Genomic DNA, 55,486 nt, shown 5'->3' on the forward strand with positions numbered 1-55,486 from the left:
TGCTGTTCGGCAAGTGGCAAACGTTGCGGCGTGCCGAATACATCCGCACCTTTCACTGGCCGGCGGGCCTGTTGGCGCGGCTCGAGAAGCGTCACCCCGGCTTCACCCGCAAGGACAGCGCGCTGGTCTCGCGCGGCCTGCGGCAGTTCTTCCTCGCCTATCTGATGAGCGGCAAGCGTTACGTCTCGATGCCCTCGCAAGCGGCCGACGACCTCTGGCACGAATTCATCCTCTACACCCGCGAATACGACGCGTTCTGCCGCCGCGCCTTCGGCGGCTTCCTGCATCACACCCCCGCGGTCGTCCTGGTGAAGGAGCGGCGCAGGAGCAATGAGGGGCTGCGCCGGGTCTGGTGGTACTGCTGCAAATACGAGAACATCGATCCGGTCAGGCCGACCCGGCTGCCGCTGCTGTTCGCGCTCGACGCCAAGCTGAACATCGCGAACGGCTTCATCTATCACACCGACTGCGAGGCGCTGCGCCGCAGCGGCATCGGTGGCAGCAGTCCCTATTGCGGCGGCGATTTCTCCGACTCCTCGATCGACGGATCGTCAGCCGGCTTCGGCGATGCCGGCAGCGACGGGAGTGGCGGCGGCGATGGCGGTGACGGCGGTGGTGGTGGCGGCGACAGCGGAGGCGGCTGCGGCGGTGGGTGTGGCGGCGGCGGGGGCGGCGATTAGGAAAGTCGTGCTTGCTTCAATTCGCGAATGCCGGCGTGCTCGCCGAGCCCGCGCACGGTCTGCTCGCAGCGCCACGCATTGCCGTCACGCTCGATCGTGAACAAATTGTAGGCCGCCGCCGGATAGTGCTTGCGCGCCAGCGCCGATGCCGACGGCACGCCGATCGCCGGGATCTTCCGCTCCGGGCCGTCGAACCACATCGTCGAATGGATGTGGTCGTGGCCATGCAGCACCAGCTCGACGCCGTGGCGCCTGAGCAGCGCCAGCAGCTGATGCGAATCGGTCAGCCGCTTGGCGCGGCCGTCGGAGTGCAGCGGGTGATGCACCAGGAGGACGCGGAAGGCGTCCTCCCGCGACAGCTGCGCGAGAATCGCATCGAGCGCATCGAGCTGAGGATGGCCGAGCCAGCCGGTCGCCATCAGCGGCGGGGTCGGCACCGCCGAGGAGACGCCGATCAGCGCCAGCGGCCCGCGGCGACGCACGAACGGAAAATGCGTTGCCGCGCCGTCGGCGTCGCCGCGCAGATAGTCGCCGAAGTGACTGACGAAGCGATGCCGGGTCGCGCGCACATAGGCGTCGTGGTTGCCGGGGACCACGGTGACGTCGGCAGGCGAACCTACCCCCTCCAGCCATTGCCGGGCCGGATTGAACTCGGCATCCAGTGCCAGATTGACCAGGTCGCCGGTCACGGCAATGTGGTCCGGCTGCTGCGCCTGCATGTCCGACACCAGCGCGTCGAGCACGTCGCGGCGGTGATATTTGTGACGGTTGCGCGTCCAGTTCAGATAGCCGAAGGCGCGCTTGCCGGCGAGATCGCGCAGCCGCGCCGCCGGCAGCGGCGGCAGATGCGGGTCCGACAGATGCGCGAGGCGGAACGCCGCCATCATGCGATTCCCTTCGGATTGTCCGCGAAAAGTGGCCGGCAGCCGGTCATGTCGTGCTATCCCGAACGTCCTGCCCTGTATTGGCAAGAGCTGCGCAGGCGCGCAAGGATCAAAGCACGGATCAAACACCATGATGTCGAGGGTTCAGTGACGGTCCTGCTCGATTTACGCAAGCGCTACGAGCCGCAGATCAGATGGGTGTTTCATTTCTACTGGCGGCTCGTCCGCAGCATGACGCTCGGGGTCCGTGCCGTCGTGCTCGATGCCGACAACAGGGTGTTCCTGGTCAAGCACAGCTACGTCCATGGCTGGTATCTGCCTGGCGGCGGGGTCGAGGTCGGCGAAAGTTTTATCGAGTCGCTGCGGCGCGAATTGGAGGAGGAGGGGCGGATCGAGCTCAAGGGCGAGCCGGTGCTGCACGGCATCTTCCACAACAGCCACGTCTCGCCGCGCGATCATGTCGCGGTCTACGTCGTCAGGAACTACCGGCAGGACCGCCTGCCGGAGCCGAATCGCGAGATCGTGGCCTGCGGCTTCTTCGATCCGGCTGATCTGCCTGACGAGACCACCCCGGGCACGCGGCTGCGGATCGCGGAGGTGCTCGAGGGCAAGCCGCCGACGGCGACATGGCGGTGATGGACCGCGCCCGCGCCAGATGCTATCCCGCGCCCCACAATGACCGAATTGTCCCTGACCATCCTGCCCGAGACCCCGAAAGACGCCCAGGCGATCGAGCGTCTGCACGAGCGCACCTTCGGGCCTGGCCGCTTCGTGCTCAGCGCCTACCGGCTGCGCGAGCATGTCGATCATTTGCTCGATGTCTCCTTCACGGCGCGGATCGGCACACTGCTGGTCGGCTCGGTGCGCCAGCTGCCGGTCACGATCGGCGATACGCCGGCCCTGATGCTTGGGCCGTTGACGGTCGAGCCGCCGTTCCGCAGCCGCGGCGTCGGCCGTGCGCTGCTCGAGCGTGCGATCAACGACGCCCGCGCCAAGGGCCATCGGCTGATCGTGCTGGTCGGCGACGAGCCATACTACGCGCGGGTCGGCTTCAAGCCGGTCCCGAAGGGGCGGATGACCATGCCCGGCCCGGTCGATTACAGTCGCCTGCTTGTCATGGAACTGGTCGACGGCGCGGCCGAGGGCGTGTCCGGGCCAATCCTGCCGGACTGGAGCAACGCGATCTGACATCCGCGCGAGCGGTGCCGGAACGGTTGCGCACCATCGGAAACTGAAGCACAGTTGAGGCAAGCGCCGGGACAAGACCGGCGCATGTCATATCAACAGGGAGAGTGCGCGCCATGATCAAAGTCAGTGTGATGTATCCGAACAATCCAGGCGCACGCTTTGATCACGACTATTATCGCGACAAGCACATGCCGCTGGTGAAGGCGCGCCTCGGCGACGCGTGCAAATACTACACCGTCGACAAGGGTCTCGCCGGCGGCGCACCGGGGCAACCCGCAACCTATGTCGGAATGTGCCACATCTTCTGCGACTCGGTTGAGGCCTTCGCGGCCGGCATGGGCAAGCACGCCCAGGAGATCATGGGCGATATCCCGAACTACACCGATCTGCAGCCGGTGATCCAGATCAGCGAAGTCGTCGTCGGCCACTGATCGTCCAGACCGAGCAGGTTACGCGGCTCCCTCAGAGACGCTCGTAGCCCGGATGAAGCGAAGCGAAATCCGGGATCAGTCTCTGGAGTGCACCCCAAAAGTGAGACACGGGAAATTAGGGACAGTTCTCTAACGGAGAATGTATGTCCAACAAATCACCCCGTGTTTTCAGCCGAGAGTTTAAGCTCGAGGCGGTCCGTCGCATTCTGGCGGGTGAGCGCATAAAGGCTCTTTCCCAGGAGCTGAATGTGTTGCGTAAGGACCTCTATGCATGGCGCGATCTATTTCGTGCCGGCGGGGCGGAGGCGCTGCGGCCGATCGGCCGGCCGCGCAAAAGTGATGCGGTTGCGCCGAGCGTGAAGGAGCGGGCACGCGATGTTGCGACTGCCGACCCTGGTGCGCCGGAGCGCATTGCCGAGCTTGAGCGCAAGATCGGCCAGCAGCAGATTGAACTGGATTTTTTTCGGCAAGCCTTGCGGCGGGTCAAGGAAGCACGCCGGCCGAGCACCGGGCCTGGCGTGACGGGGTCTACGCGGTCATCCAGGCGATGACGATGCCCCCGCGGCAAGGCGAGCTGACGATCGAGCGGATGTGCGTGCTGGCTGGCGTCAGTCGGGCCGGCTATTACCGGCACTGGGCGGCTTCCGCCCCACGTGCCGAAGAAACCGGCGTGCGGGACGCGATCCAGCGGCTGGCGCTTGCCTATCGGCATTACGGCTATCGCCGCATCGCCGCCCAGTTGCGCCGTGAGGGCTTGGCGGTGAACGGCAAACGCGTGCTGCGCCTGATGCGAGAGGACAATCTGTTGTGCTTGCGGCAGCGGCCGTTCGTGCCTGTGACGACAGACTCGCGCCACCCCTGGCGCGTGGTACCGAACCTCGCCCGCGGCATGGTGCCTGATGGCCTCGACCAGCTCTGGGTGGCGGACATCACCTACATCCGTCTGCAGGAGGAGTTCGCCTATCTCGCCATCATGCTCGATGCCTTCAGCCGGCGCGTGATCGGCTGGGCTCTGGAAACGCACCTGGAGGCGCGTCTGGCGGTTACAGCGCTCTCCATGGCGTTGGCGGCGCGCCAGCCGACGCCCGGTAGCCTGATCCACCACTCCGATCGCGGCATCCAGTATGCCTGCGGCGACTACACGGACCTACTTCAGCGGCACGACATTGCCCCGAGCATGAGCCGGGTCGGCAATCCCTACGACAATGCCAAGGCGGAGAGCTTCATGAAGACCCTCAAACAGGAGGAGGTCAACGGCCAGACTTACCGCGATGCGCAGCATGCCAGAAATGCAATCGGCGCCTTCATCGAGGAGGTGTACAATCGCCAACGGCTACACTCGGCCCTGGCTTATCGGCCGCCAGCCGAGTTCGAAGCAAGTTTACCGCGATGCAGGGCTGCTGCGCAGCAGCCCCGCATCGCGCCCGTAACCCATCAACCCGCCCAGCCGCCTCAAGCGCTCGGCACCTGTCCCTGATTATCGTGTCTCACATCAGGGGTGCAGTTCACTCACCGCGGGAGCAGTCTCCCGGATTGCGCTGCGCTCCATCCGGGCTACGCGATAAATCCCTCTGCCGCTGGCGGCAGAGGGATGACCTTGGCTCAGAACTTCAGATTGGCGAACGCCCGTATGCCGAGGCCCGGCATCAGCACCTCGTCCTTGGTATAAGAAACGGAGTTGCGGATGTTCTGGTTGAGCAGGTTGTTGCCGACCAGACCAAGCGTCATCTCGCGTGCGCCGATCCATGACGAAGTGAGCTTGGTGTTGTAGGTGATCTCCGCGTTGAGGAGATTGTAGCCCGCGGTCGGGGTCTCGCCGATGACAGCGATGTCGTTCTGCGCGAAGGCGTGCACCAGATTGATGCGGGTCAGCCAGTTGCTGTCGCGCCAATAGAAGCCGCCGCCAAGCCGCACCGGTGGAATCCGCGGCACGTTGGTGCCGTCGGTGAAGGTCGCGCGCACCACGTCGAACTGGTTCTCGATGCCCCAGATGCCGCCGTTGAGCGGGCCGATGTCGAGCTGGCTCTGGAACTCGGCGCCGCGGAAGATCGCGTCGCGCTGCGAGTAGCGCGCCTGGTTCAGTTCGAGGCCGGGGCCGAGCTGGCACGCGCTCTCGTCACACGTGTTGCCCGTCAGCCGGCGGAATATGAATCCGTCGAACCTGGTGTAGTAGCCGGTGAGTTCGAACCGCAGCGGTCCGGTCGCCCGCCGTAGTCCGATCTCGATCGATTTTGCGGTTTCGATGCCGAGATTGGGATTGCCGATGTCGAACGTGGCGGTCGCATCGTGTGGGCCGCGCGAGAAGAGCTCGGCCGGTTTCGGCGCGCGTTCGACGTATTGGGCGGTCGCGCTTGCTACCAGATCCCACGGCAGATTCTGGATCAAGCCGATGCTGCCGCTCTTGGGTGTGAAACTGGGATTTTGCGGTGTCGCTGGACCGATGCTTGCGGGGTCGGTGGCCACGTCGAACACGGGGGGAATGAAGGCCGGCGTTGTGCCGGAAAGATCGACGTGTTCGATCCGCCCGGCAATCTGTGCTTTGGTGGTGTCGGTGAACTTCAGCTCGTTGAACACGTAACCGGCGACCCTGTTGTTCTTGTTGGGGTCCCATAATCCGTTGAGCGGGCTGGTCGGATCGTCCGGACTCGGGGCGGTCAGCTCCTGGTGCCCACCCTGCAGGCCGAATGCCGTGGTCACGGTGGCGAAGCGCGCGTTGAACGGCATCATCTGCACCTCGACGCGCGCCTCCTGCTCCTTGCTGGTGAAGGTCTGTCTCACGCCGTCGCTCAATGGATCGGCCGGATCGGCAAGGCCAATCTCGTTGTGGCGATAGTCGGTCGCGCCGACCCAGAACCGCACGGCGTCGATCGCCGCGGCATCGGGCCGGTACTCGCCCTTGACCGCGATCTTGGTCTGGTGCGCGTCGATCCGGGTCTGGTGATCGGCGCCGTCGATACCGGGGATGTGGTAGAGCGAGTCGTTCTGGGTGATCGCCGCGCCGATAAAGCCGCCCTGGAAGAAATAGGAGGCGCCGACTGACGCGCCGTCCGACTGCGTCGCGGAGTTCGGCTGGCGTCCATTGAACGGCTGGCCCGGGACGAACAGATAAGGGTAGCTCGGAATGCTGTAGTCGCTGGTGGTGCGGCCATAGACGTCGGCATGCACGGCGACATTGTTGCCGCCGGCGTCCAGCAGCATGCCGCCGTCGACGCCGCGATTGACCGAGCTCACCGACGTGCGGGTCTCGACATTGAGGCAACCCGGGCCGCCGGCATCGGCCAGCGGCGCCTTCACCGGCAGCCCGTAGGATTGGAACGGCGCCGCCGTGCAGGTCGGCATCGCATCGGGGATGCGGTTGTTGGTGGCGCTCACTACGCCGCCGATCGAGGTCGAGCCGTAACGCAGCGCGGCCGGGCCGCGCACCACCTCGATCTGATTGGTCGAGAGCGGATCGATCGGCACGAAATGGTCTTCGCCAAGATCCGAGGCGCCGCCACCGCCGAGACCATTCTCGACAATGCCGACGCGGTTGACGTCGAGGCCGCGGATGATCGGCCGGCTGGATGCGCCGGGGGCGAAGCTCGAACCGGTGATGCCGGGCTTCGAGAACAGCAGATCGCCGAGCGTGGCGGCGCCGGAGCGCCGCAGTTCCTCGTTCGGGATCACGGTGACGGTGGCGAACTGATCGGTGACGACGGGCAGCACGCCCTGCTGCGGTGCTGGCGCCGCCGCTGCGGGCGCCGGTTGTACCGCGGCGGCGCGTTCGCGGCTGCGGCTCGGCGCAGCCCGAGCAACACGGGTCGGCGTGCGCGTCGGCGCAGTCCGGTGCCGCTGGATCGGGCTCGGCGCCGTCACGGTGATGTCAGGCAGTTGCGTCGGCGTCTCCTGGGCCAGCGCGCCGCTACTCATTGCGCCCAGCAATAGCCAGCTCGCGCTCCCGATGTGGAATGCTCGTTTCTTCTGAAGTGTCATTGTCCCGATCCAAGTCCCGATCCAGGGCCCGTCGAAATGACGGATCGATCCCGATTTGCCCCGCTGGAGCAGGCCGCATGTGACGCGGCCGTCCGCTCAGGGCGTGCAGCAACCAGTCGATGTCAGGACAGGGGAGGGGCGCGGGAATGAAAGGCCGCAGGCGCCGACTTCAGATGGAGGAATTCGGCATTGGTGGTTCGGAACAGAAGCTCGACGGCTTCCGGCAGCAACAGCACCGGCGGCGCCGTGAACAGCATGCTGCTCGCGAGCGAGATGACGGCGCAGATTGCGCAATTGTCGGCCGGATGCCGGTCGTTGTCGTGCTTGGCGGGCGGCTCGGTCCCGGTCACCTGGACCGCGAGGTCCGGCGTCGCCGAGGTCCCGATATAGGCGAGATCGATCAGCGACAGCCCGGTCTGAACTGCGGGCGCCGCTTGCGCGGCCGCGATCGGATGGAAATGTCCGAACGACAGCATGAACTGGACGGCGAGCGCGAACAGCGCCAGCCGCGAGCCAGTCTTGATGTGTCGCCGGAACCACTGCATGCCGATAACGCCCGCCCAATCGGGAGCGCGTCAACACCCAAGCGCCCCGATGTTACATTATAACATCGGATGGCATCCGCGATGTCAACCGGCGTTCAGACAATCCGTGTCGATGCATTGCCTGTGTGTGCTTGATGCAACGCAGACGTGAGCCCGGCCGGACTCAGCGTCCCTCGCGCAGCCATGTTGCCGCGAATGCGCCGAGCAACAGCAGCAGGCCAACCAGGCCGGCGAACATCGGCAGCACGCCGACACCCTTCACGACGCTGGCGTCGCGCATCTTGACGCCGAGCCAGCCGTCGCCGCGGAAGATCGAGGAGGAGCGTACCGGCACGACGCGCGGCATGTCGACGCTCGAACCGTCGACGATGCGCCGGGCGTCGCCGCCGGTTGCCTGCGCCAGCGGCTTCAGCATGTCGGTGGTCGAGGTGACCTCCGAGAATTCCTTCGGGTTGGTCGGCCCGACATTGATCAGCGCCTTCAGCGTGCCGTCGGTGGCCTGCCACAGGCCGAGCTCGTTGGCGGGCAGCGTCGCGCGCCACTCGCCGGGATCGCCGGCGGTGAGCGTCAGTTCATGCGTGGTGCCGCTCGGCGACGTCACGGTGACCGGCGATACGGTGTCGGCCATGGTCTGGCGCACCACCATGAGATCCTTACCCTGCACCTGCATGCGCAGCGCCTCTTCGTCGAGGTCGGGTTGCTTCATCAGCCAGTGCGACACCCGCCGCAACAAATCGAGATGCGGGCCGCCGCCCTCGTAGCCGCGCGCCCACAGCCAGATGTGGTCCGAGAGCAGCAGCGCGACGCGGCCTTCGCCGAAGCGCGACAGCAGCAGCAGCGGCTTGCCGTCGGCGCCGGTCATGACCGGCGGATTGATCGCGTTGCGGGTATCGACGGTGCGGAAGAACCGGCTCCAATGCGGCGGCTCGGCATTCGAGCCTTCCAGCCCGCGCGTCACCGGATGGCGTTTACCGGCATCGCTCAGATGCGCGTAGAACGGCTTCTCGGTCACGCCGACCGGTTCGGCCGGCAACACGGAGTCCAGCGGCGTGCGCCAGATGCTGGTGGTCGAGGCGTAGTCGGGGCCGGCGGACACCAGCACCGCGCCGCCGGCGCGGACATAGCGCGCGATGTTGTCGAAATAGGCGATCGGCAGCACGCCCTGGCGGGCGTAGCGGTCGAAGATGATCAGCTGGAATTCGTTGATCTTCTGCTGGAACAGCTCGCGGGTCGGAAATGCGATCAGCGACAGCTCGTTGATCGGCGTGCCGTCCTGCTTCTCCGGCGGACGCAGAATGGTGAAGTGCACGAGATCGACGCTGGGGTCGGACTTCAGGAGGTTGCGCCAGGTGCGTTCGCCGGAATGCGGCTCGCCGGACACCAGCAGCACGCGCAGCTTGTCGCGCACGCCGTCGATCGCGACCACGGCGCGGTTGTTGACCGGCGTCAGCTCGTTCTCGAGCGGCGAGGCCTCGATCTCGACGATGTTGGGCCCGGCGTGCTTGATGTCGATGTCGACGCTCGAGGTCTGGCCGCTGGTCAGCGTGCGCTCGTTGATCACTTCGCCGTCGCGGCGGATCGTGACCTTGGCGCGCTCGCCGGTGACGCCCTGGTCGTCGAGCCGGAAGGTGATGGTCTGGGTCTGGCCGACGATGCCGAAGCGCGGCGCGGCGGTGATCGCGATGCGGCGGTCGCGCTCGTCCTTGCGGCCGGTGATCAGCGCGTGGACCGGCGCCTGGAAGCCGAGCGCCTGGGCGTTGGCGGGAATGTCGTGCACGCGGCCATCGGTGATCATGAAGGCGCCGGCGACGCGCTCGACCGGAACGTCCGACAGCGCCGACGTCAGCGCGCCGAACAGCTTCGTTCCGTCGGTCTCGCCATCGGCCTGACCGGCCTCGACGACGCGGACCTCGAGGCCCTTGATCTGCTTCAGGCTGTCGACCAGCGCCTGCCGCGCCTTGTCGGTCTCCTGGTTGCGCGTGCCGAAATTCTGGCTCGGGCTCTTGTCGACCACGACGGCAGCGACCGAGGACAGCGGCTCGCGGTCCTCGCGGGTGAAGGAGGGATTGGCCAGTGCCAGCAGGATCAGCGCCAGCGCCGCGACCCGCACCGCGGCGCCCCGCGCGCGCGACACAAGCAGCAGCACGGCAATGACGACGATCGCGCCGAGCGCGAGCCACAGCACGAGCGAAGGAACCAGCGGTGTGAACGCGATGCCGTAGTTCATGACGTCACTCCGTCATTCCGGGGCGATGCGAAAGCATCGAGCCCGGAATCTCGAGATTCCGGGTCTGGTCCTTCGGACCATCCCGGAATGACGGTGTTGGCAGCTGAAGCACTTGCATCTCTATTGTCCCAGCCGCTCGATCAAGGCAGGCGCGTGCACCTGGTCGGCCTTGTAGTTGCCGGTCAGCGTGTACATCACGATGTTGACGCCGGCGCGGAAGGCAAATTCGCGCTGGCGCGGCTCGCCCGGCGTCAGCGGCAGCATCGGCTGGCCGTCGGGGCGGATCGCCCAGGCGCCGGCGAGGTCGTTCGACGTGATGATGATCGGCGAGACGCCGTCGCCGCCGCGCGCCGGGCGCTGCGCAGCCTCGTCGTCGTCCTCGCGCGGCAGCGCCTCGACCCAGGTCTGACCGGAGTTGAAGCGGCCGGGGAAGTCGCGCAGCAGATAGAACGTCTTGGTCAGCACGTGCTCGCGCGGCACCGGCTCGAGCTCGGGCACGTCGAGGGTCGACAGCAATTCGCGCAGCGTCTGCATGCCGGGCGTTTGCGATGAGCCGCTGTCCCCCGGCGGCGCTTCGACGGCGTCACGGGTATCGAAGATGACCGTGCCGCCCTGCTTCATGTAGGCGTCGATCTTGTTGATGGCGTCCTGCGGCGGCTTCGGCGCGCCCGGCACGATCGGCCAGTAGATCAGGGGGAAGAACGTCAGCTCGTCGCGCGCGGGATCGATGCCGACGGGATCGCCGGCTTCCAGCGCGGTGCGCTGTCCGAGGAACAGCGTCAGTCCGGACATCCCCGCCTTGACGATGGAATCGACGTCGGCATTGCCGGTCACGACGTAGGCCAGCCGCGTCTGCGACACCGCCTTGATGGCGAAGTCGTCGCTGCTGGCGTTCTGCGCGCGGCTCGGCGAGGGCACCATCGTGGTCGCAAGGATGAAGGCCAACGCGAGCACGGCCGGTGCCGCGCGCCGCCGGATCAGCGCGGCAAGGCCGCCGCCGAGCATGGCCACCACGATCGCATCGAGCAGGAACAGCGCCAGCGCCGTCGACAGCATGATGCCGCGCAAATCGCGCGGCTCGGCGTTGGTGTAGCTCGCACGCGTCGCGCGCAGGGCCGAGGTGTCGAGCGGCGCGATGCGATCGGCGGAGGCGAGCGTGTTGACCGCGATCGGGCTCTCGGCCGTGCCGTAGAAGCCGGGCGGATGGTCGGCCGTGCCGCGATCGCGATAGTCCGCCGACATCGGCTTGGCGCTCGAGGGCGGCGGGCCGAAGACGCCGAAGCCGTCGAGCGTGCGCAGCGGCGCAACCGTCTCGGCATTGGGATCGCTGGCGACGCCCGGGCCGGGCTTCGAGGTATAGCCGGACATGTCGATCAGCCGGCGCAGCATCTCGACGAAGGTGCCGGACATCGGCAGATCCGACCAGCGCATGTCAGCGCCGACATGGAACAGGCTGACAACGCCCTTGCCGCGACGCTCGCCGGTGACCAGCGGCGTGCCGTCCTCCAGCGAGGCCCAGCTCTTGGTCGAGAGCACGGCGTCGGGCTCGGCCAGCACCTGGCGGTTGACGGTGATGTCCTTCGGCACGGTGAGGCCCGAGAACGGGCCATCGGCGGCGAACGAGGCCATGTGCTGCGGCTTCTCCCAGGTCAGGCTGCCGCCGAGCGTGCGTCCGCCGCGGCGGAGCTTGACGGGAACGAGGTCGTCATCGGCCTGGGCGAGGCGCGGACCTGCGAAGCGCACCAGCACGCCGCCTTGCTCGATCCAGGCATTCAGCCGGTCGCGAATCTCTGGCGATAGCGTGCCGACGTCGGCCATCACGATCATCGGCAGCCGCTGGTCGAGGAATTGCCCGATCACCTGCTGCGGCGCGCCGCGATCGCCGAGCCTGACATCGGCGAATGGCGACAGCGCCCGGGAGAGATAGAAGGTCGACGCCAACAGCGGCTGCGCGGTGTCGTTGCTCGCACCCGAGACCACGCCGATGGCGCGGCGGCGCCAGCGCCGGTCGAGCAGCTGCACGGCGCCGGCCGAATGCTCGCCGGAGATTTCGAGCCGTGCGATGTCGTTGCGCAATTCGACCGGAAGATCGAAGGCGGCTTCGGTCTCGCGATCCTGCGGTCCGAATGTGTAGCGCGCCTCGCCGATCGGCGATCCCTTGGCGTCGACCGCGCGCACCGTTCCCGCCGCGATGCCGCTCTCGGTGCGCAGCACCTTCACCGTCATCTTGGCGGCGGCGTTCTCGGCCGCGACCAGCGCCTGCGCCGACTGCGCACCGCCCGCATAGATCGTCAGATTGCGGCTCTCGATCACCTTGCCGAGCCCCTCGGTGAATTCGCTGCCGCGTCCGGTGTCGACGCCGTCGGACAGCCAGGCGATGTCGCAGTCGCCGGTCGACTTGAGGAAACGTCCAAGCGCGCCGAGAGTTTCAACCCGATCGACCGAGTAGGGCTTCGGCGCGAGCTGGCGCAGCGCGACGCGCGCGGCGCCGGCCGGCATCAGTGTGATGTCGCGCGCGGGCTCGGACAGCGGCACCAGCGCGACGCCGCGGCGGTCGCTGTCGGCGTTGGCGATCAGTTCGTCCGCGGCCCTTATCCGCGCATCCCAGCTCGAGGCCGCGCTCCAGCCGTCGTCGAGCAGGATCACCAGCGGCAATTTGCCGGCGGCAACGCCGGTCTGTGGATTCCAGATCGGGCCGGCGGCTGCGAAGATGACGAGCGCGGCGGCGGCGAGCCGCAGCAGCGTCAGCCACCATGGCGTGCGCGACGGTGTCTCCTCCCTCGGCGCGATGTCGAACAATAGCCGCGTCGGCGGGAATTCGATCCGGCGCGGCCGCGGCGGCATCACGCGCAACAGCCACCACAGCACCGGCAGGCTGACCAGCCCCAGCAGCAGCAGCGGTTCGGCAAAGGAGAGGGGGAGGCCTGCGATCATGCGCTGCGTCCCGCCTTGACTATTGAGCGGCCGCCGCCCTTGCTCACCATCATGCCGGCATGCAGGAACAACAGCAGCTCGGCAGCGGAGCGGCTGGTGGTATGGGTCGAGAACAGCCAGTCGAGCCGATTGGTCTCGCCGCGGATCTGGTCGCGATGCAGCGCGACCCGGGCGACATAATCGCTCGCCCAGCTCTCGGCGCGGCCCGCGGTGATGACGCTGCCGATCTCCGGTTCGACGAATTCGACGCGCCCGGAATAGGGGAAGGTCTCTTCGGCGGGATCGACGACCTGGATCATGGTGCCGTGCGCGCCGGAGGAGGAAAGCCCGGCCAGCATCGTCGTGATCTCTGTGATTGGCGACCAGAAATCCGACAACACGACGACTTCGGCCAGCGACGACGGCACGAAGGACGGCGGCAGGCTCGCGCGCGTCTTCTCGTCGTGCAACATCGCTTCCGCCATCTTGTCGATCACGTTGAGGCTTGCCGTCGGATTCAGCAGGCCGGGAATGCCGACGCGTTCTCCGCCCGCAACGAGCAACTCGGCGAGCGCGAAGGCTACGATCAGTCCGCGCTCCAGCTTGCTGTCGCGCGCCTCGCGCGAGGCAAAGGCCATCGACGGCGAGCGGTCGGGCCAGATCCACACCGTGTGCGCGGCTTCCCACTCCTGCTCGCGGACATAGAGATGGTCGTCGCGTGCCGAGCGGCGCCAGTCGACGCGCTGCGACGGCTCGCCGGAGACGAAGCGGCGGTATTGCCAGAAATTCTCGCCCGAGCCGGCGCGGCGGCGGCCGTGCAGGCCATGGATGACGTTGGCAGCGACACGGCGGGCCTCAAGCACCAGACGCGGCAGCGATGCGGCGAGCGTTCGGCTTTCGCCATCGGCACGTCGAACCGCAAGGATCTCCTCGTTGTGGTGCCTGTTGTCTGCGGCCATCAACCGATCCGGGTCTTCAGTTGCTTGATCACGTCGGGAATGGTGCGACCCTCGGCGCGCGCCGAGAACGTCAGCGCCATGCGGTGCTTGAGCACGGGCTCGGCGAGATCGAGCACGTCGTCGATCGACGGCGCGAGTCTCCCGTCGAGCAATGCACGGGCGCGCACCGCGAGCATCAAGGCCTGGCTGGCGCGCGGACCCGGGCCCCATGCGATCAGCTTGCCGGCTTCGCCGCCCTCGGTGCCGGGACGCGCGGCGCGGACCAGCGTCAGGATCGCCTCGACCACGGAATCACCGACCGGCAGCCGCCGCACCAGGCGTTGCGCGGTGAGCAACGTCTCGGCGTCCATCGACGGCTTGGCCGCGGCCTCTTCGGCGCCGGTGGTTTCGAACAGGATGCGCCGCTCGGCGTCGCGATCGGGATAGTCGACGTCGATTTCCATCAGGAAGCGGTCGAGCTGCGCCTCGGGCAGCGGATAGGTGCCTTCCTGCTCCAGCGGGTTCTGTGTCGCGAGCACGTGGAACGGCTTTGGCAAATCATGCCGCGCGCCGGCAATGGTGATGTGCTGCTCCTGCATGGCTTGCAGCAGCGCCGACTGGGTGCGCGGGCTGGCGCGGTTGATCTCGTCGGCCATCAGCAGTTGCGCGAACACGGGACCTGCGATGAAGCGGAACGAACGCTTGCCGGCCGAGCTCTCGTCGAGCACTTCGGCGCCGAGAATGTCCGACGGCATCAGGTCGGGGGTGAACTGAATGCGCTTGGCATCGAGGCCGAGCGTGACGCCGAGGGTCTCGACCAGCTTGGTCTTGGCGAGGCCGGGCACGCCGATCAACAGCGCGTGGCCGCCCGACAGAATCGTCACCAGGGTGTTTTCGATCACCTGCTCCTGGCCGAAGATCACGGTGGAGACCGCTTCCTTGGCGGCCTTGATCTGGCCCGCGACCTGCTCGGCCGAACGGACGATCACATCCTCCAGTTTCTCGACGCTGTCTGCACCAGCCATTCGATCCGCTCCTTCTTGACGATGCGCGCACATCGGCGCGTCGTCATCATCTGTCGTCATCTCGGCCCTCATGCTAAACCTGAGCGAAGGCCATGTATTCGTTGAATTAAACTATCCCCACCTTATCGGTGTTTCAGGGTATGAACGGCATCACGATGTGGCGAGAATGACATCCCGACCACATCTCAGGATATGTGCACCAAACGTGCCAGATTGAAGGTAGGAAACTTTAAGGCAAACAATGGCGAAGCAAGGGCAGAGCGATTCCGGCAGGGAAACTACGGGCCTCGGGAGCAAGGGTCTCGAAGGGCTCACCACGGCCGCCAATCAAGCTGCGACATCGGGTTCGGCCGGACGCAAGGGTCTGCCGCCGGTTCACCTGTGGAATCCGCCATTCTGCGGCGATCTCGACATGCGAATCGCGCCTGACGGCACCTGGTTCTACATGGGAACGCCGATCGGCCGCCCCGCGCTGGTGCGGTTGTTCTCCACGATCCTGAAGCGCGAGGACGGCAAGCACTTTCTCGTGACACCGGTGGAGAAGGTCGGCATCCGCGTCGATGACGCGCCGTTCCTTGCCGTGGAAATGCAGGCCGGGGAAGACGCGCGCGGCCGCCTGCTCAGGTTCCGCACCAATGTCGACGATTGGGTCGATTGCGAGAAAGGCCACGGCCTCAGATTCGAGGCGGCCGAGGACGGCGGATTGACGCCCTATCTGCACGTCCGCGCCGATTTGTGGGCCAAGGTCACCCGCGCGCTCTATTACGATCTGGTTGACATGGGCGAGCAGCGGATGGTCGATGGTCAGGAGATGTTCGGCATCGAGTCCGGCGGCGAGTTCTTCGCGATGGCCGATGCCAGTCAGGTGAGGGACGCACTTTGAACGAGCCGTTGCTGAAGGTGGAGCCGGCGACGATCAGCTCGACGGAATTCTTCGCGCGGGCCCGCACGCGGCTCACTTTCGATGTGCCGCCGGGCCTAGTCGATCCGCATATCATTCCGCGCACCGGAGATTCCGGCAACGACCGCATGCTCGAGATCGTGGCGCAGGAGCAGCCGGTGCGGCCGGCCGCGGTGCTGATCCCGGTGGTCGATCACCCCGAGCCGACCGTGCTGTTGACGCAGCGCTCGCCCAATCTGTCGAGCCATGCCGGCCAGATCTCGTTTCCCGGCGGCAAGATCGACGCCACCGACGCCTCGCCGCTCGATGCCGCGCTGCGCGAGGCCTGCGAGGAAGTCGGACTGAAGCGGGAATTCATCGACCCGGTCGGCTATCTCGACCTTTATGGCACCGCGTTCGGCTTCCGCATCCTGCCGACGGTCGCCAAGGTGAAGCCGGGATTCACGCTTGCGATCAACGAGGCGGAGGTGGTCGATGCGTTCGAGGTGCCGCTCGCCTTCCTGATGAATCCCGAGAATCATCAGATCCACACCAAGGAATTCCGCGGCATGGACCGGTCCTATTACGCGATGCCGTTCGCCGAGCGCTACATCTGGGGCGCGACCGCGGGCATCCTGCGCGTGCTGTATGAGCGGATCTATCTGTCATGATCCGCACGGTATTGACCGAGATCGGAATCTTTCTGGTCCCCTTCGCGGTCTATGCCATCTTCCTCATCGCGACGCGGTCCGGCGTGACGCTGCCGGCGTCATGGCCGCTCGACATGATCGCAAAGTTGACGCTGGTGGCGCTGGTGATGGTCATCGTGAGCTTCGTGCTGCTGGCCGAATTGACTGGCGCGCCGCCGAATTCGACCTACGTTCCAGCCCATATCGAGAACGGCAAGCTGGTGCCGGGAGTTGAGAAATGAGCGAGGTGCGCCTGTTGTCCGACGCGCCATGGCTCGCTTCCGGGCCCGCGGCGCGCGTGCTCGACCTGCTCAATGCCGACGGCGAGGAAGCGCGGGTGATCGGCGGGGCCGTGCGCAACGCCTTGATGCAGATTCCGCTCGCCGACATCGACATCGCCACCACGGCGCTATCGGAGGAGGTGATCCGCCGCGCCAAGCGGGCGGGCATCAAGAGCGTGCCGACCGGCATCGAGCACGGCACGGTGACCTTGGTCGTCGACAGCCAGCCCTTCGAGGTGACGACGCTGCGCGAGGATACCGAGACCTATGGCCGCAAGGCCAGGGTGGCGTTCGGTCGCGACTGGGTGCGTGACGCCGAGCGGCGCGACTTCACCATCAACGGCCTGTCGGTCGACGCTTCGGGCGTCGTGCACGATCACGTCGGCGGCCTCGCCGACATCGAGGCGAGGCGCGTGCGCTTCATCGGCGATCCCGCGCAGCGGATTGCCGAGGACTATCTGCGCATCCTGCGCTTCTTCCGTTTCCACGCCGCCTACGGCGCGGGCGAGGTCGATCGCGCCGGCTATCTCGCCTGCATCGGCGGGCGCGCCGGTTTGAGCGGCCTGTCGGCCGAGCGGATCCGCATGGAGATGCTCAAGCTCGTGGTCGCGAACGGCGCCGCAAGTGCAATGGTCGCGATGGGTGACGGTGGTTTGCTGCAGCCGCTGTTCGGCGGCATCGCCTATACTGGACCGTTCGCGGCTATGATCGAGATCGAGCGGCTGATGAAGCTCGCGCCGAGCGCGATGCGAAGGCTCGCCGCGCTGACGGTCGCCGTGACCGAGGACGCGCGGCGTATCGCCAGCCGGCTGCGGCTCTCCAACGCCGAGGCCAAGGCGCTCGATTCGATGGGCCATCGCTGGTGGCGCTTGCCCGGCATGGACGAGGCGCATGCCAAGCGCAGGCTGTACCGGCTCGACGAGGAGCCGTATCGCGACCGGGTGCTATTGGCCTGGGCGCGCACCGGCGCGGGCCAGGATGTCGATCAATGGCGCGCGCTCGCCACGCTGCCGGAGCGCTGGCGCGCGCCGCACTTTCCGTTGCGGGCGTCGGATTTCATCGCGCGCGGCATTGCCGAGGGACCGGCACTCGGACATGTCCTGACCCTGGCGGAGGATGCCTGGTTGGCCGCGGACTTTCCGCTGGAGCCGAAGATACTGTCTGATATCGCCGACCAGACCGCGGCCCGTTTCACCCGCGACCATCGGCTTTGAATTTCCTCTGAGTTTTCTCTGAGTTTTCTTGCCGACGTCTCGATGCCGCCGTGGTCAGCGGCGGCACGGTGACGATTGGCCGAACGACGATCGGTCGAACGTCGCATGGAGGCGATGCTGCCGGCATCTGCCAGTCAGCATCGCGCCAACTGATCTCACGCCGCCTTGCGCTTCTTCTTGCGGTCGCCGTCGTCGTCTTCGTCCTCGTCGTCCTCTTCTTCCGCGTCGTCCTCGTCTTCGTCGTCTTCCTCTTCATCGTCCTCCGGATCGAGCTCGGTCGATTCGAGTGCGACAAGCGGCAAGGTTTCGCGAAACAGGTCGCCGTCCGTACCCATCCACAGGCACTCGACCTTGTCCTCGTCGATTTCGACGACCGTGACCGGATGGCCGCCGGACTTCAGCATGACAACATCGCCTGGTTTCAGTTCCATGATTTTCCCTCCGCGCTGGATGACGCGGGCGGCAGGCTAGCGACCGGTGATGACAGCCAAATCACGGCCGGCGCCAGCTTCAATGGAATTGACGTGGAAAACGGCCGCGATGCGCTATTTGCGCGCGGCAGGAACCAGTTCGCTCAGCGAGCGGATGATGCGGTCGGGCTTGATGGTCGATCCCGGCGGCAGCCCGACACCGTGCACGTCCATCCAGATCGCATAGATGCCAAGCCGCTGTGGCGCCACGACTTCCCACTCGAGATTGTCGCCGATCATCCAGGTGTCGGATGCGGTGACGCCGAGCGCTTCCATCGCGTGCAGGTAGGCGCGCTCCTCCGGCTTGCCGAAGCCGTGCTCGCCCTCGATCTGGATGTGATCGAAGCGATGGCCGAGCGCGAAGCGTTCGACCTTGGCGCGCTGCATGTCGGCGGCGCCGTTGGTGACCAGCGCGAGCTTGATGCCGAGCGCCTTCAACGCATCGATCGCTTCATGCGCGCCGGGGAAGACGAACATCTCTTCCTCGCGATAGGCGGTGAAGCGATCGGCGATGCGGTCCGCAAGATCGTCCGGCAGCGCGCGGTGACCGGCTGCCGCGAGCGCCGCGAAGCCGCCCTTCACGGTGAGCCGCCGAGCCTCGCCGAGCTTGATCCGCCAGATCGGCTCGGCGGTCGACCAGAATTGCCGTGCATAGGCCAAGAGCGCGGTCGCGACCTGATCCGGGGGGAGGGGCGCCAGTTCCGCGGCGAACTCCGTGGTGATCGTGGTCCAGGCGATCTCGGGGCGTCCATAGGCCGACAGGATGGTGTCATCCATGTCGATCAACATCGCGCGCGGCAGGTTCATCATGGCCATTTCACCTCCGGCGGCAGCGACGACAGGATCGAATCCACATTGCCGCCGGTCTTCAGGCCGAAGATGGTGCCGCGGTCATAGAGCAGGTTGAACTCGACATAGCGGCCGCGGCGGACCAGCTGCTCGTCGCGATCCTCCGCGCTCCAGGCGGCCGCGAAATTGCGCCGCACCAGGTCGGGATAGATCTTCAGGAAGCTGCGCCCGACGTCCTGGGTGAAGGCGAGATCGGCCTCCCAGTCGCCGCTGTCGTGCCAGTCGTAGAAGATGCCGCCGATGCCGCGGGCCTCCTTGCGGTGCGGCAGGTAGAAATAGTCGTCGCACCATTTCTTGTACTTGTCGTAGTCGGCGACGCCGTTCGGTCCGCTGCACGCCTCCTTCATCGCGGCGTGGAAGGCGACCGTGTCGGGGTCCTCCTGGGTGCGCCGGCGGTTCAGCACCGGCGTCAGGTCGGCGCCGCCGCCGAACCACGCCTTCGTGGTGACGACGAAGCGGGTGTTCATGTGCACGGCGGGCACGTTCGGATTGCGCAAATGCGCGATCAGCGAAATGCCCGACGCCCAAAAGCGTGGATCGTCGGCGGCACCTGGAATCTGCGCGCGGAATTCGGGGGCGAACTCGCCGTGCACGGTCGAGCAGTGCACGCCGACTTTCTCGAACAGCCGGCCCTTCATGATCGACATCACGCCGCCGCCGCCCGGCTTGCCGGTGTGGTCGGTGCGGTCCCAGGGGGTCCGCGCGAACCGGCCGGCGGCGCCGGGATAAAGCGTGGACGGGGCGTCGTCCTCGAGCTTCTCGAAGGCGGCGCAGATGTCGTTGCGTAGCGCCTCGAACCAGCCGCGCGCACGCGCCTTGCGGTCCTCGATGATGGCGGGATCTGTTGGCAGCATGACTAACCTTGCGGGCCGAAATAGGTGCAGCTTTCGTTGCAGCTGTCGCGATGGACGCTGACGCGGGTCAGCTTGCCTGCGTGTTGCAAGCGCTCCCAGATGAAGCGCGACAGATTCTCCAGCGTCGGCACGCCGATCGCCTCAATCTTGTTCAGGAACTTATGGTCGAGCGTCTTCTGCACCTCGGCCATGGCGCGTTCGAGGAGGCCGAGATCGACCACCATACCGGTCGCGGGGTCGGGCGTGCCGCGGACGGTAACTTCGGCTCGAAAGGAGTGGCCGTGAATCTCCTCGCTGGCGGCGCCAAAGGTCGTTCCGGACAGCGCATGCGCAGCCTCGAACCGAAACGCTTTCGTCAATTCCCACATCTCGTTCAACAACCCGATTCTGTTAGTTCATCTAATGCCGAGCGACTTGTGCGTCTGCACGCTAAGGCGCCATTGCGGGTGCTTCAGGCAATAGGCGATCGCCCGCTCGGTATTCTCGATCACGTCGGGGCCGTCCATCGGCTGCAGCGAGAAGCGCTCGAAGGCGAGGCCGGCGAAATCCTCCGGTGCGTTCTCCATTTGCGGATAGACCAGTTTGAGCTCGTGCCCCTTGCGGATCACGAGCTCGGCCGCGGCCTTGGGACTGACGCAGATCCAGTCGAGCCCGTCGGGCGGGACGATGGTGCCGTTGGTCTCGATCGCGATCGCAAAGCCGTGGCCGTGCAGGGCATCGATCAAGGCCGCGTCGACCTGCAGCAGCGGCTCACCGCCGGTCAGGACCACGTAGCGGTCGGCCTCGCCTCCCGTCCACTGCGCGGCAATGGTGCCGGCCAGCTCTTCGGCGGTCGCATAGCGGCCGCCCAGCGTGCCGTCGGTGCCGACGAAATCGGTGTCGCAGAACTTGCAGACCGCGCCGGCGCGGTCCTGCTCGCGGCCGCTCCAGAGGTTGCAGCCGGCGAAGCGGCAGAACACGGAGGCGCGGCCCGCATGGGCGCCTTCGCCCTGCAGGGTGAGAAAGATCTCCTTGACCGCGTAGCTCACCAAAAATCCCTTAAGTTGCCGAACCGGCAATTCCTGTACCGGTTTGCCGCAGCGCCTCGCCGACGGCCATGGCCGCTGTGACGGCCACATTGAGCGAACGCATGGTCGGCCGGATCGGAATCACCAGCCGCGCATCCGCAGCGGCCACCACCGCGTCGGTCACCCCTGCCGTCTCGCGCCCGAACAGCAGGACATCGGAGGCCGTATACGCGAAATCAAGATAGGATTTCGCCGCCTTAGTCGTGAACAGCACCAGCCGGCATCCGGTCTCGGCCCGCCATTCCTCGAATTTCGACCATGAGTCGTGACGCTTCAACCGCACATGGTCGAGATAGTCCATACCCGCCCGGCGGAAATTCCGGTCCGAGGTGTCGAATCCCGCCGGTTCGATGATATGGGCTGCCACGTCCAGGCAAGCGCAGAGGCGCAGAATCGTCCCTGTATTCTGGGGGATGTCGGGCTGGAACAGCGCGATCTGCATAGTGCGGGCGGCCTGTGAAATCCGGATGAAATTGTCTCAATAAAACATCGCTCGGCGCGGATTTCGTGCATTGCACGTGTGCGAGCCGATAGCGGGCTTGCGCTCGTCCGGCAAGGGTGCCAATAGAACGATTCTGGACTGCTGTTCCGCCATTTGGGGTGGGGAATAGCGGTTTTCTGCCGCCGCGGGGGCCGCGGGCGCCGGCAGCCTTTCTTGGGGCGCGTCCTGCGTCTCCAGGGCGGTTCCACCGGCTGCAGAAAAGAAAGGGCTAGGAATCGTGACGACAGCGTCTTCGGCGGACCATCCGACACGCCGTGATTTTCTCTTTGTTGCAACCGGAGCTGCCGCCGCGGTCGGCGCAGCCGCCACCGTCTGGCCGCTGGTTGCGCAGATGAACCCGGATGCCGCGACGATCGCGGCCGGCGCGCCGATCGAGGTCGATCTGACGCCGATCGCCGAGGGCCAGGACATCAAGGTCTTCTGGCGCGGCAAGCCGATCTACATCAGCCATCGCACCAAGAAGCAGATCCAGGAGGCCCAGAGCGTGGCGCTCTCGAGCCTGCCCGATCCGCAGCCCGACTCGGCCCGCGTCAAGGCCGGCCACGACCAGTGGCTGGTTGTGATCGGCATCTGCACCCATCTCGGCTGCATCCCGATCGCCCATGAAGGCAATTACGACGGCTTCTTCTGCCCCTGCCACGGCTCGCAGTACGACTCCTCCGGTCGTATCCGCCAGGGGCCGGCGCCCGCCAACCTGGCGGTGCCGCCTTACGCCTTCCTTTCCGACACCAAAATCCAGATCGGCTAAGTCCCGGCCCCTCCGGGATTTCAGCTTCCACTTGGACCCATCGCGTCGTTTTTCTTCTTCAGGATCGCATCAATGAGCGGACCATCTGATTTCCAACCGAGCAACCCCGCCTTGAAGTGGATCGAACGGCGCCTTCCGATCTTCGGCCTGATCCACTCCTCGTTCGTGGCCTATCCGACGCCGCGCAACCTGAACTACTGGTGGACCTTCGGCGCCATCCTTTCGATGATGCTGGCGCTGCAGATCCTGACCGGCGTGATCCTGGCGATGCACTACACGCCGCACGCCGACCTCGCCTTCAAGTCGGTCGAACTGATCGTCCGCGACGTCAATTACGGCTGGCTGCTGCGCAACATGCATGCCTGCGGCGCGTCGATGTTCTTCTTCGCCGTCTACATCCATATGTTCCGCGGCCTCTATTACGGGTCGTACAAGGAGCCGCGCGAGGTGCTGTGGATCCTCGGCGTCATCATCTACCTCCTGATGATGGCGACGGGCTTCATGGGATACGTGCTGCCATGGGGCCAGATGAGCTTCTGGGGCGCCACCGTCATCACCAATCTGTTCTCGGCCGTGCCCTATTTCGGCGAGAGCATCGTGACCCTGCTGTGGGGCGGCTATTCGGTCGGCAACCCGACGCTGAACCGCTTCTTCTCGCTGCACTATCTGCTCCCGTTCGTGATCGCCGGCGTGGTCGTGCTGCACGTCTGGGCGCTGCACGTCGCGGGTCAGAACAACCCGGCCGGCGTCGAGGCCAAGACCGAGAAGGACACCGTTGCGTTCACGCCGTATGCGACGATCAAGGACATGTTCGGCGTGTCCTGCTTCCTGATCTTCTTCGCCTGGTTCATCTTCTACATGCCGAACTATCTCGGCGACGCCGACAACTACATCCCGGCGAACCCGGGCGTGACGCCGGCGCACATCGTGCCTGAATGGTACTACCTGCCATTCTACGCGATCCTGCGTTCGATCCCGAACAAGCTCGCCGGCGTCGTGGCGATGTTCTCGGCGATCATCATCCTGTGCTTCCTGCCCTGGCTCGACAGCGCACGGACCCGTTCGTCGAAGTATCGCCCGCTGGCCAAGCAGTTCTTCTGGATCTTCGTGGTGGTCTGCATCCTGCTCGGTTACCTCGGCTCGCAGCCGCCGGAAGGCATCTATGTGATCGCCGGCCGCATCCTGACGGTCTGCTACTTCGCCTACTTCCTGATTGTGCTGCCGCTGCTCGCCCGCATCGAGACGCCGCGCCCGGTGCCGAACTCGATCGCCGACGACGTGCTGGCGAAGAGCAAGGGCAGGGCCGCGACCGCGGCCTCTGTGATGCTCGCGATGGTCGTGGCCGGCAGCCTGCTCGTCGGCGGCACCCAGAACGCCAAGGCCGAGGAGGGTGGCAACGCGCCGCCGGCCCAGAAGTGGTCGTTCTCCGGTCCTTTCGGCACCTATGACCGTGGCTCGCTGCAGCGCGGCTTGAAGGTCTACAAGGAAGTCTGTGCGGCCTGTCACGGCCTGTCCTATGTCGCGTTCCGCAACCTCGCCGATCCCGGCGGTCCCGGCTATTCGCCGGCGCAGGCGGCGGCCTTCGCGTCCGAGTACAAGATCAAGGACGGTCCGAACGACCAGGGCGAGATGTTCGAGCGTCCGGGCCGCCCGGCGGATTACTTCCCGTCGCCGTTCCCGAACGAGCAGGCCGCGCGCGCGGCCAATGGCGGCGCGGCGCCGCCCGACCTCTCGCTGATCACCAAGGCGCGGTCCTACAAGCGCGGCTTCCCGCAGTTCGCGATCGACTTCTTCACCCAGTACCAGGAGCAGGGACCCGACTACGTCGACGCCATCCTGCAGGGCTTCGAGGACAAGGCTCCGGCGGGCGTCACGATCCCGGAGGGCTCGTACTACAACAAGTACTTCCCCGGCCACGCCATCAAGATGCCGAAGCCGCTGTCCGATGGTCAGGTGACCTTCGACGACGGTTCGCCGGCGACGGTCAAGCAGTACGCGCATGACGTCACCACGTTCCTGATGTGGGCGGCCGAGCCGCACATGGAGGAGCGCAAGCGGATCGGCATGCAGGTGTTCTTCTTCCTGGTCGTCTTCGCCTTCCTGATGTACTTCACCAAGCGCAAGGTCTGGGCCAACGCCCACTGATCTCGGGTACGGTATAGCGAGTTTGAGAAAGCCCCCTTCGGGGGCTTTTTTGTTTGCAATCTCTCCGTCATTCCGGGGTGACGGGGTAGCATCGAACCCGGAATGACAGTGTCGTCAATTGCGTCGGCCGCCGAGTGCGGACAAGATGCCGGCCAATCAGCCGGCAAACATTGCGGAGGAACTCATGGGTACCAGCATCAGCTTCAAGCGTCCGGACGGCAAGGATGCGTCGGGCTATCTCGCCAATGCGGCGCGCGGCAACGCACCCGGCGTCGTCGTGATCCAGGAATGGTGGGGCCTGTCGGACCAGATCAAGGGCCTGTGCGACCGCTTCGCGGTGGCTGGCTTCGATGCGCTGGCGCCCGATCTCTACAAGGGCAAGGTGGTGCCGTATCACGACACCGATGCCGCGGGCAAAGAGATGAACTCGCTCGACTTCATGGACGCCACCACGCAGACGGTGCGCGGCGCCGCGCAGTATCTCGCCAAGAACGGCGCCAAGGTCGGCCTGACCGGCTTCTGTCTCGGCGGCGCGGTGACCATCATCGGCTCGGTGCATGTGCCGGAACTAACTGCGGGCGTGGTGTTCTACGGCATTCCGCCGGAGCAGGCGGCCAAGCCCGCCGACGTCAGGATTCCGCTGCAGGCGCATTTCGCCAACAAGGACGATTGGTGCACGCCGGAGCTCGTCAGCAATTTCGAGAAGGCGATGAAGGCCGCCGGCAAGTCGCTCGAGCTGTTCCGCTACGACGCCGAGCACGCCTTCGTCAACGAGCAGCGCCAGTCGGTGCACGACCGCGAGGCCGCCGAACTCGCCTGGGGCCGCGCCACGGACTTCTTCAAGAAGCACCTGGGGTAAGGCGATTGCCAAAACCACCGGCGTCGTCCCGGCGAAGGCCGGGACCCATACGCCGTGGCTTTTGCAATGGGCACGCTGGCAGTCATCTCGCCAAATAACTAGGCCCTGTGGTTATGGGTCCCTGCTCCCGTGCGCAATTGCGCACTAGGCAGGGACGACGGCGAGATCTAACTCTCCGCCTTCACCCCGTCCCACCACGGGCAGGTGCCCGACATCAGCTTGAAATTACCTTCCATCACCTGCACCGGTGCGCGCTTGCCCTCGGCGGCGGCGCGCATCCGCATCTCGCGCGCGACGGCGCGGTCCTCCGGCGACAGCCAGACCCGCTCGTGGCCCCACAGGCTCGGGCCGTCATGCATCTCGAACGGTGTCCAGTTCGCCGGATCGATCTCGCGGCCGCCCCAGCCGCACTCGACCATGAAGGCGGACGGCGACCTCGCGTAGAACGACGTCATCAGGTCGTTGGTGTGACGGCCGAGCGTGACGTTGACGCGATCTTCCTGCTGGGCGACGTCGTAGGCTTGGCCGACATCGTCGAGCGAGAACAGCTCGACCATCAGATGATGCATGCCGTTCGTGCCGGTCTCGATCAGCGCCAGCGAGTGATGGCGGGCATTGACATGGAAGAAATAGGCGCGGAACGGTTTTTCGATGTAGTCGCTTAAGCCGAAACCGAGCACGTCGACATAGAAGCTCATCACCGGGGCGATGTGCTCGACGGTCAGCACCGCGTGGCCGAGGCCGAGCGGCCCGGTGCGGAAGCCGGAGATCGAGCGCCCCGGCCTGAACGGCGTGTCGTCGATCTCGGCGCCATGAAACGCCTCGAGGCGGTTGCCGCCGGGATCCCGAAACGAGATCAGGCCGCGCACCCGCCTGCTATCTGCGAGCGCCAGCGGCTCTGATGTCACGGTGACGCCGGCGCGCTCCAGCCGTGCCGCCAGCGCATCGAGGGCCGCACTGTCAGCTACCTCCCAGCCGAAGAACCGGGTGCCTTCGCCCTGCGCGCGGTCGATCACGATGCGTTGCTTGCGGTCGTCCATCCGGAACGCGAGCAGCGAATTGCCGCGTTCGACCGCCTGCAGCCCGACGAGGCCAGTGCCGAACCGCCTCCAGTCGTCGAGCGCGTCGGAGCCGAAGCCGGCATATCCGAGACCCAAAATCGCCATCTGCGCCTCCGCCATCTGTCTGTTTTTTGGGCGGCCGACCAGCCGCCATTTCAGCAAATCCTACGCGGATTCCTGCCCCTTCAAACCCGAAAATGCCGCCCGAAAGGGCGTCCAGGATTGGGGCAGGGGTGCCGGGCCATCTCTTGACACGGCCCGCGCCGGGTGGTGAGTAACGGGCATGAGCACCGTTGCCTGCCCATCCCGTCGTTGGTGGCCCACCTTCTCATAGGTGGCCGGTGCGTTTTCTTTTTTCACAAACGTCGAAGGTCGCCATCGCAGTGCGACCGATGGTTAGTTTATTTGCCCTTCGTTTGTCCTGTGTGGCGCTCTCTCGGCAAGTCTCGTAAGAGGATCACATGAACAGGACAGTCTTCTCCCTGCCGGCTCGAAGCGAATATCTGACCAATGGCGGCCTTGCGGTCGCGCGCGTGGTCGAGCAGTTCACCGGCGGCGCCAACCGTCTCGACGATTTGATCGCGCTGCTGGACCGCCGCCGCGGCGTGGTGCTGTCCTCGGGCACGACGGTACCGGGCCGCTACGAGAGCTTTGACCTCGGCTTTGCCGATCCGCCGCTGGCGCTGGAGACGTCGGGCACCAACTTCTCGTTGCAGGCGCTGAACCCGCGCGGCGAGGTCCTGATCGCCTTCCTCGGCGACGTGCTGCGCGAGCCCTGCGTCGTGATCTCGGAGCGGACCCCAACGCGGCTCGCCGGCCATATCATCCGCGGCGCCGCGCCGGTCGAGGAAGACCAGCGCACGCGTCGCGCCAGCGTGATGTCGCTGGTGCGCGACATGGTGGCGGCGTTCACCTCCAATGCCGATCCGCTGCTCGGCCTGTTCGGCGCCTTCGCCTACGACCTCGTGTTCCAGATCGAGGACCTCGTGCGGAAGCGCGCCCGCGAGGCCGACCAGCGCGACATCGTGCTCTACGTGCCGGACCGTCTCTTGGCCTATGACCGCGCCACTGGCCGCGGCGTGGCGCTCAATTACGAGTTCGCGTGGAAGGGCAAATCCACCGCCGGCCTGCCGCAGGAGACCGCTCCGAGCCTCTACGCCAGGAACGGCCGGCAAGGCTTTGCCGATCACGCGCCCGGCGAATATCAGGCGACTGTCGAGGTCGCGCGCGCGGCGTTTGCCCGCGGCGACCTGTTCGAGGCGGTGCCCGGGCAGCTGTTCGCCGAGCCCTGCGAGCGCTCGCCGGCTGAAGTGTTCCAGCGGCTCTGCCGCATCAATCCGTCACCCTATGGTGCGCTGATGAATCTCGGCGACGGTGAATTCCTGGTCTCCGCGTCGCCGGAGATGTTCGTGCGCTCCGACGGCCGCCGGGTCGAGACCTGCCCGATCTCGGGCACCATCGCGCGCGGCTCGGACTCGATTGGCGATGCCGAGCAGATCCGCAAGCTCCTGAACTCGGAGAAGGACGAGTTCGAGCTCAACATGTGCACCGACGTCGATCGCAACGACAAGGCGCGCGTCTGCGTGCCCGGCACCATCAAGGTGCTGGCGCGGCGTCAGATCGAAACCTACTCGAAGCTGTTCCACACCGTCGATCACGTCGAGGGCATGCTGCGGCCGGGCTTCGATTCGCTCGACGCCTTCCTGACCCACGCCTGGGCGGTGACGGTGACCGGCGCGCCGAAACTGTGGGCGATGCAGTTCGTCGAGGATCACGAGCGGTCGCCGCGGCGCTGGTATGCCGGCGCGATCGGCTGCGTGAATTTCGACGGCAGCATCAACACCGGGCTCACCATCCGCACCATCCGTATGAAGGATGGACTTGCCGAGGTGCGCGTCGGCGCGACCTGCCTGTTCGATTCAGATCCCGCCGCCGAGGATCGTGAGTGCCAGGTCAAGGCGGCGGCGCTGTTCCAGGCGCTGCGCGGCGATCCGCCGAAGCCGCTGTCGGATTTCGCGCCCGACGCCACCGGCTCCGGCAAGAACGTGCTCTTGATCGATCACGACGACAGCTTCGTGCACATGCTGGCCGATTACTTCCGCCAGGTCGGCGCCACCGTCACCGTGGTCAGGCACGTCCATGCCCAGGACATGCTCAAGAAGAAGGGCTGGGACCTCCTGGTGCTGTCGCCCGGGCCGGGTCGGCCGGAGGATTTCGGCATCGCGAAAACCATCGACACCGCGCTCGAGAAGCAGCTGCCGATCTTCGGCGTCTGCCTCGGCGTGCAGGCGATCGGCGAGTATTTCGGCGGCCAGCTCGGCCAGCTCGGCCAGCCCGCACACGGCCGTCCCTCGCGCGTCCAGGTGCGCGGCGGCCGGCTGATGCGGAACCTCCCCAATGAGATCGTGATCGGCCGCTACCACTCGCTCTATGTCGAGCGCGACAGCGTGCCCGAGGTGCTGGCGGTGACCGCGACCACCGAAGACGGCGTCGCGATGGTGATCGAGCACAAGACCCTGCCGGTCGGCGGCGTGCAATTCCACCCGGAATCGCTGATGTCGCTCGGCAACGAGGTCGGCCTGCGCATTGTCGAGAATGCATTCCGGCTTAATGTGAGTAGCAAGTGAAGGCTAAGTTTAACCATCGTCATTCCGGGATGGTGCGTTAGCACCAGACCCGGAATCTCGAGATTCCAGGTTCGATGCTTCGCATCGCCCCGGAATGACCCTCAGAGCGAGACCAATGACCTTCGACCACGACATCAAGGCGACTGTTCGCACCATCCCGGACTACCCGAAGAAGGGCATCCTGTTTCGCGACATCACGACGCTGCTGGCGGATGCGAGGGCCTTCCGCCGCGCGGTCGACGAGCTGGTGCATCCCTGGGCGGGGGCGAAGGTCGACAAGGTCGCGGGCATCGAGGCCCGCGGCTTCATCCTCGGCGGCGCGGTGGCGCATCAGCTCTCCGCCGGCTTCGTGCCGATCCGCAAGAAGGGCAAGCTGCCGCACACCACGGTGCGGATTGCCTATTCGCTTGAATACGGCATCGACGAGATGGAGATGCATGCCGACGCCGTGCAGCCGGGCGAGCGCGTGATCCTGGTCGACGATCTGATCGCGACCGGCGGCACCGCGGAGGGCGCGGTGAAGCTGCTGCGCCAGATCGGCGCCAATGTGGTCGCCGCCTGCTTCATCGTCGACCTGCCCGACCTCGGCGGCGCGGCCAAGCTGCGCGCGATGGACGTTCCGGTGCGCACGCTGATGGCGTTCGAGGGGCATTGATCTCTTAGCCTCGCCCCGCGTGCGGGGAGAGGCCGGATCGCATCGAAGATGCGATCCGGGTGAGGGGACTCTCCGCGCACTCCAATCTCGGTCGAATTTGCGGAACCAGCCCCTCACCCCGACCCTCTCCCCGCAAGAGCGGGGCGAGGGAGCAGAGTCATCCCCGCTGCAGCAGCATGCTCAATTCGAGATCGCGGAACGTCGTGTAATTCCGCCGGATCCATTGATGCAGCTCGGTCGATGAATCCCTTTCCTGGCGCAGATAGCCGGTGAAGGAGAAGTTCAGCCGGTCGATATAGGTCTTCAGGAACACCGGCAGCGCGCGGAAGCGCAGCACCCGGCTGGCGGTCATGACCGGCGGCAGCTCGCCGCGCACCACGAATTCGTTGTCGATGACGATCAGCGCGTTCGGCGGGATCGTGCCGAGCAGCGTCTGGTAGCCACGCACCGAGGCGCGGTCGGTATCGGCGACGTACAGGATGACCGGCGCGACGCGACGGCGCAGCGCCTCCTTCATCAGCCCGATCTCGTCGCACATTTTGAAGAATTCGTCGAAGGCGTGGTAGCCGAGGTCGATCACCTTGCCGATGCCATCATTGACGATGACGCGGTCCATCAGCTGCATCTTGCCGTAGGTGTCGATCACGTCCGCGGTTTCGGTGATCCGCGGCAGGTAGTCGAGCAGCGACGGCTCCTTCAGATTGATGTCGTAGCAGACCACGTCGCCGTTCTTGAGCAGCAGGAATTCGCCGAGCAGCCGCGCGATCAGCGTCTTGCCGACCTGCGGGCGGGGCGAGCAGATGATGTAAACGGGCGTGGACGACATCGCCCGCTATATCAGGCCAAATTTTCGCCTAATCCAGCCCCATCAAGGTCGAAGGTCCGACTATTTTTCGCCTTTGGCCGACTTGGCGCCGACGAGATCGGTCAGCTTGATCCGGTCGTACTCGCTCCAGACATTGGCGAGCCAGTGCCGGACATAGCCGCGCAGCACGAAGGAGTAGTTGGCGGCGTCGTCGTTGATGCCCTTGTTGGCGACGAATTTCAGGAACGGAACCGAGGAGACCTCGACCTGCTCATAGGCCATTTCGTTGAGCTTCGGGATGGTCAGGTCCACGGCATCCTTGATGCGGTGGAAGTAGGAATTGTAGGTCGCCTGGTCCCACTGGAAGAACTGGGTGTCGTTGATGAAGTTCTTCACCAGGAAATATTTCGCGCCGCTCATGAAGTTGGCGGTTTCGGCGATCTCGTCCAGCGAAGCGATCGACGGGCCGAGGATATGGAACACGGCGAAGGTGATCTGGCCGGAACGCGCCGCGTCGAGGAAGCCGATATCGCGCAGCGAGGCCAGCGCGGGCGACAACAGGCCGGCGCGGACGTCGATCACGGTAACCGAGGGCCCCGAGTTCAGCGTGTCGAAGATCTTCATCTGGTCCGCGGTCGTCGTCATGTCGACGATCTCGGTGATGTCAGGATGGAAGCGCTTCAGCGTGCCGCGCGGCGATTCGGTGTCGAACGCCCGGGTCTGCACGTTATTGGCACTGAAATAGTCCAGGAGCGTCCGCGAGACGGTGGTCTTGCCGACCCCGCCCTTGTCGGCGCCCACCACGATCACAACCGGCTTTGCCATGGAAGTCCCTTAAAGCGCGCTCCCGATCGCGATGGCGATCGGCAAGTCCCCACACTGCTTTGGGCGCGAACATGGCAGAAACGAGGGAGAATTCAATTCCTTAAGGCGGCCACGATGGGTTTGGTGGGAATTTCCTTAATGGACTGAGTAGGCTAGGGCGCGATTAGCGGTGTCGTCCCCAAGGGCCCTGGAGAGGACCCAATGGTCCCTGCGTGGGGTTGTTGCCCGGCAGCGCCGGCGGATTGCTCTTCTGTGTCGGCGGCACATCGCCCCATGGGCCGTGGGTCGCCGGCGGGGGCTGGTCGCCCGCCGCGGACGGCTCATCCTGCGGCCCCGTCTCGTCCGGCAGCGCCAGCAGTCCGGGATCGTGGCCGCCGGCGTATTTCACCAGGGCATCGACCCGTGACTTGACCGAGGGATGGGTGGCGAACAGGTCGGCAAACCCCTCGCGCGGATTGTCGACGCAGAGTTCCATCACCGCCGAGGTGGCGTCCGGCAGCTCACCGCGGTTCTCGATCTTGCGCAGCGCCGAGATCATCGCGTCGGGGTTCTTGGTCAGCTCGACCGATCCGGCATCGGCGAGGAATTCGCGCGAGCGCGACAGCGCGAGCTTGACCACCTGCGACAGCAGCCAGGCCAGCACGATCAGCGCGACCGCGATGATGATCACGATGATCGCCCCGCCGCCCGAGCCCTTGCTGTCGCGGTCCGAGGAGGATGACGAGGAGCGAGAGGATGAAGACGACCAGCCGCCTCCGCCGCCGCTCGAGTTCCACGACAGGTTCGTGAACAGGCGGAAGAACAGCTCGCCGAAGAAGCCGACCACGCCGGCGATGATCACCGCGATCACCATCAGCTGCACGTCGCCGTTCTTGATATGGGTGAGCTCGTGGCCGAGCACGGCCTCGATCTCCTGATCGTTCAGCGCCTTCAACAGGCCGGTGGTGACGGTGATGGCGTATTGGCTCCGGTTCAGTCCGGTCGCGAAGGCATTCAGCGCCGGGCTGTCCATCACCTTCAGCTTCGGCATCGGGATGCCGCGCGAGATGCAGAGATTTTCCAGGAGATTGTAGAGCCGCGGCTCTTGCTGCCGCGTCACGCTCTCGCCGCCGGTGACGGCATCGATCATCTTCTGGTGGAAGAAATAGGCGATCACGATCCAGGTCGCTGCCGCGATCGTCGCCCACGGGAAGGCCGAGACCAGGTCGCGCGAGGCCCGCGTCAGGTAGTAGTCGACGGTGCGGCCGCTATCGATCATCACCTCCGCGACCAGCGCGCCGGCATAGACCAGCACGTAGATCAGCAGGAACAGGCCGGCAAGTAGCAGCATCGAACGAAACTTGTTCGATGCGATATGCGTGTAGAGACCATAGGCGGCCATGGTGCGCGTCCGCTCTCACCGTCATTCCGGGGCGCGCGGCACGCGCGAACCCCAATGCGCAATTGCGCTTTGTGGAATCTCGAGATTAGTGAGTGAGATGAGATTCCGGGTTCGATGCGTTGCATCGCCCCGGAATGACCGAAGGGGCGTCATCTCGAAGGAAGTAATCAGAACTTCACGCTCGGCGCCGCCTCGACCTCCGTGCGGCTGGCGCCGAGGTCGAAGAAATCCTTGCGGGTGAAGCCGAACATGCCGGCGAACAGCGCGGCCGGCATCTGCTGGATGCCGGTGTTGTATTCCTGGACCGCGTTGTTGAAGAAGCGGCGGCTGGCGGCGATCTTGTTCTCGAGATCGGAGAGCTCGGAGGCGAGCTGCTGGAAATTGGCGTTGGCCTTGAGGTCCGGATAGGCCTCCGACAGCGCGATCAGCCGGCCGAGCGCGCCGGAGAGCTGGTTTTCCGCCGCCGAGACCTGGGCCGGGCCCTGCGCCGACATCGCCGAATTGCGCGCCTTGATGACGTCGTCGAGCGTGCCGCGCTCATGTGCGGCATAACCCTTCACCGTCTCGACCAGGTTCGGGATCAGGTCGTGACGCTGCTTGAGCTGCACGTCGATGTCGGCAAAGGCCTGTCCGACCCGCTGGCTGAGCGCCACGAGGCGGTTGTAGGCGCCGAATGCAAACAGCACGAGAAGCACGATGACGCCGATAACGATCCAGCTGGTCGACATGACGGGGCAGCTCCTGATGGACGAGACGGCGGCACCGTAGCCCAAGATCGGGGCGCAGGGCAGCCCGCCGCGGAAAGGTGGGCAAGCGTTAGTCGAAGGTTGGCCGACATCGGTTCAACATATTCCGTCGTCCCGGCGAAGGCCGGGACCCATGCGCCGCGGCCCGCGGTAGGGGCACAAGCGGCGACGGCTTCACTCACAACAAACTTCGGTGGTTATGGGTCCCGGCGAAGGCCGGGACGACGAGATACCGCATCGCCCCAGCGCCAGCGCCGGGCGCTTGCGTATTCGGCTCTGGCGCGGCGCGGGATCCGCGCAACCGATACGCCCTCGGGCGTGCACAGTTTCGCCGCGATCTCGACCTTGCCGACGTCCGGCTGCGCCAGCACGCGCGATGGCCTGTTCTCAACGCGCGCGCGGCTCAGCGCGACATAGGCGAAGCGCTCGTCCTCGAACGGGACGTCGGCGCCCTTGAGCTGCTTGTGCGCGCGGGAGCGCTGCAGGCGCTGCGAGAAGTGGCACCAATCGGGCGCGACCAGCGGACAGCCGCCGTCATGCGGGCAGGGGGCCACGACATGCGCGCCGGCAGCGATCAATCGCGCGCGGAGTGCGATGATCCGCGCGTAGCCGGCGGGCGTACCGGGCTCGACGACCAGTAGCGTATCGCTGGTCTTCGACCACAGCGCATCGGCCAGCGCCCCGCGCTCGGCATCGCCGAGTTCGCCGATCATGTAGCTGGCGACGACGAGGTCGGCGGGCTCGGCCTTGTCGAGCAGGGCGCGCGCCTCGCCGAGTTGATAGCTGGCGTCGTGCAGGCGAATGCTGCCGTGAAACAGCTCCTCGGCGAGCGTCCGCAACGCGCCGTTGGCATCAAGTAGGGTGAAGTCCCGCAGCGACGTGAACGCTTCCGCGGCGGCCCAGGTCACGGTCCCCGGACCGGCACCGACATCGAGCAGGCGCGCCGGCGCGATGTCCGGCCTGATCTCCGTCAGGGCGTTGAGGCTCGCTGCGACGGCGGCATAGGTCGCCGGCATCCGCGCCAGCGCATAGGCCAGCGCATCGGTCTCGGTCCTGATCGTCGAGGAGCCGCCGCCCTCGCGATAGGTCTGCGAGATCACCGCCGCGCGGCCGGCGGCGTCGCTGCGCGACAGGCCTTCGAGCCTGGCGTTGAGGGCTGCGCGCAGTTCGGCGGGGAGATCGGGTGAGGTCATGTGACGGACTATCCCACGTCATTGCGAGCGGAGCGAAGCAATCCATAGCGCCGCGTGCTGAGGCATGGATTGCTTCGTCGCTATCGCTCCTCGCAATGACGATGCGGAGGCGCGGGTATCCAGAAAATGACGTCGACGCGTAGGTGCTACGCCTAAGCCACGTTCTGGTCGAGGATGTCCACCGCGCCCTGCAGGTCGACCGACACCAGCTGCGACACGCCGCGCTCGGCCATGGTGACACCGAACAGCCGGTTCATCCGCGCCATCGTGATCGGATTGTGCGTGATGATGATGAAGCGTGTCTCGGTCGAGCCGGTCATCTCGTTCAGCAGGGTGCAGAACCGTTCGACGTTGTGGTCGTCGAGCGGCGCGTCGACCTCGTCCAGCACGCAGATCGGCGACGGGTTGGTCAGAAACACCGCGAAGATCAGCGCGAGCGCCGTCAGCGCCTGCTCACCGCCCGAGAGCAGCGAGAGCGTCTGCGGCTTCTTGCCGGGCGGCTTGGCGATGATCTCGAGGCCGGCCTCGAGCGGATCGTCGCTCTCGATCAGATGCAGCGCGGCTTCGCCGCCGCCGAACAGCTCGGTGAACAGCCGCTTGAAGTGGTTGTTAACGGTCTCGAACGAGGTCAGCAGGCGCTCGCGCGCCTCGCGGTTGAGGCTCTGGATGCCCTGGCGCAGCCGCTTGATCGCTTCGACCAGATCGTCGCGTTCGGTGGTCAGCGCGGTGTGCTGGGTTTCGACTTCCTTGAGCTCTTCCTCGGCACGCAAATTGACGGCGCCGAGCCGCTCGCGGTCGCGGCGCAGCTTTTCGAGCTCTTCCTCGACCTGCGTGACCGGCGGCAGCTCCTGGCCGGGTTCGATCTCGGCCATGCCGACGACCGCGCTGGGCTCGACCTCGAGCATGTCGTGGATCTCGCGCTCGATGTCGGCGAGGCGGCGGCGGGTGCCTTCCATACGCTCCTCGGCGCGCGCGGTAGCTTCGCGGGATGAGGACAGCGCTTCGAGCGAGGCCTTGGCGAGGCGATCGGTTTCCGCCATCGCGGCTTCCGCGGTCGCCAGCGCGTCGGCGGCGATGCGGCGATCGCCCTCGGCGTGCTCGATCTCCGTGATCAGCGCGCTGCGCTTCTCGGCGAAGACTTCGGGCGCATTGGCGAGCTCCTCGCGCTCGGCCGACACTTCGGCGATGCGCGCCTCGACGGTCTCGACCTGCGAAGCGGCGCTGGTCTTGCGGTTCTGCCACTCGTTGCGCTCGGCAACGATCGCCTGCACGCGGCGGTCGGCGAGCTCGGCCTCGCGGGCCAGCGCCTGCGCCTCGGCGCGGACTTGTGCCGCGGCCCGGCGCTGGTTGTCGATCTCGGCGCGAACCGCGGCGAGCTGGGCCTCGGTCTCGACACCCGGCGGCAGTTCGGCGAGCGCGGCAGCCGCGCTCTCATATGCGGCTTCGGCCTCGGCGCGGTCGGCGGCGACGCGGCTGTGCGCCTCGGTCAGCGCCGATTTGCGTGCGGCGTGGCGGTTGATCTCGCGCTCGGTGGCGGCATGACGTTCGCGCGCGGCGTCGGCCTCGCGGCGGGCGGCGCGGACGGCTTCGCGCGAGGCACCCTCGGCGGCGGACGCCGAGCGCAATTCCTCTTCAGCCGTCTCCAGCGCCTGGCGCTTGGTGGAGGCATCGATGCGGGCCTGTTCCAGCTCGTGCTCGATGTCGACAAGACGGGCGCGCTCGGCAAGACGGCGGGCGGCGCCGGTCGGGGCATGCGCGTCGGCGACGAAGCCGTCCCAGCGCCAGACGTCGCCTTCGAGCGACACCAGCCGCTGGCCGGTCTTCAGCTGCGACACCAGCGCCGCGCCGCGTTCCTTGGCGACGACGCCGATCTGGGCCAGGCGGCGCGCCAGTTCCGGCGGCGCCTGGACATGGTCGGCCAGCCGCTCGACGCCATCCGGCAGCGCCGGATCTTCGCCGGCCACGCCTATATTGGTCCAGCGCATCGGCGCCGAGGAATCCACCGGCGCATCGAGGTCGTCGCCAAGCACGGCGCCGATCGCCTTTTCATAGCCCTTGGCGACGGTGATGCCGTCGATGATCGGCGGCCACAGATTCTTGGTCTCGCTGGTGACGAGCTTGGAGATGGTGCGGGCTTCCGTCTCGAGCCGCTGCACGCGCTTCTCGGCTTCGGTGAGCGGATTGCGCGAGGCTTCCAGCGTCTGCCGCGCGGCGGCGTGATGCGCCTCGCTGGTCTGCACGGCGGCCTCGGACTCGGCAAGGGTCTGCTGCGCCATCTCCATGGCGGCGGCCAGCGCGTCGATGTCGCCGAGATTGCCGGTCTCCTGCGCGAGCCTGGATTCCTCGGCCTGGACGCTGGCGATCTCCTGATCGAGCCGCGCCAAGCGGTCGCGATGCGTGCGCACGCCGGCTTCGAGCTGATTGCGCTTGGCGGTGAGATCGGCGAGCTGCGTGGTCAGCTCGGAGAACTGGCGCTCGGTCGCGGCCAGGATCTCCTCGGCCTCAGCGACGCGCTCGTCGACGCCGGAGCGCTTCTCGACGCGCGACTTGATCTCTTCCTTCAGCTCTGCGTCTTCGGTGTCGAGCCGCTGCAGCGCGATGTCGGCATCGGAGGTCTGCTGCTGCTCGCGCGCGATGTCCTGGGCGAATTGGGTGAGACGGCGATCGAGCTCGCCGACGCGCTCCTTGGCGCGCTGCTCCTCGCGGTCGAGCATCTCGCGCGTGTTGGTCAGGCGCTGCAGGCCGGCGGCGGCGCGCGCTTCGGCATCGCGCAGCGCCGGCAATTCGGCGGCGCGGATCGCCTGGATGCGGGCGGATTCGGCCTGCTCGCGGGTGCGCTCGGCCATCTCGCGCACGGAGATATCATGGGTCTGCGCGGCGTCGTTGACGTCGGCATTGGCCTCGATCCAGCGCAGATGGAACAGCATCGCCTCGGACTTGCGCACCTTGGCCGCGACCTCGCGGTAGCGGATCGCCTGGCGCGCCTGCTTCTTCAGGCCTTCCATCTGACCGGTGAGCTGGCCGATCACGTCCTCGACGCGGGTGAGGTTGGTTTCGGCCGCCTTCAGCCGCAGTTCCGCCTCGTGGCGGCGGGCATGCAGACCCGCAACGCCAGCGGCGTCTTCCAGCACGCGACGGCGCTGCTCGGGCTTGGCCTGGATGATCTCGCCGATCTTGCCCTGGTGGACCAGCGCCGGCGAGCGCGCGCCGGTGGCGGCGTCGGCGAACAGAATCTGCACATCTCTTGCACGGACATCGCGGCCGTTGATGCGGTAGACCGAGCCGGCCTCGCGCTCGATGCGGCGGGAGATTTCCAGGAGCTGGCTGTCGTTCACCGCGGCCGGCGCCGAGCGATCGGAATTGTCGATCGTCATCACGACTTCGGCGTGGTTGCGCGCCGGACGGTTGCCGGAACCGGCGAAGATCACCGCGTCCATGTCGGCGGCGCGCAGCGACTTGTGCGAGGTCTCGCCCATCGCCCAGCGCAGCGCTTCGACGAGATTGGATTTGCCGCAGCCGTTCGGTCCGACGACGCCGGTCAGGCCCGGCTCGATCATGAAATCGGTGGGTTCAACGAACGACTTGAAACCGTGCAGGCGGAGGCGCGTGAGCTTCATGTACACAAATCTCGTTTGGCCGGGCGCGAATCTCCCTGCCGTGACAATACCATGGAAGGCAATGTCGGTGTGTGGGTGAGTTGCTGCGTGCAGCTCTCATGAGCGGCGACAATGGCGATGCGAGCGCGTCAGGGCAACCGCTTGAGCAAGCTTTTCCCAAGGGATTTGCAGGGTTTTATGGCCCTTGCATGTCCTCGATGATTCGCATCGCGCGAATCAGGTTTTCAACAACCAAATGATGCGACGGCTGCGTGCCGTGATCGCAAATCATCCACAATTATCGTGCCTCGACTCGAAAGCGAGCCACGAAGACGTCAGGTTCGCGGGCTCCCGATCAGCTCTTCAGCAGCGGATCGATGTGCTTGCTGAATTCCTCGAACGAGGTCTCGCCCTTTAGCATCTCGCCGTTGACGAAGAAGGTCGGCGTCGAGTTCACCTTCAGCACCTCGTTGGCGTATTTCTGGTCGGCCGCGATCTTGTCGAGCAGCTTCTGATCCTTCAGGCAGTCCTCGACCTGCTGCTGGGTGAGGCCGGCCTGCTTGCCGATCCGGGTCAGTGTCTCGGTGGTGTTCTTCACCACCCAGTCGTTCTGCTGGCGGAACAACAGGTCGATCACGGCAAAATACTTCGGCGCGTCGTCCTTCGCGATGCAGCGCGCCAGCATCGAGCCGGCGGCGGCCTTGATGTCGAGCGGGAATTCGCGGAACACGTAGCGGACCTTGCCGGGGTCGATGTAGGTCGACTTGATCTTCGGGAACACGGTCTCGTTGAAATTGGCGCAGTGCGGGCAGGTCATCGAGGCGTATTCGATGATGGTTACCTTGGCGTCCTGCGGGCCGAGCCCCATGTCCGGCAGCGACTGCGGCTTGGCGACCTCGGCGGCGGTCTGCGCGAACGCGTCGGTGATCAGGCGCAGCGGCGACAGGCCGGCGAGGGCGGCGAGCCCGGTCAGCGAGAGAGCGGTGGTGAAAGCGCGGCGCGTGATGATCAAGGTCAGCTCCCGGATTGGCGCATTCACGCCACAATGAAGGGGTCCCGAAAAGAAGCCTTCGCTAGCTTGAAACGGCCATTGTGGCAATGCCGCGGTCTCGCGGCTGGCCCGCCGAAAAGCGTCAATTTCGCTTGATCGAGGCACCCAAACGGGCCAGCGCCGCGCGCAGATCGTCGTCCTCGACGGCCGCAAGGTTGGCCGCCTCCCGGGCCACGGTTTTGGCGTCCGGCGGGCGCGGCCGTACCGGGCGGCTGCGGCGCGAGAGCGGCGCCTGTCGGATGGTCAGGCGGCCGACCGCATGCCAGCCGAAGAAGCGGTTCACCCGTTCCAGGATGACGTCGGAGGAGTGCTGGATCTCCAGCGCCATCGGCCCTTCGACCCGCAGCACCAGCGTCGCCGGCTCCTGCGGCTGTCCCTCCACCGGCCGCGGCCACTGCATCTTCAGCGGCTCGCAATAGGCCGCGATCCGCTCGCCCGCGATCTCGGTCCAGCGCGTCACCAATTCGCGCGCGGCAAAGCCCTGCTTGGCATAGGCGTCGGTGAAGACATCGCTGAGCAGGATCGACAGGGGCTTGGCGCTGATCGGGCCGGGTCTGGACATGGGAGGGTTATAGCAGTGGTGGTGATGTGGCTGAAACCGTGTTCATCATTGTGGCGGCGTTTTCCGTGCCGGGCGAAGAAAGACGTGGATGCCCGGGTCAAGCGCGGGCATGACATGGCGAGATGTGGCTTAAGATGCGTTCATGAGTTCTCGCGCTGCCGCCAAAATCAAATCGACCGATCAGCAGGCCGACCGCCCGGCGCGTCTGCTCGCCTGGTATGACCGGCATCGCCGGACGCTGCCGTGGCGCGCGGTGGCGGGGGAGCGGGCCGATCCGTATCGCGTCTGGCTGTCGGAGATCATGCTGCAGCAGACCACGGTACGGGCGGTCGGGCCCTATTTCGAGAAATTCGTGTCGCGCTGGCCCGACGTGACCGCGCTTGGGCGTGCCTCGCTCGACGACGTCCTGAGGATGTGGGCCGGGCTCGGCTATTATTCGCGGGCGCGCAATTTGCACGCCTGCGCGGTCGCGGTGATGGGCGACCACGGCGGGGTGTTTCCGGACACCGAGGAGGGCCTGCGCGCGCTGCCCGGCATCGGGCCGTACACCGCGGCCGCGATCGCCGCCATCGCCTTCGACCGCCGCACCATGCCGGTGGACGGCAACATCGAGCGCGTGGTCAGTCGGCTCTACGCCATCGAGGAGGCGCTGCCGCAGGCCAAGCCGCTGATCAAAGAGATGGCGGCGACATTGCTCGGCCCGTCCCGCGCCGGCGACAGTGCTCAGGCGCTGATGGATTTGGGCGCGACGATCTGCACGCCGAAGAAGCCGGCCTGCGCATTGTGTCCGCTGAATGACGACTGCGCGGCGCGCACGCGCGGCGATCAGGAAACGTTCCCGCGCAAGGCACCGAAGAAGAGCGGCATCTTGCGCCGCGGCGCGGCCTTCGTGGTGACGCGCGGCGGCGAGCTTCTGGTGCGCTCGCGCGCGGAGAAAGGCCTGCTCGGCGGCATGACCGAGGTGCCGGGATCGCAATGGCTGGCCGAGCAGGAGGACGCGGCGGGGCTGGCGCAGGCGCCGGACCTGAAGGGCGTCACGCGCTGGCACCGCAAGGCGGGCGTTGTCACCCACGTGTTCACGCACTTCCCGCTGGAGCTCGTCGTCTACACTGCCAGCGTGCCGCCGCGGAGCCGCGCGCCGGATGGCATGCGCTGGGTGCCGGTGGCGACGCTGGACGGCGAGGCGTTTCCGAACGTGATGCGCAAGGTCATCGCGCATGGGCTCGATCTCTGACGATGCGATGAATCACATCATCGGCTCATTTTTTTGAGCATGATTTTTTCGGAAAACCGGTTCCCACTTTTCCGGATCATGCTCTGACCTGCTGACACCATGCTGGCAGCAGGGCTTCGCTATCACCTCCGGAAGCCGGAGGCCGCCATGATCGTAACCGCACTCGACCGCATTCCGATGCCGCCCGTCGCAAAGCTACTGGGTTGGCACGTGGTCGACGCCCGTCCGCAGGAGGGCTGGATCAGGATCGTGTTCGACGGCAAGCCGGAGTTTTGCAATCCGGCCGGCTTTATCCAGGGCGGCATGCTCTCGGCGATGCTCGACGATACGATGGGGCCGGCGGTGTTCGTGATGACCGAGGGCCGGCTCTTCACCACGACCATCACGATGACCGTGAATTTCCTGGCGCCGGCAAAACCCGGGCCGATCACCGGCGAGGCGACGGTGACGCAACTCGGCAAGACCATTGCCTTCGTCGAGGGAAAGCTGAGCGCCGCCGACGGCACACTGCTCGCGACCGCGAGCAGCAGCATCCGCCTGGTGGAGGCGGCGCGCGCGCTGCGATGAAGCCGCGCCTGCATTGGTAAGTCCGTCATGCTGAGGTGCGAGCGGAGCGAGTCTCGAAGCATGCACGGCCACCGGCCGGGCCGTGCACCCTTCGAGACGCCGCTTCGCGGCTCCTCAGGGTGACGGTGATACATAGTGCGCCGCGCTACAACTCAGCCTGCCCGCTGCACGATCGGCGGCTTGGCGTTCAGTCCCTCGACCTGGAAACCGGCGACGCGCTTGTAGTTGGCGGCGATGTCTTCCAGCTCCTGCTGCGACAGCACGTCGGTGACGACCTTGAAGCCGTCAGGCGCGCGCTCCTCGACCAGCTGCATCACCTGCTCCGGGCCGTTGCGGCGATTCAGCATCACGAGGTCCGTGGTCGCAGGCCGCCGCTCGGCCTCATAGGCCGCGAGTGCCGCCTGCGTCGGGCCATGCGCCAGAATCTCGCGCGTCAGCACGCGCGCATCCAGGATCGCCTGCGAGGCGCCGTTGGAGCCGATCGGATACATCGGATGCGCGGCATCGCCCATCAGCGTGACGCGGCCAAAGGTCCATTGCGGGATCGGATCGCGATCGACCAGCGGATATTCGTAGGCATGCGGACAGTTCCGGATCAGGCCGGGGACATCGAGCCAGTCGAAATTCCAGCTCTCGAACCACGGCAGGAACTCGTCGAGCTTTGCGGTCCGGTTGTAGTCCTCGCGGCGCCATTGATAGGTCGGCGGCATGTGTCGCTCGGCGACCCAGTTGATGTCGAACTTGCCGTCGGGGCCTGCCTCCTTCGAGATCGGGTAGCAGACGAATTTCAGGATCTCGTGGCCGGCCATGATCATGGTGCGGCCGGTCAGGAAGGCATCGCCGCGGGTGATGCCGCGCCACAGGATGCGGCCGTTCCAGATCGGCGGCCCCTCCTGCGGATAGAGCTTCTCGCGCACCGCCGAATGGATGCCGTCGGCGGCGATCAGCACCACGCCGTCATAGCTGCCGGCGGGCTTGCCGGTGGCGCGATCGATGAAATCGGCGCGGACGCCGTCGGCGGTCTCGGTCCAGCCGGTGAGGTGATGGCTGGTGAGAATGTTCGCAGCCCCCAGCCGTTCGGTCGCGGCATCGAGCAGCAGCTGTTGCAGCCGGCCGCGATGGATCGAGAATTGCGGCCATTTGTAGCCGGCCTCGAGCCCGCGCGGCTCGCTCCAGATCGGCTTGCCGTGCTTTGAGAAATAGGCGAGCTCGCGGGTGCGCACCGCTGAAGCGTCGAGCACATCGTGCAGGCCGAGCTCGATCAGTTCGCGCACCGCATGCGGCAGCACGTTGATGCCGACGCCGAGCGGCCGCAGCTCGGGCACGCTCTCGAAGACGCGGGCCGGCACGCCGATCTGGTGCAGGCTGAGCGCCAGCGTCAGCCCGCCAATTCCGCCACCTGCAATGAGCACAGTCATGAAAAATCCCCTCGATTGGCCATGGTCATCGCACGACGGCACCGCCGCGGGCAAGGTCCGCGGCGCGCGGGGTGGACGGCCAAGGGGGCTGCCGCTAACCTCCGCGCCGTCAGAACAAGAACCAGAGCCGCGTTCGCAACGAACCGACAAGGCTCGGAGAGGACAGCAACATGCTCAAGCTCTATTTTGCCCCCGGCACCTGCGCGCTCGCGTCCCACATCGCGCTGGCCGAGGCCGGCGCGCCCTACACGACCGAGAAGATCGACTTCAAGACCAACCAGCAGAACAGCCCGGAATACCTGAAGATCAATCCGAAGGGCCGCGTGCCCACTTTGGTGACCGATCGCGGCGTGCTGACCGAGACGCCGGCGATGCTGGCCTATATCGCGCAGAGCTTTCCGCAGGCGAAGCTCGCGCCCGACGACGCCTTCGAATTCGCCAGGCTGCAGGCCTTCAACTCCTATCTGTGCTCGACGGTGCATATCTGTCACGCCCACAAGATGCGCGGTCCGCGCTGGGCGACGCAGGAGACGTCGTTCGCCGACATGAAGGCGATGGTGCCGAAGACCATGGGCGCCTGCTTCAACCTGATCGAGCGCGACATGCTGAAGGGCCCGTGGGTGATGGGCGAGAACTACACCGTCGGCGATGCCTATCTCTACACGCTGACCCTGTGGCTCGACGGCGATGGCGTCGACATCGCAACGCTGCCCAAGGTGAAGTCGCATCGCGCGGCGATGGAGGGCCGCCCGGCGGTGCAGAAGGTGCTGGCGGAGCAGAGGGCGTAAGGCCCAAAAATTCGGTGTCGTCCCGGGCAAGCGCAGCGCGACCCGGGACCCATAACCACCAAGGATCGTTGTTACGCGACGTTGGGGCCGCAGCCCGCTCTCACAACGCAACCCTGTGGTTATGGGTCCCGGCCTTCGCCGGGACGACGTGTGGAGAGAGCTGGGCTACACCTTCCCCGTCTCCAGCTCGCGTCCGGTCTCCAGCATCAGCTTGCGCAGCCACAGCGAGCCCGGGTCCAACTGGGCACGGGTCGGATAGAACATGTGCTGCTCGTCGATCCCTGGATCGAGCGGCGGCGTCACCGTCATCAGCGACAATTGCTTCGACAGCGCCGAGATCAGCCGGCGCGGCACAAAGGCGACGAGGTCGGTGCGCGCGGTGACGTGCAGCGCCTCGATATAACCCGGCACCACCAGCGCGATCCGCCGCTCGATGCCCTTGGCGCGCAGCCAGCTGTCGATCAGGTCCTCGTTCTGGCCGCGGATGACCACGGCGACATGGCGCGCTGCGAGGAACGCCTCGCGCTTCTTCAGCTTCGTGCCGACGCCGTGCCCGCGCCGCACCGCGAGCGCGTCGCTGTCGGTGTAGAGCCGCTGGCGGTGAAAGCCCTTGAAGGAGTCGCCGATCGAGATCACGAGATCGATGGTGCGGGCGAATTCGGGCGTGAAGATCGCAGGTCCCCGCCACGGCACCACGTCGATGGTGACGTTCGGCGCGATCTGCGTCACCTTCTCCATCAGCGGCGGCATCAGGAGCTCGACCGCGAGGTCGGGCATCATCAGGCGAAAGTGCCGGTCGCTGCGCGCGGCGTCGAAATCGTCGGAGACGAACAGCGCGCGCACCTGGTCGAGCGCATGGGCCAGCGGCGAGCGCAACGCCTGCGCCCGCGGCGTCAGCTCCATCCGCGCGCCGGTGCGCACCAAAAGCGGATCGCCGATCAGGTCGCGCAGCCGCTGCAGCGCGTGGCTGGTCGCCGGTTGCGACAGATTGAGCCGCATCGCCGCGCGGCTGACATTGGCTTCGCGCAGCAGGGCGTCGAGCGCGACCAGCAGATTGAGGTCAAGCGAATTCAAATTCATCGAGTGAATATATATCATACTACCTATCGATTGGAAGAATGCGCGCAGGCGCCGCAGGATTGCGGGCAAGGCGTTTTTCACGAGAGCCGAAGACCGCATCGCGTGAGGAAACGCCTGAAATCAGGGTCTATCAATCGCAAGGAGACGCGCCATGAGCGCAGCCGACAACAAGAAACTGGTGCAGGAGATGTTCGTGATCGCAGGCAGTCCCGATCCTGCGGTGCGCGAGAACTCGCTGTTCATGGCAACGCTTGCCGACGACGCGATCTGGACCGTGACCGGGCAATATTCCTGGTCGCGTACGTTCACCGGCAAGCAGTCGATCATCAACGATCTGCACGGCCATGTCCGCTCGAAACTGGTCGAGCGCGGCCGCACCGTCGCCCATCGCATCATCGCCGACGGCGACATCGTCGTGATCGAGGCCAAGGGCGACAACCTCACCAAGCAAGGTCAGCGCTACGACAACGACTATTGCCTGGTGTTCCGTTTCGACGGTGGTCGGATCAAGGAGGTGCGGGAATATTGCGACTCGGTCCTGACCGAGAAGGCGCTCGGCGCGTTTCCGGCGTAGCGGTCCGCCGCTAACGGGCGGCACAAACGAAGACGGCGCCCATCCGGGCGCCGTGGTCTTGCCGTCGTGTGGATTGGCTTACGCCACCTTGGACTTGAGGTGGCCGAACATGATGTCGCGCGCAGCGTCGTCCATCTCGGCCTTGAAGGTGTGCTTGTCCTTCAGCGCGATCGCGCGCGCCGCCGCCGGCCGCGCCGAGATCTCGTCGACCAGCCGCTTGACGTTCGGATATTTGGCGTAGCCTTCCTCGCCGAGGATGAACGCCGCCATCCGCGCCCAGCCCCAGAACGCCATGTCGACGATCGTGTAGCTGTCGCCGACCATGTAGCGCTGTTTCGCCAGGTGATCGTCGAGGATCTTGTAATGGCGGTGCGCCTCGTACTGGTAGCGGTTGTTGGCGTAGTCGAGATCCTTCGGCGCGAAGTGCTTGAAGTGCACGGCCTGGCCGGAATAGGGGCCGAGGCCGGTCGCGATGAACATCAGCCAGGACAGCGTCGCGGCGCGATTGGCCGGCGTATTGGCGGGCAGGAACTTGCCGTGCTCCTCGGCGAGGTAGAGCAGGATCGCGTTCGAATCGAACACCAGCACGCCGTCATCGTCGATCGCCGGCACCTTGCCGTTCGGGTTGACCTTGAGGAATTCCGGCGCGAACTGCTCACCCTTGCGGGTATCGACCGGGATCGCCTCGAACGGCAGGCCGGACTCTTCGAGGAACAGCGCGACCTTGTTCGGGTTCGGCGCACCATTGAAATAGAATTTGATCATGAAGGGACTCCCTTGGTTCTTGTAGCCGGCGAGATCGCGACGCGGCGGGGAAGGCCGCAGACCGGCTCCTCTTGCGCAAATTTCACGCCGCGGCGCAAGCGACGAGTTTGTGAATCAGGGTCGCGTGGCGCGCTGGTCAGCCGGCCCAGAAGAAGCCCAGGATACCCGCGACGACCAGCGCGATGCCCGCGACGTCCAGCGCGGCGGCGGAGCGGGTCGCAGCACGCAAATGGGAGACCTGCGCCGCGCGTTCTGATCCCCGCGCGTAACCATGGACGATGATCTCTTCATTGAACTCGCCATGCGCCTCGAGGGCGAGCGTCAGGCCGACGCAGACGAGCAGGATGCCGAAAATGATCAGGCCGAAGAATCCGAGCAGGCCGATCAGCAGCATCGGAAACATGCCGAGCAGGAAGACCGGCAGCAGCGGCACCAGCAGCAGTGTCTCGGATTGTCTGCGCATCGGGCGACCAGTCGAAGCGGCAAGTGGTGGGACCGAATCTAGTCCCGCCGTCGCGGCGCAACAAGGCGGGCCGCATTCAAGACGGCGTCATCTTTCCCAACGTGTCATTCCCCGGTGCGCAATTGCGCATCTGAGGGCGCCGGGAAGCGGCGAGCCCGGAATGACGAGGAAGATTAGTCGGCTTGCCTCAGCCCGCCGCCATCTCGGAGCGGATCTCGGCGCGCAGCTCGTCGATCAGCCGCAGGCCGCTCTTGGTCTCGACGTGCCAGAAGGTCCAGCCGTTGCAGGCGCCGGAGCCCTGCGCGACCGCGCCGATGCGGTGGATCGAGCCGACCTTGTCGCCGAGCATGATGGCGCCGTCGGCGCGCACCAGGGCGCCGTGGCGCTTCTTGGCGTCGACCAGCCTGGCGCCCGGCACGATCATGCCGCGTTCGATCAGTTCGGAGAACGCCACCCGCGGTGCCTCGCGCGCGGTCATGAACGGCGCCAGCGTTGCTTCCGGCAGCGGCTCGATCGCGGCGATGCGCGCCTCGGCGGCGGCGGCATAGGCCTTGTCGCGCTCGAAGCCGATATAGCTGCGGCCGAGGCGCTTGGCGACGGCGCCGGTGGTGCCGGTGCCGTTGAACGGATCGATCACGAGATCGCCGGGCTTCGAGGACGACAGCAACACGCGGGCGAGCAGCTGCTCGGGCTTCTGCGTCGGATGCACCTTCTTGCCGTCGCCGTCCTTGAGGCGCTCCTCGCCGGTGCACAGCGGGATCAGCCAGTCGGAGCGTGCCTGCACGTCCTCATTGGACGCCTTCAGCGCTTCGTAATTGAAGGTGTAGCCCTTGGCCTTCTCGTCGCGCGCGGCCCAGATCATGGTCTCGTGCGCATTGGTGAAGCGGCGGCCGCGGAAATTCGGCATCGGATTGGACTTGCGCCACACGATATCGTTCAGGAGCCAGAAGCCGAGGTCCTGCATGATCGCGCCGACGCGGAAGATGTTGTGATAGGAGCCGATCACCCACAGCGTTGCCGACGGCTTCATCACGCGGCGGCAGGCCAGCAGCCAGGCGCGGGTGAAATCGTCGTAGGCAGCGAACGACGAGAACTTGTCCCAGTCGTCGTTGACGGCATCGACATGCGACTCATCGGGGCGCTTGAGGTCGCCCTTGAGCTGCAGATTGTAGGGAGGATCCGCGAAGACCAGGTCGACCGAGCCGGCCTGAAGCTTCGACAATTCGGCCACGCAATCGCCAATGACGATGTGGCTCGATGGGGCACTCTCAAATTTAGTGCGGGGCGCCCTTGCAGACGCCCCGCGACGCGACACTACCATGACTCAAGAACTCTGACTCAGGCGACGCTGTCGGCGACGCGGGACTAAACAACCGACTGACGTCACATTGACCCGGCAAAGTAAAAATCGACTTAATTGGAAATCTTCATGCAAAAGATTGCAGCATCTTTTGCGCGGCACGTCGCGATGCCACCGGCGTTGTGCTGCAACATCAGCGCGTTCGGCGAAAAAATTTGCGGATCATCAAACCGGCACGATTCGCGCGGTAAATTTGCGCTCATTGGCAACCGTTTGCACCGCAAGGGATGCGCCTCTTCCGGACTAGGCAATTATTGCCGGGCAGGATATTGATTAACAGAATGGAAATTTTAAGTTGGAGTGTCCCGCGTCGGGTCGCCGACTGGAATGAAGGGAAACCACCATGCGCTATGATGATTTCCGCCGCAGCGACGACATCGAAGATCGTCGCGATGAAGGCGGGATGGGCGGAGGGGGCGGTGGCGGCTTCGGCGTTCCGATGGGTGGTGGCGGGCTCGGCATCGGCACCATCATCGTGCTCGGCTTGCTCGGCTATGCCTTCGGCATCGACCCGCGCATCCTGATCGGCGGCGCCGAGATTCTCACCGGCGGCGGCCAGGCGCCGACCTACCAGACCGACCGGCAGTCGTCAGGCGGCCAGGCCAAGCGCGGCGCCCCGACCGACGAGATGGGCAGCATGATCGCCGGCATCCTTGGTGAGATCGACGATCGCTGGAGCGAGATCTTCAAGGCCAGCGGGCAGACCTACACCGGTCCGAAGATCGTGCTGTTCCGCAATGCCACGAATGGCGGCCGCTGCGGCATGGCGCAGTCGGCGATGGGACCGTTCTACTGCCCGCCGGACAAGACCATCTTCCTCGACACCGGCTTCTTCCGCGAGGTCGAGACGCGCTTCCGCGGCTGCTCGGGCAACGCCTGCAAGTTCACCGCGGCCTATATCATCGCGCATGAGGCCGGCCATCACATCCAGAACCTGCTCGGCATCATTCCGCGCGTGAATCGGCTGCAGCAGCAGGCCGGCAGCAAGGCCGAGGCCAACGCGCTGCAGGTCAAGGTCGAGCTGCAGGCCGATTGCCTTTCCGGCGTCTGGGTCAACCGCGAGGAGAAGAAGCGGCCGGGCTTCCTCGAGGCCGGCGACATCGACGCCGCGCTGACCACCGCGAACGCGATCGGCGACGACACGCTGCAGCGGCAGGCGACGGGCAGGGTGGTGCCTGATTCCTTCACCCACGGCTCCGCCGCGCAGCGCAAGGAGTGGTTCATGAGGGGCTACCAGCAGGGCACCGTGCAGGCCTGCAACACGTTCGGCGGTAGCTTGTAGCCGTGTGCCGGTAGCGTCATCCCCGGATGAGCGCGAACGCGCTCACTCGGGATATGTTCGCCTGTTAGCGAGCCCCGAAGGATGACGGAGCCCGTGGCCCATCCTGAGGTGCTCGCCCAGTGATGCAAGTGCACCGCGAGGCGAGCACCTCAGGATGTCGTCAGCGGGATGGAAAGAGGTGCAAATGTCCTCACTCGACGAATCCAAATCATTCATCCCGCTCAATATCGCAGTACTGACGATTTCCGACACCCGCTCGCTGGCGGATGACAAGTCGGGCACCACGCTGGCCGACCGTCTCACCGCGGCCGGCCACAAGCTCGCGGCGCGCGAGATCGTCACCGACGATGTCGAGGCGATCAGAGCCGTGATCCGGCGCTGGATCGCCGATCCCGCTGTCGATGCCGTCATCACCACCGGCGGCACCGGCTTCACCGGCCGCGACGTGACGCCGGAGGCGGTCGAGCCATTGTTCGAGAAGCGGATGGACGGCTTTTCGATCGCCTTCCACATGCTGAGCCACGCCAAGATCGGGGCGTCGACTGTCCAGAGCCGCGCCACCGCTGGCGTTGCGGGCGCGACCTTCATCTTCTGCCTGCCCGGCTCGCCCGGCGCCTGCCGCGACGGCTGGGACGGCATTTTGGCGGCGCAACTCGACTACCGCACGCGCCCCTGCAATTTCGTCGAGATCATGCCGCGGCTGGATGAACATCTGCGCCGCCCGAAGGCGAAAGGCGCGAGCGCTTAGCCTCCCTCATTCCGGGGCGTGCGAAGCGCGAACCCGGAATCCAGAGATTGTGGCGCGAGATGCCGGGTTCGATGCTGCGCATCGCCCCGGAATGACGCCGGAGGGTAAAGAGCCCTACAACTCCAGCTCCCAGGTCTCGCCGACTAGGTCGACGCCAAAGCTGTGGTGCTTTTCTTCCTTGACCCGCTCGAAGCCGGCACGGGCGTAGATGCCGCGCGCGGCGACCAGGATGCTCTGGGTCCACAGCGTCATCTTCTTGTAACCCTTCTCGCGCGCGGCGCGGATGCATTGCTCGACCAGTGCGCGGCCGACGCCGAGCCCGCGCGCCTTTTCTTCCACCAGCAGCAGGCGCAGCTTGGCGACCCCGTCGCCGCCGTCGACCAGGAAGACCGAGCCGACCGGCTCGCCGTCGACCTCCGCGATCCAGCAATGCTCGCGCGCCGGATCGAACGATCGCAGAAACTGCGCGCAGATCTCGGCCACCAACGCCTCGTAGCTAATGTCCCAGCCATACTCCTCCGCGTAGGCTTGTCCCTGCCGCGAGACGACCCAACCCATGTCGCCGACGCGATGGCTGCGCAGCAGGAAGCCGACCGGTTTCTCGGCCGGCGGCTCCAGCGATTGCTCGATCGTGCCCATGGCGCGCACCACCGCGGCGCGACGGTCGCCGTCCATCTGCTTCAATAGCGTCCCGACCTCGCTGCGCGAGCGGCAGTCGAGATCGGCGGCAGCAGTGCGGCCCTTGGCGGTGAGGGCCACCTCGTTGACGCGCTTGTCGGCCTTCGATGGCTTCCGCGTCACGATCTGGCGCCTTTGCAGCGCCGCCAGCGTGCGGCTGACGAAGCCGGCATCGAGGTCGAGATCGCGCACCAGATCGGTTGCGGTGCAATTTTCGCGGTGCGCGAGCTCGTAGATGATCCGCGCTTCCTGCAGCGTGAATGGTGAGTGCAACAGCTTCGGCTCGATGATGCCGAGCTTGCGGGTATAGAACCGGCTGAAGCCGCGGACCGCGGCGACCTGGCTCTCGAGCGTGGTGTCATGGAAGTTTGATTTCATCAAGCATATTATTTGACGGGATCAAATAATCCGCAAGCGCTTTGTTCAGGCCACCATGATCCGGCTCCGCAGCATGGTGCGGGAGGAACGGCCGAGCCGGCGCAGCAGGCGCGCCTCGGAGCGGCGGGCATCGGGCCGGTAGCCGCCGATCCGCTCGTAATGCTCGCGCGCGATCAAAAGGCCCTGTTCGGCCGAGGGCCCGGTGATCATCCGGGCAACGAATTTGAGGCCGTCGCGCAGGCCCGGGTCGGTGTAGGGTGCGCGGGCGTAGCGGAAGATGCCGGCGCGGTCCTTGCCGCTGGCCGCCACCATCTGGGTGAACTGGGTGGTTTCCTCGATCCAGCCGGCATCGAGCACGGCGCCCGGATGCAGGAACATCAGCCAGGGCGACCGCGCCTGCCGCGCGCCTGCCGCAAGCGCGGCGGCGCGCGTGCCCTCGAAGCGCAGGAAGCGGCAGCCGGCGACGTCGGCGACGCGCTCCATCACATCGCTGTGGCTGCGGTCGACCAGCAGCACTTCGCGGATGACGCCCGCGGCCGCGCCCGGCACCAGCGCCGCCAATGTTACGACCGCGGAGCGCTCGACGCCGTCGGTTGGAATTATCACGCTCAGCATGATTTTGAGGTTCGATGGCTCAAACGGTGGAGAAACTCCGGCCGTGTTATCACCTTGTCATATTCAAAGCAGCCTGTCCGCCTGCAGAATTTTGTAGCAAGGTTTTGTGGAATTTCTCCGTTCATGTTCTTGATTTGTTCTCGTGCTGTGTTAACTTCAAAGCATGAGCCGAGCATCCTCTCATGCCCTCAAGCACCCGCCGGTAACGGCGCCCTCCGATAACCCGGCGGGTGCACCTTCCCCTTTTCCCGAGCTTGCGGTCGCGATCGAGCGCGAGCGGCGGCGCGGCCGCGGCGCGCAGTCCAACGCCAGCGGCCGCTACGAGGCCGAGGCGCGCGTTGCCTTCGACGACGGCTGGCAGAGCCTCGAGGACCTGCCGCCATTTGCGACCAGCGTGGCGCTCGACACCTCGCGCAAGGTGATCACCCGCAACGACTCGCCCGACATCGGCTTCGACCGCTCGATCAATCCGTATCGCGGCTGTGAGCACGGCTGCGTCTATTGCTTCGCGCGGCCGACCCACGCCTATCTCGGCCTGTCGCCGGGGCTGGACTTCGAATCGAAGCTGTTCGCCAAGCCGGACGCACCCGCGCTGCTCGAGAAGGAGCTGGCGGCACCGGACTACGAGGCGCGGATGATCGCGATCGGCACCAACACCGATCCCTATCAGCCGATCGAGCGCGACCGGAAGATCATGCGCGGCATCCTCGAGGTGCTGGAGCGCGCCGGCCATCCGGTCGGCATCGTCACCAAGTCGGCGCTGGTCACCCGCGACATCGACATCCTGGCACGTATGGCCAAGCGCAATCTCGCCAAGGTCGCGCTCTCGGTGACGACGCTCGACCCGAAACTCGCCCGCACCATGGAGCCGCGCGCCTCGACCCCGCCGAAGCGGCTCGAGGCGATCAAGCGGCTCACGGATGCCGGCATCCCGACCACGGTGATGGTCGCACCCGTGATCCCGGCGCTGAACGATTCCGAGATCGAGCGCATCCTCGATGCCGCCGCACATGCCGGCGCCAGGGAGGCGAGCTATGTGCTGCTGCGGCTGCCGCTCGAGGTGCGCGATCTGTTCCGCGAATGGCTGATGGCCAACTATCCCGATCGCTACCGTCACGTCTTCACGCTGATCCGCGACATGCGCGGTGGCCGCGACTACGACTCGCAATGGGGCACGCGGATGAAGGGCACCGGCCCGATGGCCTGGATGATCGGCCGCCGCTTCGAGATCGCCTGCGAAAAGCTCGGCCTCAACAAGCGGCGGACCAAGCTGACCACCGATCACTTCGCCAAGCCGAAGCGCAGCGGGCAGCAGCTGAGCTTGTTTTAGGTGCCAGCAAAGTGATGATCGTCATTGCGAGGAGCGAAGCGACGAAGCAATCCATGCATCCGAATATGCGGAACAATGGATTGCGTCGCTTCGCTCGCAACGACGGGAAAGGTAAACATGAGTAACGCCCCGACCGCACGCTTCACCGTCCTCACGCTGGGCGTCAGCGACATGCGCGCCAGCATCGGCTTTTATGAATCGCTCGGCTTCTCCAGGAAGATGCGCGCGACCGGCGAGGAGGTCGCCTTCTTTGAGACCGGCGGCACCGTGCTCGGCCTGTTCCCGTGGCATCTGCTCGCTGCCGATGCCGGGCTGCCGGATCAGCCACGGCCTTCAGCGTTCCGCGGCGTCGCGATCGCTTGGAACTGCAACGACGACGCCGAGGTCGATCGTGTGATGGCGTTCGCGCTGTCGAAAGGCGCCAGGCTGCTGAAACCCGCGCAGCCGACCAGCTATGGCGGCTATTGCGGTTATTTCGGCGATCCCGACGGCCACGCCTGGGAAGTGGTGCGCGCGCCGGGCTTTGAGGTTCGCGACGACCGCCGGGTGTCAATCCCCGATTAGAGCGCCGATCCCGATGAGGGTGGCGGATTGAATAACGGGGAAGGGCGCCAGGTTCCCGGTTGCGCCGCGGGCCGGGCTTGACCACGATCCCCGCATGATTCGGGACAAGTCCAATCGCACGTCAAAGACCGCGTCGAAGAAGAAGCCGGCCGAGCCGGCCAAGCCGGACAAGCGCGTCATCGTGGTGACGCGGCCGAGCTTTCGGCGCGAGCGCGCGCTGATCAAGCGCGGCGTCTGGCCGGTCGCCGGCTGCGACGAGGCCGGGCGCGGGCCGCTGGCGGGCCCGGTGGTCGCCGCCGCCGTGGTGCTGGACCCAAATCGGATACCCAAGGGCCTCGATGATTCGAAGCGGCTGACCGTCGAGCGCCGCGAGGAACTGTTCGAGGAAATCTGCGCGACAGCAGCGTTCTCGGTCGCGGTGGCGTCACGGGCGCGGATCGACCGCGACAACATCCTGCGCGCCTCGCTGTGGGCGCTGGCGCGCGCGGTGCATGCGCTGCCGGAAATGCCGAAGCATGTCTTCGTCGACGGCCGCGACAAGCTCGCCACGTCCTGCGACTGCGACGCCGTGATCGGCGGCGACGGCATCGTGGCCTCGATCGCGGCGGCCTCGATCATCGCCAAGGTGACGCGCGACCGCCTGATGTGCGCGCTGGCGCTGGATTGCCCGGGCTACGGCTTCGAGCAGCACAAGGGCTATGCCGTCCCCGAGCACCTCGAGGCGCTCGACCGGCTCGGCCCCAGCAGCCATCACCGTAGCTTCTTCGCTCCCGTCGTCGCGGCGCGGCTGAAGCATTTCCCGGTCCCGGCGGAGCCCGACCTGTTCACGGTGGACGCCGAAAGCGAAGCTGCGGCATCCGAAGCGGCGTAAAGCGCGGCGGCGCCGCACTCTCGGTGTCATCGCCCGGCTCGCCGCCTCCGCTAAAGCTTCGGCGCGCCAGGGGGGCCTGGCCTCGTCGAAGCCTTGGCGAAGACGGGACCGGGCGATCCAGTATTCCAGAGACCGTTGTGCTCAAGCCTGGCCGCCGCGGCGTACTGGATGACCGCCTTCGCGGGGCATGACAGCGATGTTTGACTTTGCACCGTGGACACATCCAGCCCGGTTGCCTTCATCGCCGCCGCCGTTTATCAAAAAACCTCGGGATCAGATGGCGCCGCTTGATACGGGTGGCTGGGGCATTTCAGGCGTTTCATGCGGTTTACCTCCCTGGTTGTCGAACTGATCCGCGCCCGGCCGCGCCTCGTGGTCTGGATCGTGGTGCTGGCGCAGGCCGCGATCTGGCTGTTCCTGCCGGCCATCTTCTACGGCAGTCCGCCCGGCAACCTCGCCACCATCCTCGCCTTCGGCCGCGAATATCAGGTCGGCACCGACATGGGGCCGCCGCTCGCGTTCTGGCTCGCCGACATCGCCTTCCGCGCCGTCGGGAATCACGTGTTCGGCGTCTATCTTCTGGCGCAGGTCTGCGAGATCGTCACCTTCATCGGCTTCTACGCCTTGGCGAGCTCCATCGTCGGTGGCCCGCAGGGCGTGCTGGCAGTGCTGCTGTCGATGACGGTCGTGGTGTTCTCCTCGCCAAGCGTCGAGTTCGGTCCGCTGATCCTGGCGCGCCCGCTCTGGGCGCTGCTGTTGCTGCATTCCTGGCAACTGATCGGGCAGAACCGGCGCAGCGCCTGGTTCGCCTGGTCGATCGATTGCGGCCTCCTGCTGCTGACGACGCCGGCGGCGATCGGCATGATCCTGCTCGTGACCGGCTTTGCGCTCGCAACCGAGCGCGGGCG

55 protein-coding genes (2 of these 55 only partly in view) are annotated in these 55,486 nt (G+C 66.0%); 26 read left to right on the forward strand and 29 right to left on the reverse strand.

Annotation, left to right across the window (positions count from 1 at the left end):
- Positions 1–680, forward strand: partial view of a hypothetical protein gene (locus J2R76_RS35710; protein ID WP_141340522.1) — the 3' portion only. Its footprint begins 67 nt before the window's first position; the window shows 680 of its 747 coding nt (coding positions 68–747); its start codon lies off the left edge, out of view; its stop codon occupies positions 678–680.
- Here J2R76_RS35710 and J2R76_RS35715 read toward each other — a convergent pair.
- Positions 677–1,564 carry a metallophosphoesterase gene (locus tag J2R76_RS35715; RefSeq protein WP_076830260.1) on the reverse strand — a complete coding sequence of 296 codons (888 nt, stop codon included), beginning with the start codon at positions 1,562–1,564 and terminating at the stop codon, positions 677–679. The two genes, J2R76_RS35710 and J2R76_RS35715, sit on opposite strands and share 4 nt — an antisense overlap.
- A gap of 147 nt (positions 1,565–1,711) precedes the next feature.
- Between J2R76_RS35715 and J2R76_RS35720 the strand changes: the two genes are divergently transcribed.
- The 5 genes from J2R76_RS35720 (at position 1,712) to J2R76_RS35740 (ending at position 4,660) form a co-directional block, all read left to right on the forward strand.
- Positions 1,712–2,200, forward strand: a complete 489-nt coding sequence (locus J2R76_RS35720; RefSeq protein ID WP_016839736.1) for an NUDIX domain-containing protein — start codon at positions 1,712–1,714, stop codon at positions 2,198–2,200.
- A gap of 39 nt (positions 2,201–2,239) precedes the next feature.
- The gene (locus J2R76_RS35725; protein ID WP_229193379.1) at positions 2,240–2,752 is read left to right on the forward strand and encodes a GNAT family N-acetyltransferase; all 513 of its coding nucleotides are present in this window, start codon (positions 2,240–2,242) and stop codon (positions 2,750–2,752) included.
- Between the two features lie 113 nt (positions 2,753–2,865).
- A complete protein-coding gene (locus tag J2R76_RS35730) occupies positions 2,866–3,183 on the forward strand; it encodes an EthD family reductase (protein WP_016839733.1) in 318 nt (105 codons plus the stop codon).
- A 143-nt stretch (positions 3,184–3,326) separates the two neighbouring features.
- Positions 3,327–3,734 (forward strand): helix-turn-helix domain-containing protein, encoded by a 408-nt coding sequence (locus J2R76_RS35735; protein WP_168857970.1) that lies wholly within the window; start codon positions 3,327–3,329, stop codon positions 3,732–3,734.
- Positions 3,731–4,660 carry an IS3 family transposase gene (locus J2R76_RS35740; protein ID WP_253625568.1) on the forward strand — a complete coding sequence of 310 codons (930 nt, stop codon included), beginning with the start codon at positions 3,731–3,733 and terminating at the stop codon, positions 4,658–4,660. The genes J2R76_RS35735 and J2R76_RS35740 overlap by 4 nt, the downstream gene beginning before the upstream one ends.
- A gap of 125 nt (positions 4,661–4,785) precedes the next feature.
- On the opposite strand, the gene J2R76_RS35745 is transcribed toward J2R76_RS35740, so the two are convergent.
- The 6 genes from J2R76_RS35745 to J2R76_RS35770 all read right to left on the reverse strand — a co-directional run bounded on the left by J2R76_RS35745 (position 4,786) and on the right by J2R76_RS35770 (position 14,803).
- Positions 4,786–7,155 carry a TonB-dependent receptor gene (locus J2R76_RS35745; RefSeq protein ID WP_253625569.1) on the reverse strand — a complete coding sequence of 790 codons (2,370 nt, stop codon included), beginning with the start codon at positions 7,153–7,155 and terminating at the stop codon, positions 4,786–4,788.
- 122 nt (positions 7,156–7,277) lie between these two features.
- Positions 7,278–7,700, reverse strand: a complete 423-nt coding sequence (locus J2R76_RS35750) for a DUF2946 family protein (protein ID WP_057016976.1) — start codon at positions 7,698–7,700, stop codon at positions 7,278–7,280.
- Positions 7,701–7,863: 163 nt separating this feature from the next.
- The gene (locus J2R76_RS35755; RefSeq protein WP_057016977.1) at positions 7,864–9,927 is read right to left on the reverse strand and encodes a hypothetical protein; all 2,064 of its coding nucleotides are present in this window, start codon (positions 9,925–9,927) and stop codon (positions 7,864–7,866) included.
- Between the two features lie 120 nt (positions 9,928–10,047).
- Positions 10,048–12,858 carry a DUF4159 domain-containing protein gene (locus J2R76_RS35760; RefSeq protein ID WP_076830466.1) on the reverse strand — a complete coding sequence of 937 codons (2,811 nt, stop codon included), beginning with the start codon at positions 12,856–12,858 and terminating at the stop codon, positions 10,048–10,050.
- Positions 12,858–13,799: a DUF58 domain-containing protein gene (locus tag J2R76_RS35765; RefSeq protein ID WP_076830268.1), complete on the reverse strand. Its 942-nt coding sequence runs from the start codon at positions 13,797–13,799 to the stop codon at positions 12,858–12,860. The genes J2R76_RS35760 and J2R76_RS35765 overlap by 1 nt, the downstream gene beginning before the upstream one ends.
- Entirely contained in the window at positions 13,799–14,803 is a 1,005-nt protein-coding gene (locus tag J2R76_RS35770; RefSeq protein WP_038386028.1) for a MoxR family ATPase, read from the reverse strand. The genes J2R76_RS35765 and J2R76_RS35770 overlap by 1 nt, the downstream gene beginning before the upstream one ends.
- Positions 14,804–15,044: 241 nt before the next feature.
- On the opposite strand from J2R76_RS35770, the gene J2R76_RS35775 reads away from it, so the two are divergent.
- Genes J2R76_RS35775 through J2R76_RS35790 form a run of 4 tightly spaced genes read left to right on the forward strand, consistent with a single transcriptional unit; the run spans position 15,045 to position 17,867 of the window.
- Positions 15,045–15,686, forward strand: coding sequence for a DUF1285 domain-containing protein (locus J2R76_RS35775; RefSeq protein WP_057016979.1), 642 nt, complete (start codon positions 15,045–15,047; stop codon positions 15,684–15,686).
- 32 nt (positions 15,687–15,718) lie between these two features.
- A complete protein-coding gene (locus J2R76_RS35780; RefSeq protein ID WP_371852161.1) occupies positions 15,719–16,354 on the forward strand; it encodes a CoA pyrophosphatase in 636 nt (211 codons plus the stop codon).
- A complete protein-coding gene (locus J2R76_RS35785; protein ID WP_028333189.1) occupies positions 16,351–16,614 on the forward strand; it encodes a DUF6111 family protein in 264 nt (87 codons plus the stop codon). The genes J2R76_RS35780 and J2R76_RS35785 overlap by 4 nt, the downstream gene beginning before the upstream one ends.
- A complete protein-coding gene (locus tag J2R76_RS35790; protein WP_253625570.1) occupies positions 16,611–17,867 on the forward strand; it encodes a CCA tRNA nucleotidyltransferase in 1,257 nt (418 codons plus the stop codon). Before J2R76_RS35785 ends, J2R76_RS35790 begins: the two co-directional genes overlap by 4 nt.
- Positions 17,868–18,022: 155 nt before the next feature.
- On the opposite strand, the gene J2R76_RS35795 is transcribed toward J2R76_RS35790, so the two are convergent.
- From J2R76_RS35795 to J2R76_RS35820, 6 genes are all read right to left on the reverse strand, one after another.
- Complete coding sequence (locus J2R76_RS35795; RefSeq protein WP_244558905.1) at positions 18,023–18,271, reverse strand: DUF2158 domain-containing protein; 249 nt, start codon at positions 18,269–18,271, stop codon at positions 18,023–18,025.
- 141 nt (positions 18,272–18,412) lie between these two features.
- Positions 18,413–19,153, reverse strand: a complete 741-nt coding sequence (locus J2R76_RS35800) for an HAD family hydrolase (protein WP_076830275.1) — start codon at positions 19,151–19,153, stop codon at positions 18,413–18,415.
- Positions 19,144–20,040: an oxygen-dependent coproporphyrinogen oxidase gene (hemF, locus tag J2R76_RS35805; RefSeq protein WP_200844447.1), complete on the reverse strand. Its 897-nt coding sequence runs from the start codon at positions 20,038–20,040 to the stop codon at positions 19,144–19,146. The genes J2R76_RS35800 and hemF overlap by 10 nt, the downstream gene beginning before the upstream one ends.
- A gap of 2 nt (positions 20,041–20,042) precedes the next feature.
- Positions 20,043–20,408, reverse strand: coding sequence for a 6-carboxytetrahydropterin synthase (locus tag J2R76_RS35810; RefSeq protein ID WP_076830472.1), 366 nt, complete (start codon positions 20,406–20,408; stop codon positions 20,043–20,045).
- A gap of 27 nt (positions 20,409–20,435) precedes the next feature.
- On the reverse strand, positions 20,436–21,068 hold the full coding sequence (gene queE, locus J2R76_RS35815; protein ID WP_076830475.1) for a 7-carboxy-7-deazaguanine synthase: 633 nt from the start codon (positions 21,066–21,068) through the stop codon (positions 20,436–20,438).
- 10 nt (positions 21,069–21,078) lie between these two features.
- Positions 21,079–21,549: a tRNA (cytidine(34)-2'-O)-methyltransferase gene (locus J2R76_RS35820; protein WP_076830277.1), complete on the reverse strand. Its 471-nt coding sequence runs from the start codon at positions 21,547–21,549 to the stop codon at positions 21,079–21,081.
- Between the two features lie 277 nt (positions 21,550–21,826).
- Here J2R76_RS35820 and petA point away from each other — a divergent pair, with 277 nt between their 5' ends.
- The 3 genes from petA to J2R76_RS35835 all read left to right on the forward strand — a co-directional run bounded on the left by petA (position 21,827) and on the right by J2R76_RS35835 (position 25,361).
- Entirely contained in the window at positions 21,827–22,357 is a 531-nt protein-coding gene (gene petA / locus J2R76_RS35825; protein WP_016839713.1) for a ubiquinol-cytochrome c reductase iron-sulfur subunit, read from the forward strand.
- A gap of 72 nt (positions 22,358–22,429) precedes the next feature.
- Complete coding sequence (locus J2R76_RS35830; protein ID WP_026193258.1) at positions 22,430–24,502, forward strand: cytochrome c1; 2,073 nt, start codon at positions 22,430–22,432, stop codon at positions 24,500–24,502.
- Positions 24,503–24,686: 184 nt separating this feature from the next.
- Positions 24,687–25,361 carry a dienelactone hydrolase family protein gene (locus J2R76_RS35835; RefSeq protein ID WP_057017022.1) on the forward strand — a complete coding sequence of 225 codons (675 nt, stop codon included), beginning with the start codon at positions 24,687–24,689 and terminating at the stop codon, positions 25,359–25,361.
- A 167-nt stretch (positions 25,362–25,528) separates the two neighbouring features.
- On the opposite strand, the gene J2R76_RS35840 is transcribed toward J2R76_RS35835, so the two are convergent.
- Entirely contained in the window at positions 25,529–26,527 is a 999-nt protein-coding gene (locus J2R76_RS35840; protein WP_253625571.1) for a VOC family protein, read from the reverse strand.
- 356 nt (positions 26,528–26,883) lie between these two features.
- Between J2R76_RS35840 and J2R76_RS35845 the strand changes: the two genes are divergently transcribed.
- Positions 26,884–29,049 carry an anthranilate synthase component I gene (locus J2R76_RS35845; RefSeq protein WP_253589312.1) on the forward strand — a complete coding sequence of 722 codons (2,166 nt, stop codon included), beginning with the start codon at positions 26,884–26,886 and terminating at the stop codon, positions 29,047–29,049.
- Positions 29,050–29,164: 115 nt separating this feature from the next.
- The gene (locus J2R76_RS35850; protein WP_018273383.1) at positions 29,165–29,704 is read left to right on the forward strand and encodes an adenine phosphoribosyltransferase; all 540 of its coding nucleotides are present in this window, start codon (positions 29,165–29,167) and stop codon (positions 29,702–29,704) included.
- Positions 29,705–29,861: 157 nt separating this feature from the next.
- Here the strand turns inward: J2R76_RS35850 and J2R76_RS35855 are convergent, their stop codons facing one another.
- The 8 genes from J2R76_RS35855 to J2R76_RS35890 all read right to left on the reverse strand — a co-directional run bounded on the left by J2R76_RS35855 (position 29,862) and on the right by J2R76_RS35890 (position 39,863).
- Complete coding sequence (locus J2R76_RS35855) at positions 29,862–30,530, reverse strand: hypothetical protein (RefSeq protein WP_253625572.1); 669 nt, start codon at positions 30,528–30,530, stop codon at positions 29,862–29,864.
- 60 nt (positions 30,531–30,590) lie between these two features.
- Complete coding sequence (locus tag J2R76_RS35860) at positions 30,591–31,334, reverse strand: hypothetical protein (protein ID WP_016839706.1); 744 nt, start codon at positions 31,332–31,334, stop codon at positions 30,591–30,593.
- Between the two features lie 163 nt (positions 31,335–31,497).
- Positions 31,498–32,715 carry a M48 family metallopeptidase gene (locus J2R76_RS35865; protein ID WP_253625573.1) on the reverse strand — a complete coding sequence of 406 codons (1,218 nt, stop codon included), beginning with the start codon at positions 32,713–32,715 and terminating at the stop codon, positions 31,498–31,500.
- Between the two features lie 167 nt (positions 32,716–32,882).
- Entirely contained in the window at positions 32,883–33,443 is a 561-nt protein-coding gene (locus J2R76_RS35870) for a LemA family protein (RefSeq protein WP_016839704.1), read from the reverse strand.
- A 215-nt stretch (positions 33,444–33,658) separates the two neighbouring features.
- On the reverse strand, positions 33,659–34,654 hold the full coding sequence (locus J2R76_RS35875) for a small ribosomal subunit Rsm22 family protein (protein WP_253625574.1): 996 nt from the start codon (positions 34,652–34,654) through the stop codon (positions 33,659–33,661).
- Positions 34,655–34,806: 152 nt separating this feature from the next.
- On the reverse strand, positions 34,807–38,271 hold the full coding sequence (smc, locus tag J2R76_RS35880; RefSeq protein WP_253625575.1) for a chromosome segregation protein SMC: 3,465 nt from the start codon (positions 38,269–38,271) through the stop codon (positions 34,807–34,809).
- Positions 38,272–38,605: 334 nt separating this feature from the next.
- A complete protein-coding gene (locus tag J2R76_RS35885; protein WP_076830481.1) occupies positions 38,606–39,262 on the reverse strand; it encodes a DsbA family protein in 657 nt (218 codons plus the stop codon).
- Positions 39,263–39,383: 121 nt separating this feature from the next.
- Positions 39,384–39,863: a DUF721 domain-containing protein gene (locus J2R76_RS35890; protein ID WP_028334785.1), complete on the reverse strand. Its 480-nt coding sequence runs from the start codon at positions 39,861–39,863 to the stop codon at positions 39,384–39,386.
- 142 nt (positions 39,864–40,005) lie between these two features.
- Here J2R76_RS35890 and mutY point away from each other — a divergent pair, with 142 nt between their 5' ends.
- Both mutY and J2R76_RS35900 read left to right on the forward strand, forming a co-directional pair.
- Positions 40,006–41,097, forward strand: coding sequence for an A/G-specific adenine glycosylase (gene mutY / locus J2R76_RS35895; RefSeq protein WP_057016992.1), 1,092 nt, complete (start codon positions 40,006–40,008; stop codon positions 41,095–41,097).
- Between the two features lie 147 nt (positions 41,098–41,244).
- Positions 41,245–41,664 carry a PaaI family thioesterase gene (locus J2R76_RS35900; protein ID WP_253625576.1) on the forward strand — a complete coding sequence of 140 codons (420 nt, stop codon included), beginning with the start codon at positions 41,245–41,247 and terminating at the stop codon, positions 41,662–41,664.
- Between the two features lie 152 nt (positions 41,665–41,816).
- On the opposite strand, the gene J2R76_RS35905 is transcribed toward J2R76_RS35900, so the two are convergent.
- Positions 41,817–43,082, reverse strand: coding sequence for a flavin-dependent oxidoreductase (locus tag J2R76_RS35905; protein ID WP_076830300.1), 1,266 nt, complete (start codon positions 43,080–43,082; stop codon positions 41,817–41,819).
- Between the two features lie 170 nt (positions 43,083–43,252).
- Here J2R76_RS35905 and J2R76_RS35910 point away from each other — a divergent pair, with 170 nt between their 5' ends.
- The gene (locus J2R76_RS35910; RefSeq protein WP_253625577.1) at positions 43,253–43,870 is read left to right on the forward strand and encodes a glutathione S-transferase family protein; all 618 of its coding nucleotides are present in this window, start codon (positions 43,253–43,255) and stop codon (positions 43,868–43,870) included.
- A gap of 165 nt (positions 43,871–44,035) precedes the next feature.
- Here J2R76_RS35910 and J2R76_RS35915 read toward each other — a convergent pair whose 3' ends face one another.
- The gene (locus J2R76_RS35915) at positions 44,036–44,950 is read right to left on the reverse strand and encodes a LysR family transcriptional regulator (protein ID WP_057016995.1); all 915 of its coding nucleotides are present in this window, start codon (positions 44,948–44,950) and stop codon (positions 44,036–44,038) included.
- Between the two features lie 151 nt (positions 44,951–45,101).
- Between J2R76_RS35915 and J2R76_RS35920 the strand changes: the two genes are divergently transcribed.
- A complete protein-coding gene (locus tag J2R76_RS35920) occupies positions 45,102–45,524 on the forward strand; it encodes a nuclear transport factor 2 family protein (RefSeq protein ID WP_057016996.1) in 423 nt (140 codons plus the stop codon).
- 78 nt (positions 45,525–45,602) lie between these two features.
- Here J2R76_RS35920 and J2R76_RS35925 read toward each other — a convergent pair whose 3' ends face one another.
- The 3 genes from J2R76_RS35925 to J2R76_RS35935 form a co-directional block, all read right to left on the reverse strand.
- Positions 45,603–46,289 (reverse strand): glutathione S-transferase family protein, encoded by a 687-nt coding sequence (locus tag J2R76_RS35925; RefSeq protein ID WP_028334792.1) that lies wholly within the window; start codon positions 46,287–46,289, stop codon positions 45,603–45,605.
- Positions 46,290–46,425: 136 nt separating this feature from the next.
- Positions 46,426–46,752: a hypothetical protein gene (locus J2R76_RS35930; RefSeq protein WP_057016997.1), complete on the reverse strand. Its 327-nt coding sequence runs from the start codon at positions 46,750–46,752 to the stop codon at positions 46,426–46,428.
- Between the two features lie 187 nt (positions 46,753–46,939).
- A complete protein-coding gene (locus J2R76_RS35935; protein WP_057016998.1) occupies positions 46,940–48,073 on the reverse strand; it encodes a site-specific DNA-methyltransferase in 1,134 nt (377 codons plus the stop codon).
- 108 nt (positions 48,074–48,181) lie between these two features.
- Between J2R76_RS35935 and J2R76_RS35940 the strand changes: the two genes are divergently transcribed.
- The 3 genes from J2R76_RS35940 (at position 48,182) to moaB (ending at position 50,142) form a co-directional block, all read left to right on the forward strand.
- A complete protein-coding gene (locus J2R76_RS35940) occupies positions 48,182–48,385 on the forward strand; it encodes a hypothetical protein (RefSeq protein WP_156436184.1) in 204 nt (67 codons plus the stop codon).
- Positions 48,386–48,455: 70 nt separating this feature from the next.
- Positions 48,456–49,394, forward strand: coding sequence for a neutral zinc metallopeptidase (locus tag J2R76_RS35945; protein WP_057016999.1), 939 nt, complete (start codon positions 48,456–48,458; stop codon positions 49,392–49,394).
- A 184-nt stretch (positions 49,395–49,578) separates the two neighbouring features.
- Positions 49,579–50,142, forward strand: a complete 564-nt coding sequence (gene moaB / locus J2R76_RS35950; protein ID WP_076830310.1) for a molybdenum cofactor biosynthesis protein B — start codon at positions 49,579–49,581, stop codon at positions 50,140–50,142.
- Positions 50,143–50,256: 114 nt separating this feature from the next.
- Here moaB and J2R76_RS35955 read toward each other — a convergent pair whose 3' ends face one another.
- Both J2R76_RS35955 and J2R76_RS35960 read right to left on the reverse strand, forming a co-directional pair.
- Positions 50,257–51,198, reverse strand: coding sequence for a helix-turn-helix domain-containing GNAT family N-acetyltransferase (locus J2R76_RS35955; protein WP_076830312.1), 942 nt, complete (start codon positions 51,196–51,198; stop codon positions 50,257–50,259).
- A gap of 45 nt (positions 51,199–51,243) precedes the next feature.
- Positions 51,244–51,813, reverse strand: coding sequence for a glycosyl transferase (locus tag J2R76_RS35960; RefSeq protein ID WP_253625578.1), 570 nt, complete (start codon positions 51,811–51,813; stop codon positions 51,244–51,246).
- A gap of 163 nt (positions 51,814–51,976) precedes the next feature.
- Here J2R76_RS35960 and J2R76_RS35965 point away from each other — a divergent pair, with 163 nt between their 5' ends.
- The 4 genes from J2R76_RS35965 to J2R76_RS35980 form a co-directional block, all read left to right on the forward strand.
- Positions 51,977–53,143 carry a PA0069 family radical SAM protein gene (locus J2R76_RS35965; RefSeq protein WP_253625579.1) on the forward strand — a complete coding sequence of 389 codons (1,167 nt, stop codon included), beginning with the start codon at positions 51,977–51,979 and terminating at the stop codon, positions 53,141–53,143.
- Positions 53,144–53,260: 117 nt separating this feature from the next.
- The gene (locus J2R76_RS35970) at positions 53,261–53,707 is read left to right on the forward strand and encodes a VOC family protein (protein WP_057017003.1); all 447 of its coding nucleotides are present in this window, start codon (positions 53,261–53,263) and stop codon (positions 53,705–53,707) included.
- A gap of 94 nt (positions 53,708–53,801) precedes the next feature.
- Complete coding sequence (locus J2R76_RS35975; RefSeq protein ID WP_253625581.1) at positions 53,802–54,578, forward strand: ribonuclease HII; 777 nt, start codon at positions 53,802–53,804, stop codon at positions 54,576–54,578.
- Between the two features lie 321 nt (positions 54,579–54,899).
- On the forward strand, positions 54,900–55,486 hold the 5' end (the start) of the coding sequence (locus J2R76_RS35980; RefSeq protein ID WP_253625582.1) for a glycosyltransferase family 39 protein. 922 nt of this gene lie beyond the right edge of the window; only the first 587 of its 1,509 coding nucleotides appear in the window; its start codon is at positions 54,900–54,902; its stop codon lies off the right edge, out of view.

The sequence above is a fragment of the Bradyrhizobium sp. USDA 4532 genome (genome assembly GCF_024171315.1).
GTDB classification, from domain to species: Bacteria; Pseudomonadota; Alphaproteobacteria; order Rhizobiales; family Xanthobacteraceae; genus Bradyrhizobium; species Bradyrhizobium australafricanum.

What these genes read in the sequence shown, in the direction of transcription:
- J2R76_RS35715 (WP_076830260.1), bottom strand. Translation starts at nt 1,564, where the DNA reads ATGGCGGCGTTCCGCCTCGCGCATCTGTCGGACCCGCATCTGCCGCCG.
- J2R76_RS35725 (WP_229193379.1), top strand. Translation starts at nt 2,240, where the DNA reads ATGACCGAATTGTCCCTGACCATCCTGCCCGAGACCCCGAAAGACGCC.
- J2R76_RS35730 (WP_016839733.1), top strand. Translation starts at nt 2,866, where the DNA reads ATGATCAAAGTCAGTGTGATGTATCCGAACAATCCAGGCGCACGCTTT.
- J2R76_RS35735 (WP_168857970.1), top strand. Translation starts at nt 3,327, where the DNA reads ATGTCCAACAAATCACCCCGTGTTTTCAGCCGAGAGTTTAAGCTCGAG.
- J2R76_RS35740 (WP_253625568.1), top strand. Translation starts at nt 3,731, where the DNA reads ATGACGATGCCCCCGCGGCAAGGCGAGCTGACGATCGAGCGGATGTGC.
- J2R76_RS35745 (WP_253625569.1), bottom strand. Translation starts at nt 7,155, where the DNA reads ATGACACTTCAGAAGAAACGAGCATTCCACATCGGGAGCGCGAGCTGG.
- J2R76_RS35750 (WP_057016976.1), bottom strand. Translation starts at nt 7,700, where the DNA reads ATGCAGTGGTTCCGGCGACACATCAAGACTGGCTCGCGGCTGGCGCTG.
- J2R76_RS35755 (WP_057016977.1), bottom strand. Translation starts at nt 9,927, where the DNA reads ATGAACTACGGCATCGCGTTCACACCGCTGGTTCCTTCGCTCGTGCTG.
- J2R76_RS35765 (WP_076830268.1), bottom strand. Translation starts at nt 13,799, where the DNA reads ATGGCCGCAGACAACAGGCACCACAACGAGGAGATCCTTGCGGTTCGA.
- J2R76_RS35770 (WP_038386028.1), bottom strand. Translation starts at nt 14,803, where the DNA reads ATGGCTGGTGCAGACAGCGTCGAGAAACTGGAGGATGTGATCGTCCGT.
- J2R76_RS35775 (WP_057016979.1), top strand. Translation starts at nt 15,045, where the DNA reads ATGGCGAAGCAAGGGCAGAGCGATTCCGGCAGGGAAACTACGGGCCTC.
- J2R76_RS35785 (WP_028333189.1), top strand. Translation starts at nt 16,351, where the DNA reads ATGATCCGCACGGTATTGACCGAGATCGGAATCTTTCTGGTCCCCTTC.
- J2R76_RS35790 (WP_253625570.1), top strand. Translation starts at nt 16,611, where the DNA reads ATGAGCGAGGTGCGCCTGTTGTCCGACGCGCCATGGCTCGCTTCCGGG.
- J2R76_RS35795 (WP_244558905.1), bottom strand. Translation starts at nt 18,271, where the DNA reads ATGCTGAAGTCCGGCGGCCATCCGGTCACGGTCGTCGAAATCGACGAG.
- J2R76_RS35800 (WP_076830275.1), bottom strand. Translation starts at nt 19,153, where the DNA reads ATGGCCATGATGAACCTGCCGCGCGCGATGTTGATCGACATGGATGAC.
- hemF (WP_200844447.1), bottom strand. Translation starts at nt 20,040, where the DNA reads ATGCTGCCAACAGATCCCGCCATCATCGAGGACCGCAAGGCGCGTGCG.
- J2R76_RS35810 (WP_076830472.1), bottom strand. Translation starts at nt 20,408, where the DNA reads ATGTGGGAATTGACGAAAGCGTTTCGGTTCGAGGCTGCGCATGCGCTG.
- J2R76_RS35820 (WP_076830277.1), bottom strand. Translation starts at nt 21,549, where the DNA reads ATGCAGATCGCGCTGTTCCAGCCCGACATCCCCCAGAATACAGGGACG.
- J2R76_RS35830 (WP_026193258.1), top strand. Translation starts at nt 22,430, where the DNA reads ATGAGCGGACCATCTGATTTCCAACCGAGCAACCCCGCCTTGAAGTGG.
- J2R76_RS35835 (WP_057017022.1), top strand. Translation starts at nt 24,687, where the DNA reads ATGGGTACCAGCATCAGCTTCAAGCGTCCGGACGGCAAGGATGCGTCG.
- J2R76_RS35840 (WP_253625571.1), bottom strand. Translation starts at nt 26,527, where the DNA reads ATGGCGATTTTGGGTCTCGGATATGCCGGCTTCGGCTCCGACGCGCTC.
- J2R76_RS35845 (WP_253589312.1), top strand. Translation starts at nt 26,884, where the DNA reads ATGAACAGGACAGTCTTCTCCCTGCCGGCTCGAAGCGAATATCTGACC.
- J2R76_RS35850 (WP_018273383.1), top strand. Translation starts at nt 29,165, where the DNA reads ATGACCTTCGACCACGACATCAAGGCGACTGTTCGCACCATCCCGGAC.
- J2R76_RS35855 (WP_253625572.1), bottom strand. Translation starts at nt 30,530, where the DNA reads ATGTCGTCCACGCCCGTTTACATCATCTGCTCGCCCCGCCCGCAGGTC.
- J2R76_RS35860 (WP_016839706.1), bottom strand. Translation starts at nt 31,334, where the DNA reads ATGGCAAAGCCGGTTGTGATCGTGGTGGGCGCCGACAAGGGCGGGGTC.
- J2R76_RS35865 (WP_253625573.1), bottom strand. Translation starts at nt 32,715, where the DNA reads ATGGCCGCCTATGGTCTCTACACGCATATCGCATCGAACAAGTTTCGT.
- J2R76_RS35870 (WP_016839704.1), bottom strand. Translation starts at nt 33,443, where the DNA reads ATGTCGACCAGCTGGATCGTTATCGGCGTCATCGTGCTTCTCGTGCTG.
- J2R76_RS35875 (WP_253625574.1), bottom strand. Translation starts at nt 34,654, where the DNA reads ATGACCTCACCCGATCTCCCCGCCGAACTGCGCGCAGCCCTCAACGCC.
- smc (WP_253625575.1), bottom strand. Translation starts at nt 38,271, where the DNA reads ATGAAGCTCACGCGCCTCCGCCTGCACGGTTTCAAGTCGTTCGTTGAA.
- J2R76_RS35890 (WP_028334785.1), bottom strand. Translation starts at nt 39,863, where the DNA reads ATGTCCAGACCCGGCCCGATCAGCGCCAAGCCCCTGTCGATCCTGCTC.
- mutY (WP_057016992.1), top strand. Translation starts at nt 40,006, where the DNA reads ATGAGTTCTCGCGCTGCCGCCAAAATCAAATCGACCGATCAGCAGGCC.
- J2R76_RS35900 (WP_253625576.1), top strand. Translation starts at nt 41,245, where the DNA reads ATGATCGTAACCGCACTCGACCGCATTCCGATGCCGCCCGTCGCAAAG.
- J2R76_RS35905 (WP_076830300.1), bottom strand. Translation starts at nt 43,082, where the DNA reads ATGACTGTGCTCATTGCAGGTGGCGGAATTGGCGGGCTGACGCTGGCG.
- J2R76_RS35910 (WP_253625577.1), top strand. Translation starts at nt 43,253, where the DNA reads ATGCTCAAGCTCTATTTTGCCCCCGGCACCTGCGCGCTCGCGTCCCAC.
- J2R76_RS35915 (WP_057016995.1), bottom strand. Translation starts at nt 44,950, where the DNA reads ATGAATTTGAATTCGCTTGACCTCAATCTGCTGGTCGCGCTCGACGCC.
- J2R76_RS35920 (WP_057016996.1), top strand. Translation starts at nt 45,102, where the DNA reads ATGAGCGCAGCCGACAACAAGAAACTGGTGCAGGAGATGTTCGTGATC.
- J2R76_RS35925 (WP_028334792.1), bottom strand. Translation starts at nt 46,289, where the DNA reads ATGATCAAATTCTATTTCAATGGTGCGCCGAACCCGAACAAGGTCGCG.
- J2R76_RS35930 (WP_057016997.1), bottom strand. Translation starts at nt 46,752, where the DNA reads ATGCGCAGACAATCCGAGACACTGCTGCTGGTGCCGCTGCTGCCGGTC.
- J2R76_RS35935 (WP_057016998.1), bottom strand. Translation starts at nt 48,073, where the DNA reads ATGGTAGTGTCGCGTCGCGGGGCGTCTGCAAGGGCGCCCCGCACTAAA.
- J2R76_RS35940 (WP_156436184.1), top strand. Translation starts at nt 48,182, where the DNA reads ATGCAAAAGATTGCAGCATCTTTTGCGCGGCACGTCGCGATGCCACCG.
- J2R76_RS35945 (WP_057016999.1), top strand. Translation starts at nt 48,456, where the DNA reads ATGCGCTATGATGATTTCCGCCGCAGCGACGACATCGAAGATCGTCGC.
- moaB (WP_076830310.1), top strand. Translation starts at nt 49,579, where the DNA reads ATGTCCTCACTCGACGAATCCAAATCATTCATCCCGCTCAATATCGCA.
- J2R76_RS35955 (WP_076830312.1), bottom strand. Translation starts at nt 51,198, where the DNA reads ATGAAATCAAACTTCCATGACACCACGCTCGAGAGCCAGGTCGCCGCG.
- J2R76_RS35960 (WP_253625578.1), bottom strand. Translation starts at nt 51,813, where the DNA reads ATGCTGAGCGTGATAATTCCAACCGACGGCGTCGAGCGCTCCGCGGTC.
- J2R76_RS35965 (WP_253625579.1), top strand. Translation starts at nt 51,977, where the DNA reads ATGAGCCGAGCATCCTCTCATGCCCTCAAGCACCCGCCGGTAACGGCG.
- J2R76_RS35970 (WP_057017003.1), top strand. Translation starts at nt 53,261, where the DNA reads ATGAGTAACGCCCCGACCGCACGCTTCACCGTCCTCACGCTGGGCGTC.
- J2R76_RS35975 (WP_253625581.1), top strand. Translation starts at nt 53,802, where the DNA reads ATGATTCGGGACAAGTCCAATCGCACGTCAAAGACCGCGTCGAAGAAG.